This window comes from Mycobacterium sp. 852002-53434_SCH5985345 (genome assembly GCF_001667155.1).
Lineage (GTDB): Bacteria > Actinomycetota > Actinomycetes > Mycobacteriales > Mycobacteriaceae > Mycobacterium.
Genome location: NZ_LZIE01000030.1, coordinates 1 through 56,022 on the forward strand (window position 1 = coordinate 1; position 56,022 = coordinate 56,022).

57 protein-coding genes (1 of these 57 only partly in view) are annotated in these 56,022 nt (G+C 67.0%); 32 read left to right on the forward strand and 25 right to left on the reverse strand.

Features of this window, described 5'->3' with window-relative positions; genetic code table 11:
- Positions 1–65: 65 nt before the first annotated feature.
- Complete coding sequence (gene oxc / locus A5756_RS06505; protein WP_066949228.1) at positions 66–1,799, reverse strand: oxalyl-CoA decarboxylase; 1,734 nt, start codon at positions 1,797–1,799, stop codon at positions 66–68.
- Between the two features lie 252 nt (positions 1,800–2,051).
- Between oxc and A5756_RS06510 the strand changes: the two genes are divergently transcribed.
- Positions 2,052–3,617 carry a FadD7 family fatty acid--CoA ligase gene (locus A5756_RS06510; RefSeq protein ID WP_066949494.1) on the forward strand — a complete coding sequence of 522 codons (1,566 nt, stop codon included), beginning with the start codon at positions 2,052–2,054 and terminating at the stop codon, positions 3,615–3,617.
- 12 nt (positions 3,618–3,629) lie between these two features.
- On the opposite strand, the gene A5756_RS06515 is transcribed toward A5756_RS06510, so the two are convergent.
- Together A5756_RS06515 and A5756_RS06520 are read right to left on the reverse strand one after the other, a co-directional pair.
- Positions 3,630–5,789 (reverse strand): elongation factor G-like protein EF-G2, encoded by a 2,160-nt coding sequence (locus A5756_RS06515; RefSeq protein WP_066949232.1) that lies wholly within the window; start codon positions 5,787–5,789, stop codon positions 3,630–3,632.
- A gap of 153 nt (positions 5,790–5,942) precedes the next feature.
- The gene (locus A5756_RS06520) at positions 5,943–6,359 is read right to left on the reverse strand and encodes a TIGR03668 family PPOX class F420-dependent oxidoreductase (protein WP_066949235.1); all 417 of its coding nucleotides are present in this window, start codon (positions 6,357–6,359) and stop codon (positions 5,943–5,945) included.
- A gap of 139 nt (positions 6,360–6,498) precedes the next feature.
- Here A5756_RS06520 and A5756_RS06525 point away from each other — a divergent pair, with 139 nt between their 5' ends.
- The 4 genes from A5756_RS06525 to A5756_RS06540 all read left to right on the forward strand — a co-directional run bounded on the left by A5756_RS06525 (position 6,499) and on the right by A5756_RS06540 (position 11,575).
- The gene (locus A5756_RS06525; protein WP_066949238.1) at positions 6,499–7,548 is read left to right on the forward strand and encodes a S1C family serine protease; all 1,050 of its coding nucleotides are present in this window, start codon (positions 6,499–6,501) and stop codon (positions 7,546–7,548) included.
- Positions 7,549–7,669: 121 nt separating this feature from the next.
- A complete protein-coding gene (treS, locus tag A5756_RS06530) occupies positions 7,670–9,454 on the forward strand; it encodes a maltose alpha-D-glucosyltransferase (RefSeq protein ID WP_066949496.1) in 1,785 nt (594 codons plus the stop codon).
- The gene (locus tag A5756_RS06535; RefSeq protein WP_066949241.1) at positions 9,451–10,800 is read left to right on the forward strand and encodes a maltokinase; all 1,350 of its coding nucleotides are present in this window, start codon (positions 9,451–9,453) and stop codon (positions 10,798–10,800) included. Before treS ends, A5756_RS06535 begins: the two co-directional genes overlap by 4 nt.
- A 64-nt stretch (positions 10,801–10,864) precedes the next feature.
- Positions 10,865–11,575 (forward strand): YoaK family protein, encoded by a 711-nt coding sequence (locus A5756_RS06540; protein ID WP_066949244.1) that lies wholly within the window; start codon positions 10,865–10,867, stop codon positions 11,573–11,575.
- 41 nt (positions 11,576–11,616) lie between these two features.
- On the opposite strand, the gene ag85C is transcribed toward A5756_RS06540, so the two are convergent.
- From ag85C to A5756_RS06575, 7 genes are all read right to left on the reverse strand, one after another.
- Positions 11,617–12,657, reverse strand: a complete 1,041-nt coding sequence (ag85C, locus tag A5756_RS06545) for a diacylglycerol acyltransferase/mycolyltransferase Ag85C (RefSeq protein ID WP_066949247.1) — start codon at positions 12,655–12,657, stop codon at positions 11,617–11,619.
- A gap of 235 nt (positions 12,658–12,892) precedes the next feature.
- Positions 12,893–13,711, reverse strand: a complete 819-nt coding sequence (locus A5756_RS06550) for an ABC transporter permease (protein WP_066949499.1) — start codon at positions 13,709–13,711, stop codon at positions 12,893–12,895.
- On the reverse strand, positions 13,701–14,516 hold the full coding sequence (locus A5756_RS06555) for an ATP-binding cassette domain-containing protein (RefSeq protein WP_066949250.1): 816 nt from the start codon (positions 14,514–14,516) through the stop codon (positions 13,701–13,703). The genes A5756_RS06550 and A5756_RS06555 overlap by 11 nt, the downstream gene beginning before the upstream one ends.
- The gene (locus A5756_RS06560) at positions 14,513–14,974 is read right to left on the reverse strand and encodes a MarR family winged helix-turn-helix transcriptional regulator (protein WP_066949254.1); all 462 of its coding nucleotides are present in this window, start codon (positions 14,972–14,974) and stop codon (positions 14,513–14,515) included. Before A5756_RS06560 ends, A5756_RS06555 begins: the two co-directional genes overlap by 4 nt.
- Positions 14,975–15,031: 57 nt before the next feature.
- Positions 15,032–15,529, reverse strand: coding sequence for a metallophosphoesterase (locus A5756_RS06565; RefSeq protein WP_066949257.1), 498 nt, complete (start codon positions 15,527–15,529; stop codon positions 15,032–15,034).
- A gap of 27 nt (positions 15,530–15,556) precedes the next feature.
- On the reverse strand, positions 15,557–18,475 hold the full coding sequence (locus A5756_RS06570) for an RND family transporter (RefSeq protein WP_066949260.1): 2,919 nt from the start codon (positions 18,473–18,475) through the stop codon (positions 15,557–15,559).
- The gene (locus A5756_RS06575) at positions 18,472–18,903 is read right to left on the reverse strand and encodes an MmpS family transport accessory protein (RefSeq protein ID WP_066949263.1); all 432 of its coding nucleotides are present in this window, start codon (positions 18,901–18,903) and stop codon (positions 18,472–18,474) included. The genes A5756_RS06570 and A5756_RS06575 overlap by 4 nt, the downstream gene beginning before the upstream one ends.
- Positions 18,904–19,136: 233 nt before the next feature.
- Here A5756_RS06575 and A5756_RS06580 point away from each other — a divergent pair, with 233 nt between their 5' ends.
- From A5756_RS06580 to A5756_RS06595, 4 genes are all read left to right on the forward strand, one after another.
- Complete coding sequence (locus A5756_RS06580) at positions 19,137–19,421, forward strand: metal-sensitive transcriptional regulator (RefSeq protein ID WP_066949265.1); 285 nt, start codon at positions 19,137–19,139, stop codon at positions 19,419–19,421.
- 29 nt (positions 19,422–19,450) lie between these two features.
- Positions 19,451–20,065 carry a DsbA family protein gene (locus tag A5756_RS06585; protein WP_066949268.1) on the forward strand — a complete coding sequence of 205 codons (615 nt, stop codon included), beginning with the start codon at positions 19,451–19,453 and terminating at the stop codon, positions 20,063–20,065.
- 41 nt (positions 20,066–20,106) lie between these two features.
- A complete protein-coding gene (locus tag A5756_RS06590; RefSeq protein WP_066949271.1) occupies positions 20,107–20,505 on the forward strand; it encodes a DUF302 domain-containing protein in 399 nt (132 codons plus the stop codon).
- Between the two features lie 346 nt (positions 20,506–20,851).
- Entirely contained in the window at positions 20,852–21,307 is a 456-nt protein-coding gene (locus tag A5756_RS06595; RefSeq protein ID WP_066949274.1) for a MaoC family dehydratase, read from the forward strand.
- A gap of 72 nt (positions 21,308–21,379) precedes the next feature.
- On the opposite strand, the gene A5756_RS06600 is transcribed toward A5756_RS06595, so the two are convergent.
- Together A5756_RS06600 and A5756_RS06605 are read right to left on the reverse strand one after the other, a co-directional pair.
- Positions 21,380–22,717, reverse strand: a complete 1,338-nt coding sequence (locus A5756_RS06600; protein WP_156659294.1) for an acyl-CoA dehydrogenase family protein — start codon at positions 22,715–22,717, stop codon at positions 21,380–21,382.
- A gap of 37 nt (positions 22,718–22,754) precedes the next feature.
- Positions 22,755–23,453 carry a GAF and ANTAR domain-containing protein gene (locus tag A5756_RS06605; protein ID WP_066949277.1) on the reverse strand — a complete coding sequence of 233 codons (699 nt, stop codon included), beginning with the start codon at positions 23,451–23,453 and terminating at the stop codon, positions 22,755–22,757.
- 159 nt (positions 23,454–23,612) lie between these two features.
- Between A5756_RS06605 and A5756_RS06610 the strand changes: the two genes are divergently transcribed.
- The gene (locus A5756_RS06610) at positions 23,613–24,509 is read left to right on the forward strand and encodes a manganese catalase family protein (RefSeq protein WP_066949280.1); all 897 of its coding nucleotides are present in this window, start codon (positions 23,613–23,615) and stop codon (positions 24,507–24,509) included.
- A 52-nt stretch (positions 24,510–24,561) separates the two neighbouring features.
- Here A5756_RS06610 and A5756_RS06615 read toward each other — a convergent pair whose 3' ends face one another.
- On the reverse strand, positions 24,562–25,140 hold the full coding sequence (locus tag A5756_RS06615) for a hemerythrin domain-containing protein (protein WP_066949283.1): 579 nt from the start codon (positions 25,138–25,140) through the stop codon (positions 24,562–24,564).
- Positions 25,141–25,300: 160 nt separating this feature from the next.
- Positions 25,301–26,386, reverse strand: a complete 1,086-nt coding sequence (locus tag A5756_RS06620) for a F420-dependent hydroxymycolic acid dehydrogenase (protein WP_066949286.1) — start codon at positions 26,384–26,386, stop codon at positions 25,301–25,303.
- A gap of 66 nt (positions 26,387–26,452) precedes the next feature.
- Between A5756_RS06620 and A5756_RS06625 the strand changes: the two genes are divergently transcribed.
- Both A5756_RS06625 and A5756_RS06630 read left to right on the forward strand, forming a co-directional pair.
- Positions 26,453–27,058, forward strand: coding sequence for a GNAT family N-acetyltransferase (locus A5756_RS06625; protein WP_066949288.1), 606 nt, complete (start codon positions 26,453–26,455; stop codon positions 27,056–27,058).
- Positions 27,059–27,105: 47 nt separating this feature from the next.
- Positions 27,106–27,510: a hypothetical protein gene (locus A5756_RS06630; RefSeq protein ID WP_066949290.1), complete on the forward strand. Its 405-nt coding sequence runs from the start codon at positions 27,106–27,108 to the stop codon at positions 27,508–27,510.
- Between the two features lie 40 nt (positions 27,511–27,550).
- Here A5756_RS06630 and A5756_RS06635 read toward each other — a convergent pair whose 3' ends face one another.
- Positions 27,551–28,198: a TetR family transcriptional regulator gene (locus tag A5756_RS06635; protein WP_197503788.1), complete on the reverse strand. Its 648-nt coding sequence runs from the start codon at positions 28,196–28,198 to the stop codon at positions 27,551–27,553.
- Between the two features lie 96 nt (positions 28,199–28,294).
- Between A5756_RS06635 and A5756_RS06640 the strand changes: the two genes are divergently transcribed.
- The 4 genes from A5756_RS06640 to A5756_RS06655 are packed head-to-tail and all read left to right on the forward strand — an operon-like array spanning position 28,295 to position 32,144.
- On the forward strand, positions 28,295–29,398 hold the full coding sequence (locus A5756_RS06640; RefSeq protein ID WP_066949302.1) for a ferredoxin reductase: 1,104 nt from the start codon (positions 28,295–28,297) through the stop codon (positions 29,396–29,398).
- Positions 29,399–29,423: 25 nt separating this feature from the next.
- Complete coding sequence (locus tag A5756_RS06645; protein WP_066949306.1) at positions 29,424–30,530, forward strand: acyl-CoA desaturase; 1,107 nt, start codon at positions 29,424–29,426, stop codon at positions 30,528–30,530.
- Between the two features lie 52 nt (positions 30,531–30,582).
- On the forward strand, positions 30,583–31,107 hold the full coding sequence (locus A5756_RS06650) for an SRPBCC family protein (protein ID WP_197505386.1): 525 nt from the start codon (positions 30,583–30,585) through the stop codon (positions 31,105–31,107).
- Positions 31,107–32,144 (forward strand): LLM class flavin-dependent oxidoreductase, encoded by a 1,038-nt coding sequence (locus A5756_RS06655; protein ID WP_066949309.1) that lies wholly within the window; start codon positions 31,107–31,109, stop codon positions 32,142–32,144. The genes A5756_RS06650 and A5756_RS06655 overlap by 1 nt, the downstream gene beginning before the upstream one ends.
- 11 nt (positions 32,145–32,155) lie before the next feature.
- Here the strand turns inward: A5756_RS06655 and A5756_RS06660 are convergent, their stop codons facing one another.
- Together A5756_RS06660 and A5756_RS06665 are read right to left on the reverse strand one after the other, a co-directional pair.
- Complete coding sequence (locus tag A5756_RS06660; RefSeq protein WP_066949312.1) at positions 32,156–33,268, reverse strand: DUF1214 domain-containing protein; 1,113 nt, start codon at positions 33,266–33,268, stop codon at positions 32,156–32,158.
- Entirely contained in the window at positions 33,265–33,840 is a 576-nt protein-coding gene (locus A5756_RS06665) for a TetR/AcrR family transcriptional regulator (RefSeq protein WP_066949314.1), read from the reverse strand. Before A5756_RS06665 ends, A5756_RS06660 begins: the two co-directional genes overlap by 4 nt.
- 28 nt (positions 33,841–33,868) lie before the next feature.
- Here A5756_RS06665 and A5756_RS06670 point away from each other — a divergent pair, with 28 nt between their 5' ends.
- Both A5756_RS06670 and A5756_RS06675 read left to right on the forward strand, forming a co-directional pair.
- Entirely contained in the window at positions 33,869–35,104 is a 1,236-nt protein-coding gene (locus tag A5756_RS06670; RefSeq protein WP_066949317.1) for a sulfotransferase, read from the forward strand.
- A 29-nt stretch (positions 35,105–35,133) separates the two neighbouring features.
- Entirely contained in the window at positions 35,134–36,024 is an 891-nt protein-coding gene (locus A5756_RS06675) for an alpha/beta fold hydrolase (protein ID WP_066949320.1), read from the forward strand.
- A gap of 12 nt (positions 36,025–36,036) precedes the next feature.
- Here the strand turns inward: A5756_RS06675 and A5756_RS06680 are convergent, their stop codons facing one another.
- From A5756_RS06680 to A5756_RS06690, 3 genes are read right to left on the reverse strand one after another with little or no spacing between them, the layout of a single operon-like run.
- Complete coding sequence (locus tag A5756_RS06680; protein WP_066949323.1) at positions 36,037–37,080, reverse strand: zinc-binding dehydrogenase; 1,044 nt, start codon at positions 37,078–37,080, stop codon at positions 36,037–36,039.
- A 4-nt stretch (positions 37,081–37,084) separates the two neighbouring features.
- The gene (locus A5756_RS06685) at positions 37,085–37,297 is read right to left on the reverse strand and encodes a molybdopterin-binding protein (protein WP_066949331.1); all 213 of its coding nucleotides are present in this window, start codon (positions 37,295–37,297) and stop codon (positions 37,085–37,087) included.
- 40 nt (positions 37,298–37,337) lie between these two features.
- Complete coding sequence (locus A5756_RS06690; protein ID WP_066949334.1) at positions 37,338–37,949, reverse strand: TetR/AcrR family transcriptional regulator; 612 nt, start codon at positions 37,947–37,949, stop codon at positions 37,338–37,340.
- Positions 37,950–38,079: 130 nt separating this feature from the next.
- Between A5756_RS06690 and A5756_RS06695 the strand changes: the two genes are divergently transcribed.
- Positions 38,080–39,405: a cytochrome P450 gene (locus tag A5756_RS06695; protein WP_066949337.1), complete on the forward strand. Its 1,326-nt coding sequence runs from the start codon at positions 38,080–38,082 to the stop codon at positions 39,403–39,405.
- A gap of 15 nt (positions 39,406–39,420) precedes the next feature.
- Here the strand turns inward: A5756_RS06695 and msrA are convergent, their stop codons facing one another.
- Entirely contained in the window at positions 39,421–39,933 is a 513-nt protein-coding gene (gene msrA / locus A5756_RS06700; protein WP_066949340.1) for a peptide-methionine (S)-S-oxide reductase MsrA, read from the reverse strand.
- 72 nt (positions 39,934–40,005) lie between these two features.
- Here msrA and A5756_RS06705 point away from each other — a divergent pair, with 72 nt between their 5' ends.
- Genes A5756_RS06705 through A5756_RS06720 form a run of 4 tightly spaced genes read left to right on the forward strand, consistent with a single transcriptional unit; the run spans position 40,006 to position 42,809 of the window.
- The gene (locus tag A5756_RS06705; RefSeq protein WP_066949509.1) at positions 40,006–40,512 is read left to right on the forward strand and encodes a nuclear transport factor 2 family protein; all 507 of its coding nucleotides are present in this window, start codon (positions 40,006–40,008) and stop codon (positions 40,510–40,512) included.
- Positions 40,509–41,534: an NAD-dependent epimerase/dehydratase family protein gene (locus tag A5756_RS06710; protein ID WP_066949343.1), complete on the forward strand. Its 1,026-nt coding sequence runs from the start codon at positions 40,509–40,511 to the stop codon at positions 41,532–41,534. The genes A5756_RS06705 and A5756_RS06710 overlap by 4 nt, the downstream gene beginning before the upstream one ends.
- A 20-nt stretch (positions 41,535–41,554) precedes the next feature.
- A complete protein-coding gene (locus A5756_RS06715) occupies positions 41,555–42,400 on the forward strand; it encodes a class I SAM-dependent methyltransferase (protein ID WP_066949512.1) in 846 nt (281 codons plus the stop codon).
- Positions 42,401–42,428: 28 nt separating this feature from the next.
- Positions 42,429–42,809 carry a DUF427 domain-containing protein gene (locus A5756_RS06720; RefSeq protein ID WP_066949346.1) on the forward strand — a complete coding sequence of 127 codons (381 nt, stop codon included), beginning with the start codon at positions 42,429–42,431 and terminating at the stop codon, positions 42,807–42,809.
- Here A5756_RS06720 and A5756_RS06725 read toward each other — a convergent pair.
- Positions 42,806–43,204, reverse strand: a complete 399-nt coding sequence (locus A5756_RS06725) for a nuclear transport factor 2 family protein (RefSeq protein ID WP_066949349.1) — start codon at positions 43,202–43,204, stop codon at positions 42,806–42,808. The genes A5756_RS06720 and A5756_RS06725 overlap by 4 nt on opposite strands.
- A gap of 51 nt (positions 43,205–43,255) precedes the next feature.
- Here A5756_RS06725 and A5756_RS06730 point away from each other — a divergent pair, with 51 nt between their 5' ends.
- Both A5756_RS06730 and dps read left to right on the forward strand, forming a co-directional pair.
- Positions 43,256–44,167, forward strand: a complete 912-nt coding sequence (locus A5756_RS06730; protein ID WP_066949351.1) for a DNA-3-methyladenine glycosylase — start codon at positions 43,256–43,258, stop codon at positions 44,165–44,167.
- Between the two features lie 95 nt (positions 44,168–44,262).
- Positions 44,263–44,808, forward strand: a complete 546-nt coding sequence (gene dps, locus A5756_RS06735) for a DNA starvation/stationary phase protection protein Dps (RefSeq protein ID WP_066949353.1) — start codon at positions 44,263–44,265, stop codon at positions 44,806–44,808.
- On the opposite strand, the gene A5756_RS06740 is transcribed toward dps, so the two are convergent.
- The gene (locus A5756_RS06740) at positions 44,805–46,805 is read right to left on the reverse strand and encodes a chloride channel protein (protein WP_066949356.1); all 2,001 of its coding nucleotides are present in this window, start codon (positions 46,803–46,805) and stop codon (positions 44,805–44,807) included. The two genes, dps and A5756_RS06740, sit on opposite strands and share 4 nt — an antisense overlap.
- Before the next feature lie 181 nt (positions 46,806–46,986).
- Here A5756_RS06740 and A5756_RS06745 point away from each other — a divergent pair, with 181 nt between their 5' ends.
- The 7 genes from A5756_RS06745 to A5756_RS06775 all read left to right on the forward strand — a co-directional run bounded on the left by A5756_RS06745 (position 46,987) and on the right by A5756_RS06775 (position 53,995).
- On the forward strand, positions 46,987–47,970 hold the full coding sequence (locus tag A5756_RS06745) for a pirin family protein (RefSeq protein WP_066949359.1): 984 nt from the start codon (positions 46,987–46,989) through the stop codon (positions 47,968–47,970).
- Positions 47,971–47,972: 2 nt separating this feature from the next.
- Positions 47,973–48,608: a TetR/AcrR family transcriptional regulator gene (locus A5756_RS06750; protein WP_066949363.1), complete on the forward strand. Its 636-nt coding sequence runs from the start codon at positions 47,973–47,975 to the stop codon at positions 48,606–48,608.
- 74 nt (positions 48,609–48,682) lie between these two features.
- Positions 48,683–49,624 carry a class I SAM-dependent methyltransferase gene (locus A5756_RS06755; protein WP_066949366.1) on the forward strand — a complete coding sequence of 314 codons (942 nt, stop codon included), beginning with the start codon at positions 48,683–48,685 and terminating at the stop codon, positions 49,622–49,624.
- A 38-nt stretch (positions 49,625–49,662) separates the two neighbouring features.
- Positions 49,663–50,595: a class I SAM-dependent methyltransferase gene (locus A5756_RS06760; RefSeq protein WP_156659296.1), complete on the forward strand. Its 933-nt coding sequence runs from the start codon at positions 49,663–49,665 to the stop codon at positions 50,593–50,595.
- Entirely contained in the window at positions 50,595–51,521 is a 927-nt protein-coding gene (locus A5756_RS06765; protein ID WP_066949372.1) for a class I SAM-dependent methyltransferase, read from the forward strand. The genes A5756_RS06760 and A5756_RS06765 overlap by 1 nt, the downstream gene beginning before the upstream one ends.
- A gap of 131 nt (positions 51,522–51,652) precedes the next feature.
- Positions 51,653–53,080, forward strand: coding sequence for an aldehyde dehydrogenase family protein (locus A5756_RS06770; RefSeq protein WP_066949375.1), 1,428 nt, complete (start codon positions 51,653–51,655; stop codon positions 53,078–53,080).
- 54 nt (positions 53,081–53,134) lie between these two features.
- On the forward strand, positions 53,135–53,995 hold the full coding sequence (locus A5756_RS06775; protein ID WP_066949377.1) for an SDR family oxidoreductase: 861 nt from the start codon (positions 53,135–53,137) through the stop codon (positions 53,993–53,995).
- 29 nt (positions 53,996–54,024) lie between these two features.
- On the opposite strand, the gene A5756_RS06780 is transcribed toward A5756_RS06775, so the two are convergent.
- Positions 54,025–54,846, reverse strand: coding sequence for a tyrosine-protein phosphatase (locus A5756_RS06780; RefSeq protein ID WP_066949380.1), 822 nt, complete (start codon positions 54,844–54,846; stop codon positions 54,025–54,027).
- A protein-coding gene (locus tag A5756_RS06785; RefSeq protein ID WP_066949515.1) for an acyl-CoA dehydrogenase family protein crosses the window boundary here: on the reverse strand, positions 54,839–56,022 show its 3' portion. Its footprint extends 37 nt past the window's final position; only the last 1,184 of its 1,221 coding nucleotides appear in the window; its start codon lies beyond the right edge, outside the window; its stop codon occupies positions 54,839–54,841. Before A5756_RS06785 ends, A5756_RS06780 begins: the two co-directional genes overlap by 8 nt.

Here is a 56,022-nt window from a genome sequence, read left to right on the forward strand (position 1 = left end):
CGCGCTCGCCTCCTCCGCGGCGCAGCTGTCGCTGGACGAGTTCTTCGACGCGCAGTTATCGCGAATCACCCACGGGCGCTGACCGCTACCGCGCTGGTCGGGTTCAGGCTCGCCAGATGCCCGCTTTCCACCCCGGCCGCCGGGTCGAGCTCGCAGTCGATGATCGACGGCATCCGAGAGCCGATCGACTCGGACAGCGCCGACTGCAGCTCCGCCGGGGTGGTGACGTGATATCCCTTGCCGCCGAAGGCTTCCGCGAGCAGCTCGTGATGGGCCCGCGCGTTGAGGACGGTGGGCGCCGGATCAGATCCCCGCGCTGCTTCGTCGCCGCGGTAGATACCGCCGTTGTTGAGAATGACGACGGTCACCGGAAGCCGGTAGCGGCAAATGGTCTCGATTTCCATCCCGCTGAAGCCGAACGCGCTATCACCCTCGATCGCGATCACGGGGTCACCGGTTTCGACGGCGGCCGCAATGGCGTAGCCCATGCCGATGCCCATGACGCCCCATGTTCCCGTGTCGAGGCGGTGCCGCGGCACCTCCATACCGATGACGTTGCGGGCCAGGTCCAGGGCGTTGGCTCCCTCGTTGACCACGTAAGCGTCCGGGTTTTCCTGCAGCACAGCGCGGATCGCACCCAGCGCGTTGTAAAAGCGCATGGGATGGGGGTTTTCGGTCAGGCGCTCGCGCATCCTGGCGTCGTTGCGGGCGGTGCGCTCGGCTAGCTCCTTGGTCCATTCGGCGGGCACCGCGAGGGGGTGGGCGGCCAGGCCGTCGCGCAGCGCCGACATCACCGAGCCGATGTCGCCGGCCAGGGGCGCGGCGATCGGCTGGTTGCTGTCGAACTCCGACGGGGCGATATCGACCTGGATGAACTTGGCGCCGGCGGACCATTGCGGCGAGTCCCCGTGGCCGAGTAGCCAGTTCAGCCGGGCGCCGACCAGCAACACGACGTCCGCGCGTGCGACCGCGAGCGAGCGGGCGGCCGCGGCGGACTGCGGGTGGGAGTCGGGGAGTAACCCCTTGGCCATCGACATGGGCAGGAAAGGAACGCCGCTGGCCTCGACGAACTCGCGAATCACGTTGTCGGCTTGGGCATATGCCGCGCCCTTGCCGAGCACGATCAAGGGTCGCCGCGCCTGCGCCAGCACCCGCAGCGCGCGCTCGACCGCGTCGGGCGCCGGCAGCTGCCGGGGCGCGGGGTCGACGATCCGCCAGACCGTCTCCGCACCGGCCGCGGCGTCCATGGCTTGACCCAACACGTCGCCGGGGATGTCGAGGTAAACGCCACCGGGACGGCCGGAGATCGCGGTGCGGATGGCACGCGCGACGCCGCGCCCGACGTCCTCGACCCGGCTGATCCGATAGGCCGCCTTCGCGAACGGCCGTGCGGCGTTGAGCTGGTCGATTTCCTGATAGTCACCGCGTTGCAAATCGACCAGCGCCCGGTTGCTGGAGCCCGAAATCTGGATCATCGGGAAGCAGTTCGCCGTGGCGTTGGCGAGTGCCGGCAACCCATTGAGGAAACCGGGCCCCGATGTCGTGAGGCACACGCCGGGTCGGCGGGTCAGGAATCCGGCTGCGGCGGCGGCGTTACCGGCCGACGTCTCTTGCCGGAAGCCGATGTATCGGATTCCGGACGCCTGAGCGACGCGGGCGAGGTCGGTGATCGGGATGCCGACGATCCCGTAGATGGTGTCCACGTCGTTGGCCTTGAGCGCTTCCACCACCAGGTGGAAGCCGTCGATCAAGCGAGTGGGCTCGTGCTCCTGGCCCGGAGATGCCGAAACTGTGGTCATGGTGCCGACTCCTCATGTGTGGTCGGAGGTGAGGTAAAAGCCTCAGCCCATACTCTGGCGCGGCCGCCCCGCGGGTGTCCAAGACCAAGCCGCTATGCCGCGATTCACGCCGTCTATCGGTGCTGGCCGGCCGGGTTCCGCGGCGTCGATAGCCAGCGGTTATCGGTCGTGAGCGAATCGATATTGGACGCGCGGGACGGCCACCCGTCATGGTTCGAGCAGGTGGACGACGAAGAGACAAGGAGCGCGGCGATGAAACCTGAGGCGATCATCGGCAGCCATGCCACGGCGGAGACGTCGGGCCCACGCATCGCCGATTTGGTCGAGGAGGCGGCACGCCGGTCCCCGGGGGCGCCCGCGCTGGTCGCCACCTCCGACCGCGCACCGGTCAGCTACCAGGATCTGCTCCGGCTCGTGGACGACCTGGCCGCGCAGTTGAAGCGGGCCGGGCTGCGGCCGGGCGATCGCGTCGCGCTGCGCTCCGGGAGCAACGCGGAATTCGTCGTCGGACTGTTGGCCGCCTCGCGGGCCGACCTGGTCGCGGTCCCGCTGGACCCGGCCCTTCCGGTCGGCGACCAGCGCACCCGCAGCGAGGCGGTGGGCGCCCGGGCGGTGCTCATCGACGGCGACGCGCCCGCCGATCAGAAAAAACCGGGCCTGCCGTGGTGGCCGCTCGCGGTGACGGTCGGCACCCCGACGGTGCGCTTGGACGTGACCGCAGCTCCGGCACAACACTTTTCGACGCCGGAGGGGATGCGCGACGACGACGCGATGATCATGTTCACCGGCGGCACCACCGGGGTGCCGAAGATGGTCCCCTGGACCCGCGGCAACATCGCCGCCTCGGTGCGGGCCATCATCGCCGGTTACGGGCTGAGCCCCAGCGACGCCACGGTGGCGGTGATGCCGCTCTACCACGGTCACGGGCTTCTGGCCGCGCTGCTGGGGACCCTGGTGTCCGGGGGAGCGGTGCTGCTGCCCGCGCGGGGACGGTTCTCGGCCCACACCTTCTGGGACGACATCGGCGCCGTCCGCGCCACCTGGTACACGGCGGTGCCGACCATTCACCAGATCTTGTTGGAGCGGGCCGAAACCGACCGACCGGGCGAGGCCGGATTGCGGTTCATCCGCAGCTGCAGCGCCCCCCTCACCGCCGAAACGGCGCAGGCGCTGCAGGACACGTTCTCGGCCCCGGTAGTGTGCGCCTTCGGCATGACCGAAGCCACCCACCAGGTCGCCACGACAGAAATCGGCCACGCCGAAAACCCGGCTGCCACACCGGGTCTCGTTGGTCGCTCGACAGGGCCGGAAATCAGAATCGTCGGGACCGACGGCCGGCCGGTGCCTACGGGGGAGGTCGGTGAGGTGTGGCTGCACGGACCCACCGTGGTCCGGGGCTACCTGGGCGACCCGGCGATCACCGCAGCCAATTTCACCGACGGGTGGTTGCGCACCGGTGACCTGGGAACGCTGTCGGCGGCCGGTGAACTGATCATCCGTGGGCGGATCAAGGAGCTCATCAACCGGGGCGGCGAGAAGATCTCCCCGGAACGCGTCGAGGGCGTGCTGGGCAGCCACCCCGGCGTGCTGGAGGTGGCCGTCTTCGGGATGCCGGACAAGCTGTACGGGGAGACGGTGGCAGCGGTGATCGTTCCCCGCGGACCGGCCGCACCGACCGCCGACGAACTGGCCGCGTTCGCCCGCGACCGGCTGGCCCCCTTCGAAGTGCCGGGCAGCTTCCGGCAGGCGACGGAGCTGCCGCACACCGCCAAAGGATCACTGGATCGCCGCGCCGTCGCCCAGCGATTCGGGGCGTAGCGACTTATGAGCTCAGACGCTGGCCTTCACCCGAGTGGCCGCGGTTTCCGGCATCGGTTCGTAGCGGGAGAAGGCCCGGGTGAACGATGCCGCCCCATGGGCCAGTGAGCGCAAGTCGATCGCGTAGCGCGTCAACTCCACCTGCGGCACCTCGGCTTTGACCAAGGTGCGTTCGTGGCCGGCGGTCTCGGTACCGAGCACGCGACCACGACGGCCCGACAGGTCGCCCATCACCGCACCCACGAAATCGTCGGGCACCAGCACCGAGATCTCGTCGATGGGCTCTAGCAGGCTCACCTTGGTCGCCGCGGCCGCCTCACGCAGCGCCAGGGAGCCCGCCATCTGGAACGCGAAATCCGAGGAGTCGACGCTGTGTGCCTTGCCGTCGAGCAGCGTGACCCGAATGTCGACCATGGGGTAACCGGCGTGCACGCCCTTCTCCATCTGCGCGCGCACGCCCTTCTCCACGCTCGGGATGAATTGCCGCGGCACCGCCCCGCCGACCACCCTGTCGAGGAATTCGAATCCGGAGCCCTCGGGCAGCGGCTCCACTTCGATGTCGCACACCGCGTATTGACCGTGCCCGCCGGACTGCTTGACGTGACGACCATGGCCTTTTGCCTTGCCGCCAAACGTTTCTCGCAGCGGCACCCGGAGCTCGACGGTGTCGACCGTGACGCCGTACCGATTGGCCAGCGCGTCGAGGACGACACCCGCGTGGGCTTCACCCATGCACCACAACACGATCTGGTGGGTCTCCTGGTTCTGCTCGATGCGCAGCGTCGGGTCTTCGGCGGCCAGCCGCCCGAGCCCGACCGACAGCTTGTCCTCGTCGGTCTTGGCGTGCGCCTGGATCGCCACCGGCAGCAGGGGCTCGGGCATCGTCCACGGTTTCAGCACGAGCGGCTCCGCCTTGTCCGAGAGGGTGTCGCCGGTTTCGGCCCGGCTCAGCTTGCCGATTGCGCAGATGTCGCCGGCCACCACCGCCGGTGCGGGGCGCTGCTGCTTGCCCAGCGGGAAGGACAGGACTCCGACGCGCTCGTCTTCGTCGTGGTCGGGGTGCGTGCTGCCGTTCCCGTTGACCGCCCCGAAGAACGACGCAAAATGGCCCGACACATGGACCGTCGTGTCGGGCCTGATGGTCCCGGAGAACACCCGGACCAGGCTGACCCTTCCGACGTAGGGGTCCGACGTCGTCTTCACCACCTCCGCGAGCAGGGGTGCGTCCGCGTCGCAGGTCAGCGTCGCGTGCGGGGCGCCCTGCGGTGTAAACACCTCCGGGAGTGGGTGTTCCATCGGGGACGGGAATCCGCGCGTGGCGACCTCCAGCAGTTCGAGCGTGCCGACGCCGGTGCTGCTGCATACGGGGATCACCGGGAAGAACGACCCCCGGGCGACGGCCCGCTCCAGGTCCTCGATGAGCACCGCCTCGTCGATGGACTCACCGCCGAGGTAGCGATCCATCAGCGATTCGTCCTCGGACTCCTCGATGATGCCTTCGATGAGGGTCCCGCGCGCCTCCTCGATCTTCTCCGCGTCGGATGGATCGGCCGGTTGCATGGTCCGCTTGCCGTCGGCGTACTGGTAGCGGGTCTGCGACAGTAAACCGATCAAACCTTCGCAAGACGGCAGGCCGCTCGGCAGGTATAGCGGTAACACCTTGTCGCCGAACGCGTTCTGCGCGGCGGCCAACGCCTCGGAGTAGTTGGCCCGGGCGTGGTCGAGCTTGGTGATCACCACGGCGCGGGGCATGCCGACCTGATCGCATTCCTGCCACAGCGATTTGGTGGGTTCGTCGACGCCCTCGTTGGCAGCGATCACGAACAGCGCGCAGTCCGCCGCGCGCAGGCCGGCCCGCAACTCGCCGACGAAATCGGCGTATCCCGGGGTATCGACCAGATTGATCTTGATGCCGTCGTGCGCCAGGGAAGCGACGGCAACGCCGACGGACCGCTGCTGGCGGATCTCGGCGTCGTCGTAGTCGCATACCGTGCTGCCGTCGGTGACGGAACCCGCTCTGTTCAGCACCCCGCCGGCGACCAACAGCGCCTCGACCAAGGTGGTCTTGCCGCCACCCGAGGGCCCCACCAGGACGATGTTGCGGACATCGCCGGGACCGTTCGCGGTGGGGGCGGCCGCCGCGCCCTGGGAGGCATTCGCCTTGTCCGCCATGTCCTTCCTCCAGTTCTCCCCGGTGGGTGCGCCCAGCGCGGTGTGTCCTAGCTCACAGGGGCTAGAGGCAACTTTTCCCCCAACCGCGGCCCAACACAAGGCCACGGGCGAGCCACATTTGCGCCGGCCCGGCGGGGCAGGGGGTGTCGGATCTCAGGCGTGCCAGCTCGACCAGCGGTGCACCGCGATCGCGATCACCGGCCCGTCCAACGGAACGGATTGGTACTGAGGGTATTTGGCGCGCAGTAGCCGGTATGCGGACTCCATCGCGGGCCCGTCGGCATGGATGCTGGCCGCACCGTCCACCCGCACCCACCACAGCCGCGTCCAATCGTCGGCGTAATGGTCGACGAGCAGGCTCACGTGGGGGTTCTTTTCGATGTTGGCCAGCCGCCGCAGTCGCCGCGTCGTCTTGGGTTTCGCGTCGACGGCCGTGTACACCACGTCGGGAGCGGCCTCAGCGACCGCGAATACCACCGGCACCAGGTGGGGGAAGCCGTCGGGCGCGATCGTGGCCAGCCGGGCCACCGGCGATCGGGTGAAGCTGGCCTTGGGGTCGAATTCGCCCACCGTGTCAGCCTAGGCGGATTGGAACCTTGCCACTGCCATGAATAGCTACCTGCATTACGGTTATATACACATCATTGTGCCGCCCAGAACCGCAAGGCCGGGACAGTTTGGTGTTACCGCAAAGCAGGAAGGGTGACGGATGAGCAAATCGCACCACCGCTCGGTTTCGTGGTCGTGGTTGATCAGCGTGCTGGCCGTGGTCGGACTGGGCCTCGGCCTGGGCACCGTACCAGCGGCCGCATCGCCGTTCCCGCGGCCGCAGGCTCCGGTCGACGCGGCGGCATTGGTCGGCCAGGTGGGGCCGCAGGTGGTCAACATCAGCACCAAGTTCGGCTACAACAACGCGGTGGGCGCCGGGACCGGCATCGTCATCGACCCCAACGGTGTCGTGTTGACCAACAATCACGTGATCTCCGGGGCGACGGATATCAGCGCGTTCGACGTCGGCGACGGGCAGACGTACGCCGTCGACGTCGTCGGATATGACCGCACCCAGGACATCGCGGTGTTGCAACTCCGCGGCGGGGCCGGCCTTCCGACCGCGGCGATCGGCGGCGGCGTGTCGGTGGGCGAGCCGGTCGTCGCGATGGGCAACGCCGGCGGCCAGGGCGGAACGCCCAGCGCGGTGTCCGGCAAGGTCATCGCGCTCAACCAGTCCGTCTCGGCGACCGACACGCTGACCGGCGCCAACGAGTCGCTGGGCGGGTTGATTCAGGCCGACACACCGATTCGCCCCGGCGACTCCGGCGGTCCGCTGGTCAACAACGCCGGGCAGGTCGTGGGAGTGAACACCGCCGCCACTGATAACTACAAGATGTCGGGCGGCGGGCAGGGCTTCGCCATTCCGATCGGCAGGGCGATGGGCGTGGCGGGGCAGATCAGGTCGGGCGCCGGGTCGAACACCGTGCACATCGGCCCGACCGCGTTCCTCGGCCTGGGGGTGACCGACAGCAACGGCAACGGCGCGCGCGTCGAGCGCGTGGTCACCAGCGGCCCCGCGGCGGCGGCCGGGATCTCCCCCGGCGACGTCATCACCGGGGTTGACAACGTCGCGATCACCGGTGCCACGTCGATGACCGAGGTGCTAGTCCCGCACCACCCCGGCGACAACATCACGGTGCGCTACCGCTCCGCCGGGGGCGGCGACCGCACCACGAACGTGACGCTGGCGGACGGACCTCCAGCCTGATCCCCATGTCGACGATGCCCGGCGGGTGGCCAATTCCCTTGGCGCCGGGCTTGTTTCGTCACATGTCAGTAGGTGTGATTCCGAATGTCGCGCCTCGGGTACCCGTGGCATCGTGGATTTGATGAACGACGCAAGAGAAGCTGTCGAACACCATCCCGGAGGGGGCAGTCACGTCCAGGACGGGGTCGTCGAACACCCCGAATCCGATGACTTCGACAACGCCGCCGCGCTGCCCACCGACCCGACATGGTTCAAGCACGCCGTTTTCTACGAAGTGCTGGTGCGGGCGTTCTTCGACGCCAACGCGGACGGGTCGGGCGACCTGCGCGGACTCCTGGGGCGCCTGGACTACCTGCAGTGGCTGGGCATCGACTGCATCTGGTTGCCGCCGTTTTACGACTCGCCGCTTCGTGATGGTGGTTACGACATCCGGGACTTCTACAAGGTGCTGCCCGAGTTCGGCACAGTCGAGGATTTCGTCGCGCTGCTCAACGCCGCGCACGAGCGGGGCATCCGGGTCATCACCGACCTGGTCATGAACCACACCTCGGATTCGCACCCCTGGTTCCAGGAGTCGCGGCACGACCCGGACGGCCCGTACGGCGACTTCTACGTGTGGAGCGACACCAGCGAGAAGTACACCGATGCCCGCATCATCTTCGTCGACACCGAGGAGTCCAATTGGACCTTCGACCCGGTGCGCAAACAGTTCTACTGGCACCGGTTCTTCTCGCATCAGCCGGACCTGAACTACGAAAACCCGGCGGTACAGGAAGCGATGATCGACGTGCTGCGCTTCTGGCTGGGCCTGGGCATCGACGGGTTCCGCCTGGACGCGGTGCCCTACCTGTTCGAACGGGAGGGCACCAACTGCGAGAACCTGCCCGAGACGCATGCCTTCCTCAAGCGCGTCCGTAAGGTCATCGACGACGAGTTCCCGGGCCGTGTGCTGCTGGCCGAGGCCAACCAGTGGCCGGCCGACGTGGTCGAATACTTCGGCGATACCAGCACCGGCGGCGACGAATGCCACATGGCGTTCCACTTCCCGCTGATGCCGCGCATTTTCATGGCGGTTCGCCGGGAGTCGCGCATTCCGATCTCGGAGATCCTGGCGCAAACGCCGGAAATCCCCGACATGGCGCAATGGGGAATCTTCCTGCGCAACCACGACGAGTTGACGCTGGAGATGGTCACGGACGAGGAACGTGACTACATGTACTCCGAGTACGCCAAGGATCCCCGGATGAAGGCGAACGTCGGAATCCGGCGCAGGCTGGCGCCGCTGCTCGACAACGACCGCAACCAGATCGAGTTGTTCACCGCGCTGCTCCTGTCGCTGCCCGGCTCGCCGGTGCTGTACTACGGCGACGAGATCGGCATGGGCGACGTCATCTGGTTGGGTGATCGCGACGGCGTGCGCACCCCGATGCAGTGGACACCGGACCGCAACGCCGGGTTCTCCAAGGCCAACCCGGGCCGGCTCTACCTGCCGCCCAGCCAGGACTCGGTCTATGGCTATCAGGCCGTCAACGTGGAGGCCCAACGCGACACGTCCACGTCGCTGCTGAACTTCACCCGCGTGATGCTGGCGGTGCGGCGCCGCCACGAGGCCTTCGCGATCGGCACATTCGAGGAGCTAGGGGGCTCCAATCCGTCGGTACTGGCGTTCGTGCGCCAGGTGCCCGACGGGGGCGACACGGTGTTGTGCGTCAACAACCTGTCGCGGTTCCCTCAGCCGATCGAACTGAATCTGCAGCACTGGAGCGGTTGCACGCCGGTGGAACTCACCGGGCACGTCGAATTTCCGCGGATCGGGCACCTGCCCTACCTGCTGACGTTGCCTGGGCACGGGTTCTACTGGTTCCAGCTGACCGCATGTGAGGATGAAGAGGAGCGGCGCACATGACTGAGCCAGCCAAGTTGCCCTGGTCGGACTGGCTCCCACAGCAGCGGTGGTACGCCGGGCGCAATCGAGAACTGACCTCCGCCGAGGCCGCCGTGGTCGTCCCGCTACGGGAGGACCTCGACCTGGTCCTGGTCGACGCCCAGTATGCCGACGGCTCGTCCGAGCGTTACCAGGTGATCGTGCGGTGGGATACCGCGCCGGTCTCCGAATACAGCACCGTGGCCACCATCGGCGCCGCCGGTGACCGCACCGGTTTCGACGGCCTGTACGACACCGAGGCGCCGCAGTTCCTGCTGTCGTTGATCGATTCGTCGGACGTTCGAACCGCGTCGGGCACCGAAGTGAGGTTCGTCAAGGAACCCGACGCGGTGTTGCCGCTGGAGGCGATGCCGCACGTCTCCGACGCCGAACAGAGCAATACCAGCGTGATCTTCGATCGGGACGCGATCTTCAAGGCGTTCCGCCGCGTCAGCAGCGGCATCAACCCGGACATCGAACTGAACCGGGTGCTGGGCCGCGCGGGCAACCCGCACGTGGCCCGGCTGCTCGGCACCTACGAGATGGCCGCCCCGGACGGAACGGACGATGAGGCGTGGCCGCTCGGCATGGTGACCGAGTTCGCGTCCAACGCCGCGGAAGGGTGGGCGATGGCCACCGCCAGCGTTCGCGACTTGTTCGCGGAAGGTGACCTGTATGCCTACGAAGTCGGCGGTGACTTCGCCGGCGAATCCTGCCGGCTCGGCGAGGCCGTGGCGTCCGTGCACGCCACGCTGGCCGAGTCCCTCGGAACGGCGCAGTCGGCCTTCCCGGTCGACACCGTGCTGGCGCGGCTTTCGTCGACCGTGGCGAAGGTGCCCGAGCTGCAGGAGTACGCGGCCACCATCGAGGAGCGATTCGCCAAACTCGCCGGGCAGACGATCACCGTCCAGCGGGTACACGGGGACCTGCACCTCGGGCAGGTGCTGCGCACGCCCGAAAGCTGGTTGCTGATCGACTTCGAGGGCGAACCGGGGCAGCCGCTCGACGAGAGGCGGGCGCCGGATTCACCGCTGCGCGACGTGGCAGGTGTGCTGCGGTCCTTCGAATACGCCGCGTACGGACCCCTGGTGGACCAGGCGGCCGACAAGCAACTGGCGGCCCGCGCCCGGGAGTGGGTCGAACGGAACCGGACCGCGTTCTGCGAGGGCTACGCCGCCGCGTCGGGCACCGACCCGCGTGACCCGGCCGAGCTGCTGGCCGCCTACGAGCTCGATAAGGCCGTGTATGAGGCCGGCTACGAGGCGCGGCACCGGCCCGGTTGGCTGCCGATCCCGCTGCGCTCCATCGCCCGGCTCACCGCCTCATAGGTGCGGGATAGGAATTCGCTATGCGTGCCCTGCGGGGGCGGCCGGCGTCTGACAGCATGTCAGCGTGGCGAGCGAAACCTTTAATAGCGAAGCGCGGTTGTCGTGGGTGCTGGCGGTGTTGGCCGGTGTGGTCGGCGCGATCTCCTTCACCCACTCCGCGGGCTACTTCGTGGTTTTCATCACCGGTAACGCCCAACGCGCCGTGCTCGGTTACTTCACGGGGCAAGGGTGGCTGGCCGCAAGCGCCGGGTTCCTGATCGCGGCGTTCGTTGCCGGCGTTGTCGTTGCGTCGCTGTGCCGACGATTTTTCTGGGTGGACCATCCGCACGGCCCGACGGTGCTGACCACCTTCAGTTTGGCGGCCGCCACCGTTGTCGACGTCCTCGATGAGGGCTGGGAGGAAAATTTCGTCGATTTCTTGCCGATGATGCTGCTGGCGTTTGGTACCGGGGCGTTGAACACCTCTTTTGTCAAAGATGGCGAGGTTTCGGTGCCGTTGAGCTATGTGACCGGCACGACCGTCAAGATGGGCCAGGGCATCGAGCGCCACATCGCCGGTGGTGGAAACGTCTCGGACTGGCTCGGTTACTTCCTGCTGTTCGCCAGCTTTGTCGTGGGCGCGGCGGTGGGCGGCTTGATCAGTGTGGTCGTCAACGGGACCTGGATGCTGGTGATGGCCACGTCCCTTTGTGCGGTAACGACCGGGTACACCTACTTTCACCAGGACCGGCGCGCTCTGTTGATGCAACGGTCCGACAAAAAGCATCGGCAGTAGCGCTGACCGGTGCGCTACTGCCGATGCTGGCTCGGCGGATTTCAGGTGGCCGGTTGTGCCGGTGGTGCCGGTTGGGCCGGTTGAGCGGTGGTGTTGCTGGCCAGCAGCACCTGCTGGATGTCGGGCTTCATCGCGAGCAACTGCTGGTTCCAGTAGGGCCACGAGTGCGTCCCGTTGGCCGGGAAGTTGAACGTCCCGTTGCGCCCGCCCGCGGCGGCGTAGGTGTTCTGGAACTGCTGGTTGGTGCGCAGCGTGAGGCCTTCCAGGAACTTGGCCGGCATGTTGTCGCCGCCCAGGTCACTGGGTGTGCCGTTGCCGCAGTACACCCAGATGCGGGTGTTGTTGGCGACCAGGCGCGGGATCTGGACCATCGGGTCGTTGCGCTTCCACGCCGGGTCGGTGGACGGACCCCACATGCTGTTGGCGCTGTAGCCGCCCGCGTCGCTCATCGCCAGGCCGATCAGCGTCGGCCACCAGCCATCGGAGGGGTTGAGGAAGCCCGACAGCGATGCGGCGTAGGGGAACTGCTGCGGGTAGTAAGAGGCCAGGATCAGGGCGGAGCCACCGGACATCGACAGGCCCACCACGGCGTTGCCGGCCGGCGAGATCTGCTTGTTGGCCTGCAGCCACAGCGGCATCTCCTGGGTCAGGAACGTCTCCCACTTGTAGGTGTAGTTCTGGCCATTGCTCGACGACGGCTGGTACCAGTTGCTGTAGAAGCTGGACTGGCCTCCGACCGGCATCACCACCGACAGGCCGGACTGGTAGAACTCCTCGAAGGCCGGGGTGTTGATGTCCCAGCCGTTGTAGTCGTCCTGGGCCCGCAAGCCATCGAGCAGGTACACCGCGTGCGGTCCGCCGCCCTCGAACTGGACCTTGATGTTGCGGCCCATCGACGGTGACGGCACCTCCAGGTACTCCACCGGCAGCCCCGGCTTCGAGAACGCCCCCGCGGTAGCCGCGCCGCCGGCGGCGGTGACGAGGCCAGACACCAGGGCAGCCCCCACAGCCGCGACCGCCAGTTGGCGCGGCATGGTCGCGGCGGCGCCACGCAACTTCCGCAACTCTTCGAAGAACTTCATAGCTCTCTACCCATCCCAACTTTTATCTGCCATGTGCGGCGGTCGAATCTGTTCGCTGGGCAGTCAAACACGTGGGGAGGGCTCGATTCGCCTGTCACGGCCGAAGCTTCACATCGCGGTTGGCTAACGATTGGGAGTCAGCCCGGAATCGTCACCGTTGGATCACGATTGGCCATCGGAACCGCACGCCGGCCTTCCCAACGGCCGGCGCATCGGCTAACGCCGGCCGCCGTCCCTAGGCGACGAGTCGGCGCAATAACGTTGACGCCGCAGCGATTCCGAGCACGGCGGCCACCACCAGCACGACGATGTCCATCGGGTTGAAGGGCGTGCCGATGAGCAGTCCCCGTAGGGCGTTGACCTCGTAACTGAGCGGGTTGACCCTGCTCAACACGTGCAGCCACGTCGGCATCACGTCGACCGGGTACAGCGCGTTGGAGGCGAAGAACAGCGGCATCGTGATCGCCTGGCCTATGCCCATCAGGCGATCCCGATTGCGCACCAGGCCGGCCAGCGTCATCGACAGGCAGGCGAAGAACGCGGCGCCGAGCATGACGACGGCCATCGCCGCCAGAATTCGCAGCGGGTTGACCGTCAGGCCGACATTCATCAGATACGCCAACGCCATCACGCCGACCACCTGGGCCACCGAGCGGACCCCGGCCGCAAACGCCTTGCCGGTGATCAGCGCCGACGCGGGCGCCGGCGTCACCATCAGCTTGGCCAGGACACCGGCGTCCCGATCCCAAATGATCTGTATCCCATAGAAAATCGAGATGAACAGCGCCGACTGGGCGATGATCCCCGGCGCCAGGAAGGCCAGGTAGGACACCGACCCGGTCTGGATGACGTGCAGGTGGCTGAAGGTGGTTCCGAAGATCAACAGCCACAGCGCCGGCTGCACCATCCGGGTGACGAGCTCGGTCCTGTCGTGCTGCAACTTCTGCAGTTCGACGATCGCGAACGCGCCGATGCGGCTCAACACGGCGCCGACCCGTTGCCATCCGCGGGGCGCCCGGACCAGGGTACCCGGCATGGCGTTATCAACCGACACGGCGCGCAACCTTTCTGGCAGAACGGATTTCGCGGAACGATCCCGCCGACTCGTCCTCCAAGCCCGAGGCGGCATAGTGGCGGAACACGTCCTCGAGGGTTGCGCGCGGCGACACCGTCGACTTCAACTTGGCGGACGTGCCCACCGCCCGCAACTCACCCTGGTGCATCAGCGCGACGCGATCGCACAACGCGTCGGCCTCTTCCATGTAGTGGGTGGTCAGCAGCACGGTCATCCCGAACTGCGCCTGCATCTTCTGCACCTGTGTCCAGACGCCGTCGCGCGCAATCGGGTCCAGCCCGACGGTCGGTTCGTCGAGAACCAGCAGTGACGGGCGGTTCACCAGCGCCTGCGCCACCTCGAGACGGCGGACCATGCCGCCGGAATAGGCGGAGGCCATCCGGTCGGCGACGTCAAGCAGGTCCATGGCCGCCAGCGCCTGCCCGACCCGATCGGAGCGCTCGGCCCGGGGGACCCCGTAGAGCCGCGCGAACCATTCGACGTTTTGCCGGCCCGTCAATGCGGGCTCGATCGAGAGTTGTTGCGGCACATAGCCGATGTTGCTGCGAATGTCGGTGGTTTGGCGGCGCGCGTCCAAACCGAAGACGCGCAATTCGCCTTGTTGCACCGGCGCCAGCGTGGTGAGCATCCGGACCATGGTCGTCTTCCCGGCGCCGTTCGGACCGAGCAGGCCCATGGTTTCGCCCGGCCGCACCTGCAACGTCACGTCGTTGACGGCCGTGAACTGGCCGTACCGGTAGGTCAGGTGCCTGGCATCGATCGCCATCGGCAGTGATGCGCTCATGGCCGTCGCTCCTGCAGTGTCTGGGTCATCATCTCAATGACCTCCAATCCTCTGGTCAAAGCCTCGATTTGGTCGTGGTCAAGTTCGGCGAGCACCTCGGCCAGCACCGCTCGCCGCGCGGCCCGGGACGCGTCGACGATCTGCTGGGCGGGCTCGGCGAGGTGTAACCGGCCGACCCTGCGGTCCGTGTCCCCGACGGTGCGCATCAGCAAACCGCCGGATACCAGCTTGGACACCAGGGTGGAGGCGGTGTTGGGGGCCAGCCCGAGCTCGGCGGCAGCGGCGTTGACCGAGATGCCCGGCCGCCGGCCCACCAGCCACAGCAGCTCGGACTGCGACTCGGTCAGCCGCGACGAATCGAAGCCGCGGCCGGCCGACCGGCGTAGTTGCCGGCGAAATCTGCCGACGACGCGAAACACCTCGGTGACCACGTCGGTACTTGACTTCACCCGTTCCATAATACCTCTGTAGCCGAGCTATATATGTGTGGAAGCTATGCAGAAGGTATGTACCCGTTACTTCTGGAGGCGATGCAGGACGACGTCGGCGAGGGTCCCGTCGGCGACGTCGGCGGTCATGTAGGTGCAGAACGGTTGTCGGCGCCGGTCCGTCGGCGAGCCCGGATTGAGCAGGCGCAGGCCGGTGTCGGTGTGGCTGTCCCAGGGGATGTGGCTGTGCCCGAACACCAGGACGTGGGTGTCGGGATACAACCGCGACATCCGGGCTTCGCGGCCCGTCGCCGCGCCGGTCTCGTGCACCACCGTGAATCGCACACCCGCCAGGGTCACGTCCGCCCGTTCCGGCAGCCTGGCCCGCAGTGCCGGCCCGTCGTTGTTGCCCCAGCAGGCGACCAGCCGGGCCGACCTGGCTTCGAGTTCGTCGAGCAGCTCGGGCACCACCCAGTCGCCGGCGTGCACGACGACGTCGGCCGCGTCCACCTCATCCCAAATCCGTGCGGGCAGGTCGCGGGCGCGTCTGGGGACGTGGGTATCGGAAATCAGCAGCAGCCGCACAACCCCATCTTGCCGCGACCCTGGTCGTTACCTCGCCGTCGACGCCATCGTTTTTTCGGGCTTGGTGATTGGCGCGTCGGCCTCCTCGCCGAGCAGGAGGGAACGAACGAGGCGACGGGGTCCGAAGGGCCGCAGCATGGCGCTGGCGGGGCGGGGCCGCACGCGCATCGGCCACCAGAACCACCGCCCCAGCAGCGCCGCGATCGACGGCGTCATCAACGAGCGCACGATCAACGTGTCGAACAGCAGGCCGAGACCAATCGTGCTGCCGGCCTGGCCGATTGAGCGCAGGTCGCTGGCGACCATCGACATCATGGTGAAGGCGAAGACCAGGCCCGCCGAGGTGACCACGCCACCCGTCCCGCCCATGGAGCGGATGATGCCGGTCTTCAGTCCGGCTCCGATCTCCTCCTGGAAGCGGGAAACCAGCAGCAGGTTGTAGTCGGATCCGACCGCCAGCAGGATGATCAGCCCGAATACCGGTGCGATCCAGTTCAATTCCAGTCCCAACAGGTGTTGCCACACCAACACCGAGAGCCCGAAGGCGGCACCCAACGAGAGCAGCACCGTGCCGACGATCATTAGGGATGCGACCAGCGCACGCGTGATGATCAGCATCACGACGAAGATCAGCGTCAGCGCCGCGAGCCCCACGATCAGCAGGTCGTAGTGGGAGCCCGACTGGATGTCGCGGTAGATGGCCGCCGTGCCCGCGAGGTAGAACTTGGCGCCCGTCAGGGTCGTACCCTTCACCGCTTGATGTGCGGCGGCCAATTCCGGCATGACCGCCGAGATGCCCGCAGGCGTCGCCGGGTCCGCGTCGTGGGTGATGATGAAGCGGGCGGCCTTGCCGTCCGGCGACAGGAAAAGCTTCAGGCCGCGCTGAAAGTCGGTATTTTGGAATGCTTCCGGCGGCAGGTAGAAGTAGTCGCCACTGCGGGAAGCGTCGAAGGCCTGACCCATCGCGCTCGCCGTGTCGGTCATCTGCCCCATCTGGGTGACCAGACCGGAGAAGCTGCTGTGCATGGTGAGCAGAGTCCCCTGCATCGACTGGGCGACGGCGATAATCGGCGGGAACTCGGCGAGCATCTGGGGCAATATCGCGTCGACGTTGTTCACGTCATTGATCAGGGTGCTCATGTTCTCGCTGAACTTGTCCACACCGTCGATCGCCTCGAACACCGACCTCGCAGCCCAGCACACCGGGATGTTGAAACAGTGCTGTTCCCAATACAGATAGCTGCGGAACGGCCGAGCGAAATCGTCGAAATCCGCAAGGTGGTCGCGCATCTCGTCCAGCGTGGCCTGCATCTCGTGCATGTCGCCGACCATGTGATGGGTTGCGCCGCTCATCTGCCCGACCAAGCCCTGCATCCGCTGCATCGAGACGATCATGGCGCCAAGGTCGTCGCTCATCTTGAGCATGTCGTCGGTGCGGTCCCGCATGAACTGCAGGTTCTGCTGGATCGGGATCGATTGGGCGCTGATCTGGAAGGGTATGGAGGTGTGCTCGATAGGGCCGCCCAGCGGCCGGGTGATGCTCTGCACCATCGCGATTCCGGGTGAGCGAAAGATGTCTTTGGCAAGCCTGTCGAGGATGATCATGTCGCCGCTGTTCCGCATGTCGTGATCGCTTTCGATCATCAGGATGTCGGGATTCATTGTGGCGGCGCTGAAATGGCGCTCCGCTGCCGCGTACCCGACGCTCGACGGGAGGCCGCGGGGTATGTAGAAGCGGTCGTTGTAGCTGACCTTCATGCTCGGCATGACGAGAATGCCGACGATCGCTATGACCAGCGAGGCCGCGAAAACCGGACCGGGCCAGCGCACGGTGGCGGTGCCGATGCGCCGCCAGCCGCGCGTCTTGATCATCCGTCTCGGGTCGAGCAGGCCGAACCGGGTTGCCACCGCGACGACGGCGGGGGCCGCGGTCATCGCTCCCGCCACGACGACGAGCAGGCCCAAGGCGGACGGAATGCCCAGTGCCTTGAAGTACGACAGGCGCGCCAGGTGCAGGCAGAACGTAGCACCGGCGATCGTCAATCCCGAGCCCAAGATGATGTGTGAGGTCCCGCGAAACATCGTGTAGTAGGCGGTTTCTCGGTCTTCACCGGCCTGACGCGCCTCCTGGTAACGCCCGATGAGGAAGATCGCGTAGTCCGTGCCCGCCGCGATCGCCAACGAGGACAGCATCGCAACGACGAACGTCGAGAATCCCAACAGCTCGTTGTTTCCAAGCAGCGCGACAAGCCCCCTGGCCGTGCCCATCTCGAAGCCGACCATGACCAGGACCAGAAGAACCGTGCTGACGGAACGATAGGCGATGAACAGCATGATCATGATGACCACACCCGTGACGCCCATCATCTTGAACATGCTCTTGTCGGCGGCCTCGTTCATGTCCGTGTTCAGGGGGGCCGGACCGGTGACGTAGACCTTGAGTCCCTTGGGGGGCTCTGACTTGTCGACGATCTTCCGCACCGCGTCGACCGAGTGGTTGCCCTGGGTGCTGCCCTGGTTGCCGGCCAGGTTGAGTTGGACGTAGGCGGCCTTGCCGTCGCGGCTCTGGACACCGGCGGCGGTGAGCGGATCGCCCCAGACGTTCTGGACGTGCTGCACATGCTTGGGGTCTGCCTGCAGCTTGCGCACCAAGGAGTCGTAATAGCGGTGCGCCTCGTCGCCGAGCTGCTTATCGCTCTCCAGGACGATCATCGCGATGCTGTCGGAGTCCGACTCGTGGAACGTCGCTCCCATGCGCTTGGCTGCGATCATCGCCGGAGCGTCCTGGGGCGACATCGTCACCGCGTGATTGCGTGCGACCGACTCGATCGGCGGCACGAGCACGTTCAGGGCGACGGTGAGTAATAGCCAGCCGATGATGATGGGCCACGCGAACCTGCGGACGAACCGCATGAATTTCGGACGGGCCTCGGTATCGGTGTTCATGCGGCCTTCACCAGACAGGAAGTTTGGGCGTGGCGCCCGGCCGAGGAGCGCTGGTCCTTGACCACACCGTTGACGGTGATGCGGCACCCGATGTTGTCGCTGTCGCCTTGCGCCACAACACTGGCGATCACGGCGGGCACCGTCGTCGTGACCGTGAAGGTCCACGGCAGCGTGGCGAAGTCCACCTGTTCCGGCTGCGCGTTGTTGTCGAGGTAGCTCGCGGTTCCCGTTGTGCCGCTGGGGCCGTAGACCTCGTAGGTCACTTGCTTGATGTGCGAGGGTTCGAGTGGTTCGGCGCTGCGGCCCGTCGCGGTGAAGATCGCGTCGGACCCGAAGACGCCGCGGAGCCGCTCGACGGCAATGCCGCCGAGGGCGACTGCCGCCACGACGACCAACGGCACCCACGCCCGTCTGAGAAACGTGGACAATGACGTTTCCTTCCCTCGTGACCTGGTCGTTCTGGTACGGAGTCTCAGCCCGCATCGCCCCAACGAATAGGGCCATTTGGCCCGCACCTGAGGGCCAGCGGGCACACGTCGCGCGTGTTCGCGTGACCGGTACCCAAGAGTCGCGGCATCAACCGCAACTCAATTCGTACCATACCCCCCGGGGTATTATCAATCGGCCCGGTATACCCCGGTGGGTATGGTATGAAGGAGTCATGGCAAACGAAGTTCACGACCCCGGCGACATGGATGCCGTCCTGGCCCGGTTGCGTCGCGCACACGGTCAGCTCGGCGGCGTCATCGCGATGATCGAGCAGGGCCGCAGCTGTAAGGACGTCGTTACCCAACTGGCCGCGGTATCACGGGCGCTGGATCGCGCCGGCTTCAAGATCATTGCCTCGGGGCTGCGCGACTGCATCGCCCGACCGGAGGGTAGTCCCACCGAGAGGCCGGCCGTGTCGATCGATGAGCTGGAAAAACTGTTCCTGAGCCTGGCCTGACGGCCCGGTGCCGACGAGAGGGAAGCGCAATGAACCCTGCTGACAGCGGTCGAGCCGGATCGACGGTCACACTCTGGTTGGACCCGGTGTGCCCGTTCTCGTGGAACACCGCACGGTGGCTTCGCGCCGTTGCCGAGAAGACCGGCATGGCTGTCGACTGGCAGCTGATGAGTTTGGCGGTGCTCAACGAGGGGCGAGAACTTCCGGCCCCTCAGCAGGCCCGCATGCGCGACTCGCAACAAGTTGGCCGGCTGATGGCCGCCATCGCGCGCGAAAGCGGCGCCGCAGGATGGACCGCCGCGTACTTCGCGTTTGGTGAACGGTACTTCGACGGCTCCGAACCCCTTGACGACAGTCTCGTCGCCCACGTGTTGACCGCCGCCGGTGCGCGAGACACCACCGCCGCGGCCACCTCGGACACATCGCTGGACGACGTCGTGCGACGTGGACACCAGGCGGCGCAAGACGCGCTCGGCGAAACCGGGGGGAGCCCGATCCTGCGGATCGACGGGCACGCGTTCTTCGGGCCGGTCCTGACCGCGGTGCCCGACGCCGCGGACTCGATCGCCGTATTCGATGCGGTCGCCACCTTGGGTTCGGTTCCCCAGTTCGCCCAGCTGCAGCGGCCACGCGCCGCCGCCTAGCGCCACACGTCACAGATGAGAACCGGAAAGAGGAGAAAACGATGACTGCAGGGCTGACCACCACGTTGCACACCTCGTTCGACGACGCGGTGAAACGGACAACGGAAGCTCTGGCCGAACAGGGCTTCGGGGTGCTGACCACGATCGACGTCAAAGCCACCCTGAAAAACAAACTCGGGGAGGACATGGAGGACTATGTGATCCTGGGTGCCTGCAACCCGGTGTTGGCGCATCGCGCGCTGGGCATTCACCGCCAGATCGGCCAGTTACTGCCGTGCAACGTCGTGGTTCGAACCGACCCCGCCGGTAGCGATGCGGTTCTCGTCGAAGCGATGGACCCGCAACTCATGGTTAAGGTGACAGGCGAGCAGGGGGCCCTGCAGGAGGTTGCGGATCAGGCCACCACCAAATTGCAGGCCGCGATCGGCGCGCTTCGGTAACCGATTCGCTGTGGTCCATGGGGTCAGCCTTGCTGGCTCCGCGCTTCGGCACCCGTTTCCCCGGCATCGAAAGAATCGTCGGGACCAGCCGCTCCCACGTACGAGCCGTCGGCCTCTCCGGCCGCGGCGCGTGACCGTGACTCGTGAGCCTCCGGTTCGACGTCGGACTCTGTCTTGTGGCCCTTCGGCTCCCCCATTTGCTTCCTTCCGGTGCGGGTCGTGACTTCCGACGGGTTCCCCGCGTATGCGCCGCCAAACCGGATCGTGCGTGCGGCGGGCCGGGATGGCTGATCTGGCACCAGGACCCCGGCGCTATTCTTAGCGCCCGGACTCAAGGAGAACCTCTATGCGCACCTTCGAATCAGTAGCCGAACTCGCGGCCGCTACCGGCGAAACCATCGGCCACAGCGACTGGGTGACCATCACCCAGGAAGACGTCAACCTGTTCGCCGACGCGACCGGCGATCACCAGTGGATCCACGTCGACCCGGAACGCGCCGCCGCCGGTCCCTTCGGTGGGACGATCGCCCACGGTTTCATGACCCTGGCCCTGTTGCCGCGCCTGCAGCACCAGATCTACACGGTCAACGGCATCAAGCTCGCAATCAACTACGGCCTCAACAAGGTTCGCTTCCCCGCCCCGGTTCCGGTCGGCTCCCGGGTGCGCGCGCAGACGTCGCTGGTCGGTGTCGATGACATCGGAAACGGCGCCGTGCAGGCGACCATGTCGACGACCGTCGAGATCGAGGGTGCGCCAAAGCCGGCGTGTGTGGCCGAGTCCATCGTTCGCTACGTGTCGTGACCTCCTGCCGCGAAACTTAAACTACGGCAGCGCTTTACGGCGTGTCGTGCGCGTGATTTAAGTGCAGCCGGGTCAGAACTCGGCGACGGAATGCTCGAGCCGCTCGGCCAGCCGCGCTTGGGCTTCCGCGCGCCTGGTGGGTATGTGCGCGGACGGGAATGGCGTTGTGACCGGCTGGTATTCGCGCAAGGTGCGGCGGGCCACCGTCATCTTATGCAGTTCGGTGGCGCCGTCGGCGATGCCCAGCGACTCGGCCGCCACCATCATCTTCACGAACGGCATCTCATCGGAGACGCCGAGCGCGCCGTGCAGGTGCATGGCCCGTTGCACGACGTCATGCAGCACCTGGGGCATGGCCACCTTGACCGCCGCGATGTCGCGGCGCACCTTCTGGTAGTCGTGGTGCTTGTCGATCAGCCACGCGGTGCGCAACACCAGCAGCCGGAACTGTTCGATCTGTATCCAGCTGTCGGCGACCTTCTCCTGGGTCATCTGAAAATCGGACAGTCGCCCGTGCCGCGTCTTTCGGGACACGGCACGTTCGCACATCATGTCAAAAGCGCTGCGCGCCAGAGCGATCGTGCGCATCGCGTGGTGGATGCGCCCGCCGCCGAGTCGGGTTTGCGCGATCATGAACGCCTGACCCTCGCCGCCCAGCACGTGGTCGGCCGGGACGCGCACGTCGGTGTAGCGGACATACCCGTGGCTGGCGCGCGCCGACGACTCGGCTCCCACGCCCACGTTGCGGACGATCTCGATGCCCGGTGTCTCGGCCGGGACGATGAAAAGCGACATCTTGTCGTACGTGCGCGACTCGGGGTTTGTCACCGCCATGACTATGAAGAACGAGGCGTGCTTGGCGTTGGTGGAGAACCACTTCTCCCCGTTGATCACCCAGTAGTCGCCGTCGCGGGTAGCGGCGGTGACGAACTGTCCGGGATCGGAACCGCCCTGCGGCTCGGTCATCGAATAGCACGAGGTGATCTCGCCGTCGAGCAGCGGTTGCAGGTAACGGGCCTTCTGATCGTCGGTGCCGAACATCGCCAGGATCTCGGCGTTGCCCGAATCGGGCGCCTGGCAGCCGAACACCGACGGCGCCCAGCGGGAACGGCCGAGGATCTCGTTGAGCAGCGCGAGCTTGACCTGGCCGAAGCCCTGGCCGCCGAGCTCCGGCCGCAGATGCGCGGCCCACAGGCCCTGATCCTTCACCTGCTGCTGCAACGGCCGCAGGATCGCCATCATCTCGGCGTTCTTCTTGTCATAGGGGTCGAGAGCGACCAGATCGAGCGGTTCGAGCTCGTCGACCATGAACTTTTCGACCCAGTCGAGCTTTGCCTGATATTCCGGGTCCGTTTCGAAGTCCCACACGGTGGCCACCCGTTCCCCGGCGCTGCGTCGCGCCGGACTCATCGATGAAGCCACCCCATCGTAGATGGCGGCGGCGGGGTCAGTCTTCGCGGCGAGTATCGATGACACGCTGCGCGATGTCGGCGAGCTTGACCTGGCTCTCCTGGGATAGCTGACGGAGCAGGTCGAACGCGCGCAGTTCGTCCACGTTGTAGCGCTCCATGATGATGCCCTTGGCCTGGCCGATCCGGTCGCGCGTCGACAGGGCCGATTGCATCTGCTGCCCGTGGCGGCTGGCCATGATCGCCGACGCCGCGTGTGCGGCGAAGATGGTGCCGATGGTTTCGGCCTCGGTGTCCCAGACGTTGGCCTTATGGCTGAACAGGTTCAGCGCTCCCGCCGTGCGCTCGGCGGTATACAGCTTGAACGACAGGCTGCTCAGCACGCCGCGTTCCACAGCCGCCGGCGCATAATTTGGCCAGCGGGGTTCATTGCGGAGGTCATCGGTCCGCACGATCGTCTGTTTCAGGGCGGCGTCGTGGCAGGGCCCCTCATTGAAGTCGTGTTGTAGCTTGTCGAGCTCCGCAGCCAGGCTGTCGGTGTCGGCCACCGATTCGAAGTCCCCGCCCCCCTTGATCAGCAACACCCCGGCGACGTCCGCGGCCGGTATCAGCGCTACGGCGGTGTTGGTCACGTCGTTCAGGACATGAGCGAGCGAGCGCGGCGCGGCGGTGTCGCGGGCCAGTTCGGCCATGCGCACGGCCAACTGGTGCCGGGCATTCGGGTCCGATAACTCCATAGGACCGGATTGTCCACTATGGCCGCCGTCGCGTCACCCGCACACCGGTCCGCGGCGCTGGGCGGCCCGCGCCGGAAGTTGCTGTCACCGCCGTTTGGCGGCAAAGGCCGCGGGTACCCGGCGAAACCATAACCTTCTCGACAAGCCAAGGGAGACCAAGTGTTCGTACACAACAAAGATCTTCAATTCGAGGTCCGCGTCGACCGGCCGGACCCGCGGTTCGCGACGTTGCTGATGGACCAATTCGGCGGCGCCAACGGCGAACTCACCGCCGCGTTGCAGTACTTCACTCAGGCGTTCGTGCTGCGGCAGAAGAACCCGAAGATGTACGACCTGTTCATGGACATCGCGACCGAAGAACTCAGCCACCTCGAAATGGTCGGATCGATGATCACCATGTTGCTCGACGGGCTCAACGACAACCTCAAGATCGCCCACGAGAAATGCGACTGGATGCCGGCGGTGGCCAGCGGCGACGGCCGGGACAGCATCATCCATTCGGTATCGGTCAACCCGCTGTTCCTGGTGCTCAGCGGCGGTGGGCCGGACGTCAAGGACTCCGGGGGAAACAACTGGACCGGCGCCTACATCGATGCCAATGGTGACCCGACGGTCGACCTGCGCAACAACATCGCGGCCGAATCGCGCGCGAAGATCGTGTACGAGTACCTCAAGCAGTACACCGACGATCCCGGCGTGCAGGACACCCTCAACTTTTTGATGACCCGCGAGGTGACGCACTATCAGCAGTTCACCGCCGCGCTCAATGAGCTTCCGGTGAACTTCCCGCCGGGGCAGTTGCCGGGCGACCCGCGCTTCCAGAACGTCGCGTTCAACATGTCCAACGGTGGCGGCGAATCGATTCGCGGCCCGTGGAACGAGGGCCAGGGGCCGTGGCCGAAGGGCATGTCATGGGAGTACGTCGAGAAGCCCGAACAGCAGTGGCTCGGCGGCAGCACTCGCCAGAACCAGGGTGCACAGCAGAACCCGCAGGGCTCGCCCGCCATCAAGGCCGAGAAGCCCTTCACGCACGAACAGCACGTTCCAACAAGCTAATTGGGACAAAGAGGCCGGGCGCTGAGGATCCAGCGCCCGGCCTTCAAGTCTCCTACTTGACCTGCGGGTCCGGCGGGTTGTCGTCCGCACGGCCGGTCAACGCGTCGCGCACGTGGTCGACGATTGCCGCCCCCAAGCCCATCGTCTTGAGCACGGTGGGGTTTGGCGGGGTGTCCGGATGGGGCCGGGTCGGCGCGATTTTCTTTGCCTGCTCCAGCTTTTCGCCGATCTTCTCCAGCTCTTCTCGGCTGATCGCCAGCTCCACCTGCGGCCAGACCACGTCCTGCTCGTACGCGATGTGTTCGCGGCCCGCGCGCACGAACTCCTGCAGCGCCTCGTGATAGTCCGGCTCGCCGGGCTTGCCGTCCTCGAGCCGCTGCAACAGCTGCTTGCCGGCCTGCTCCTGCTCGATCGCCTTGTCGACGAGTCCGTCGCCTAGCGCGTCGCGGACCGCCGGCCAAAAGAATTGCTCCTCAATGGCTTCGTGCTGCGACTCGGCGATGATGAGGTTGTTCACCATCGTTTCCAGGCCGCTCGCCTCGGCGCCCGAGCCCGACGGCGCCCCGTCGAGCGTCTCGAACAGACCGAGGACACTCTTGTGGTCCTGGCGAAGAAAAGTGATTGCATCCATGCCTTGCCTTCCAGTTGGGCTTGTCACTCGAAGTGGCCTGCGGATACCCGGGCCCGGGGCGTTGAAACTGCTGCCAGCGGCGCAAACTCCGGTGCGGTTGCGGCAAAACACCGTCGTTTCAACCGGTCTCGTCGGGGTAGGCGGTCGAGTCCAGGTCCGTCTAGTGCAACTGGGGCAAGACGTTGGTGCGGTAGAAGTCGATGGCCGTCAGCGGATTGCTTTGGGGGAAATGCAGAAACGGCACGGCGCCGGCGTCCAGGACCGCTTGCACCGCCTTGATGTGGGGGGCGGGGTCGGTGCCGACGGTCCAATTGGCCAGCACCTTGTCGATGGGATTGACCGCCGCGGCACGCTGTATTTCGACTGGATTCGGCTGGTCGACGGCGCCGGCGGTGAAGCGCCATAGGCCGGCGGCCGTCGTCGCCTCGGTGTTATCGCCGACGACAGCGAACAGCTCCGCGCGCTTGCCCAGGCTGCCCGGGTCGCGGCCGGAGGCCTCCGCACCGGCGCTGAATGCGGCCACGAGTGCGGGGTTCGTGACATCCCGGGCCTGACCGATCCAGCCGTCTCCGTATTGACCGGCCACAGTTGCGCTCTTGGGTCCGCTGGCCGCCACGAAGATCGGGGGCGGTGTGGACGGTGTGTCGTATAGCTTCAGCGCGTTGGTCTGAAAGTACCGGCCGGCGAACGAGGTTCGCGATCCGCTCCACAACTGGCGGATCAGGTTGATTGCCTCGACCAAACGGTCGTGGCGTTCGGCATATTTGCCGAACGCGGTTGTGGTCGCCTGTTCGTTGAGCCGTTCCCCGGTACCGACACCCAGGAACACCCGGCCGGGGCTGAGGATCGCCAGCGAGGCGAACGCCTGTGCCACCACTGCCGGGTGATAACGGTATGTGGGGCAGGTGACTCCGGTGCCGAACGCGATGCGGCTGGAGACGTTGCCCACCAGCGCCAGCGTCAGCCACGGGAACATCGAATGGCCTTCGTTGTCCTGCCACGGCTGAATGTGGTCGCTGGCCCAGACATACTGAAAGCCGGCCTGTTCGGCCGCCTGCGCTTGTGCCACCAGCTGGTCGGTGCGGAACTGTTCGTGCGAGAGCACCACGCCCACCCGCTTGACCGCGGGCGGTGGCGGGGCGGCGGGTGCGGCGTGGTCGTTACCCGGGCGCCCGCAGCTGGCTGTGCCGAGCATGCCCGCTGCGGCGGCCATCCGCCCGAATGCGCGACGCGAAACGCCGGTCACCGCCCTAACGTACCCGCTGCTCCGGTCATGACACCCGGATGTGGCTCACCCGCTAGCCTGACTCGGGTGACTCCCCAGCCACGCCCGGCGCGCAAGGCCGATGTCCGCGAGCTGTCGCGCACCCTGGGCCGGGCCTTCTACGACGACCCGGTGACGACCTGGCTGCTGCCCGACCCGAAGGACCGGGCCGCCAACCTGCACCGGTTGTTCGCAACGATGACCCGCCACCACCATCTGGGCTGCGGCGGCGTCGAGGTGGCTTGCGCCGGCCCGGACATCGGCGCGGCGGCGCTGTGGGATCCGCCGAATCAGTGGCGCGAGACCCGGCGGGGCGAACTGGCGATGATTCCGACGTTTCTGCGGGTGTTCGGCCTTCGTACCGCGAGGGCGCGCGGCCTGCAGGAGCTCATGAAGCGCATGCATCCCGAAGAGCCGCACTGGTATCTCGCCGTGATCGGGAGCGACCCCTCGGTCCGCGGGCAGGGCTTCGGGCAGGCGTTGATGCGGTCGCGGCTGGATCGGTGCGACGCCGAATACTGTCCGGCCTACCTCGAGTCGAGCAAGCCCGAAAACGTGCCGTACTACGAACGTTTCGGCTTCACGGTGACCCGCGAGATCGTCGTCCCCGATGGCGGTCCCACCATGTGGGCGATGTGGCGGTCGCCGCGCTAGGGGCGGGTTGCGTTTAGCCCCCCGATCCCGCGGGCAACCGTTCCCGCATGAGCGAAAACCCCCAAGCCGACGAGCTGGTGGATCCTGCGGACTTCCCCGAGGAGGGCGGTCCCGGTGACACGTTGAACGCGAGCGAAGGTACCGACTCCGACGAGTTGCACAACGACGACGGCGACGTCGTCGTCGACCCGCCCGAGGGCTGGAGCGAAGCGAACCGGTTTGGCATGACCGCGCGAGAAGAGCGTGAGGGCGAATCGCTGGATGCCCGGCTCGCGGAGGAGGAACCGGACATCTCGCCCGACTTGCCCGGGGAGGGTGTGGACGCGCTCGCCGACGGTCCTCCCGGACGCGCCCATCGGGGCCAGATCGATGGAGCGCCCGAAGACGGCCAGTCGCTGTATGAGGTCGTCGATGAGAACAGGGCGCCGGATTTCACTCAGACGACGGACTGAGGTAGCCAGTGTTCGACTGTTCACTCCAGGTGCGGCGCGACTAAGGCTTGCTCTTCCAGCCGGCGATGCCGATGGCGATCATCCGCAACTGCTTGACGGCGAGCCGCCGAATGTCTTCCAGCGTTTCGGCGCTCTGCGAATCCTCGATCGCCTCCGCGATCACGATCATCGCGTTGACGAACAGGGTCGCGAGCACGTTGAGATCTTCGGTGGTCCACTCGTGCAGCCGTGGAAAGCGCGCCAGGTCGGTGGCCAACTCGGACGTGATCAACCGGATCTCGGTGCGGATGGCGTAGCGCAGCACGCTGAGCCCGCTGTTGCGTTCGCGAGCAATGAATCGCCAGTGTTCCCGCCGCTGCGCGACACTGGCGACCAGAATTTCGACTGATGATTCGATCACCCGGTTCGGGTCGAGCTTGCCGGCACGCGCGTCACGCAGGGTGTCGCGCAGGCTTCGGAATGACTCGTCGATCAGAACCAGCCCAAGGGCCTCCATCGACTCGAAGTGGCGATAGAACGCGGCCGGCACGATCCCGACCTCACGGGTCACCTCACGCAGGCTGAGACTGGAAAAGCTGCGGTCCTGCAACAGCTTGAGTGCCGCGGCGATGATTGCGCGACGGGTCGCCTCCTTGCGCTCCTCACGCGACCGACTTTCGCGCGAGCGCTCGCGACCAGAACCGCGCACCCGTGAGCTAGGAGTACGGCTGTTCACTATGTGAACCCTACCACAGACCTGCGGAAACCCTTGACTGACCGGGGGGTATGGTCCCACGGTGTACATATGTTCACTCAAACCGCTCAGACTTCGGGTCGAACTTTCGCTCGGACTTTTCGGAAGCGAGTCTTGGGTTCAGACCTTCTCGATCTCCTCACCGGCCCGCACGGCGTCGACCGGTACACCGAGCTGGTGGCGCCGACCTGGACGCTGGGGGAGGCCCGCGCCAAGGTGATCGAAGTGCGCCGCAGCGCCGCGCGCAGCGTCACCCTCACCCTCGCTCCCAACGACAGCTTCGCATCCGCCCATACCGTCAAAGCCGGCCAGTACGTCAACCTCACCGTCGAAATCGACGGCCGCCGGCACACCCGCTGCTATTCCCCGGCCAATGCCGAGGGGGCCGCCCACCTCGAGCTGACGATCGGACAGCACGACGGCGGGCTGGTCTCGAACTACCTGTACGAACACGCCCGGCCCGGCATGGTGTTCGGTCTGGCCGGCGTCGGTGGCGACTTCGTGTTGCCGCAGCCGGGGCCGAAAGGACCCCGCCGGATCTTGTTCGTTTCCGGCGGAAGCGGCATCACCCCGGTGATGGCCATGGTGCGCACCCTGGTCGCCGAGGGGCACCCCGGCGAGATCGCGTTCATCCATTACGCACGAAACGCGGGCGAGGCGTGCTACCGCGACGAACTCGCGACGCTGCCCGGCGTCCGGGTGCTGCACGGCTACACCCGAGCCGAGGGCGGCGACCTCACCGGCCGATTCGACGCCGCGCATCTGGCCGCCGCGATGCCGTCACCCGATGCTGTGTTCGTCTGCGGGCCAACGCCTTTGGTCGACGCCGTCCGAAAGCACTGCGACAACGTCTACACGGAGAGCTTCGTGCCACCCTCCTTCGAGGCGCCGGCCAATCCCTCGGGGGGGCGGGTTACGTTCTCCGACAGCGGAGTCGATGTCGTTGACGACGGACGTTCGCTGCTAGAACAGGCGGAATCGGCCGGCCTGTCACCCGAAAACGGCTGCCGGATGGGCATCTGCCACACCTGCACGCGGCGGAAGACCGCCGGCACGGTGCGCAACCTGATCACCGGCGCGGTCTCGACCGGCCCCGACGAGGACGTGCAGATCTGTGTGTCCGTCCCGGTCGGCGATGTGGACCTGTCGCTTTAGCCCAACCAACCCTGGAGGAAAAGCCATGACACAGAACAAGATCAACCTGACCCCCGAACAGGCCGACGCATTCGGCCGCGAACTGGACGCCATCAGGGAACGCGTGATGGCCAGCCTCGGCGCTGAGGACGCCGACTACATCCGCCGCGTCATCAAGGCCCAGCGGGCGCTGGAAGTCGGCGGCCGCGCGCTGTTGTTCCTGCCGCCCGCCTGGCTGCTGGGAACCACGATGCTGGGGTTGTCGAAAATCCTGGACAACATGGAGATCGGCCACAACATCATGCACGGCCAATACGACTGGATGCGTGACCCGAACATCTCCGGCCGGTCCTTCGAGTGGGACACCGCGTGCCCGGCCGATCAGTGGCGCCATTCGCACAACTACATGCACCACACCCACACCAACATCGTGGGGATGGACCGCGACATCGGTTACGGCATCCTGCGGATGAGCGAAGACCAGCGCTGGCAGCCGTACTTCCTGGGCAACCCGCTCTACGCCTTCTTGCTGATGGTGTTGTTCCAGTACGGCGTCGCACTGCACGAACTGGAAACCGAGCGAATCCGCTCCGGCGAAATCGAGTTGGCCGACAAACGAGACGTGCTGCGCGCGATCTGGAAGAAGACCCGTCGGCAAACGCTCAAGGACTACGTGGCCTTTCCGTTGCTGGCCGGTCCCTTCGCGCCGTTCGTCTTCACGGGCAACCTCTCGGCCAACCTGATGCGCAACGTCTGGTCCTACATGATCATCTTCTGCGGCCACTTCCCGGACGGCACCCAGGAATTCACCGTCGAGGAGACCAAAGACGAGTCGCGCGGCCAGTGGTACTTCCGCCAGGTCCTCGGTTCGGCAAACCTCACCGGTGGCAAGCTCTTTCATCTGCTGTCCGGCAACCTGTCCCACCAGATCGAGCACCACCTGTTCCCGGACATGCCGGCCCGGCGCTACGCCGAGATCGCACCCGAGGTGCAAGCGATCTGCGAGCGCTACGGCATCCCCTACAACCGCGGCCCGCTGCTGCGGCAGTTCGGCACCGTCGTCCGCAAGATCGTCCGGCTCACCTTCCCGGACTCGGTCCTGCGCAAGTCAAGCTCCGACCGGTCGGCCGATCCGGTGCCCACGGCCGCCTGACAGCCGCCCACGGCCCCCGCACCTGAGCCGGGCATTCACGTGCGGGGGCACAATGGGCTGCGTGGAATGGACCGGCGCGCGGTATGCGGACAAACCGACGGTGGAGGCATCGACATGGATCGATGCGGAGCCGGCCCGGGTGTGGAGCCTGGTCTCCGACATCAAGCTGATGCCGACGCTCAGCAACGAGCTGCAGGCCGTGGAGTGGGCCGAGGGTGCCGACGGCCCGCGCGTGGGCGCCCGCTTCATCGGGCACAACGAGCACGACGCGTTCGGGAAATGGACCACCACTTCGCAAATCGTCGCGTGTGACGAGCCACGCGAATTCGCCTGGGCCGTCGGGGAACCCGACAACCCCGCGGCGATGTGGCGGTTCCGGCTGAACTCCCGCGATGGCGGCACGGCGCTGAGCTACTGGATGCAGATGGGTCCGGGACGTTCGGGGCTGTCGGTCGCCATCGAATCGATGCCCGACAAGGAACAGAAGATCGTGTTCGTGCGGATGCGCGAGTTCGAGGCCGCGATCGGCAAGACGCTCGCGGCGATCAAGAGACTGGCCGAGCACGGGGTGCGCTGATGCGCACCGCCACCACGGTCGAGTTTTCGAGTGCCGGCCGGGACACCGCGGCCTTCGTCGTCGAGGCGGAGAAGCTGGGCCTCGATGTGTGCTGGGTGGCCGAGGCCTGGGGCTCCGACGCGCCCTCGGCCCTGGGTTACCTCGCGGCGCGGACCGAACGGATCCTGCTGGGCTCGGGCATCCTGCAGGTCGGCGTTCGATCGCCCGTCATGGTCGCGCAGACCGCCATCACGCTATCCAACCTGTCGGGTGGGCGTTTTCTGCTCGGGCTGGGCGCGTCCGGTCCCCAGGTGATCGAGGGCTTGCACGGCGTCTCGTTCAGCGCGCCGCTGGCCCGCATCTCCGAAACCGTCGACATCGTGCGGAAGGTGTTCACCGGGGACAAACTCTCGTACTCGGGCAAGCAGTTTCAGATCCCGCTCCCCGGCGGCGAAGGGGTGCCGATGCGGTTGTCGACCCGGCCCGAGCATCCCATTCCGATCTACCTGGCCGCGTTGTCTCCGGCCATGCTGCGGTTGACGGGGCGGGTCGCCGACGGGTGGCTGGGCACCAGCTTCGTCCCGGAGGGCGCCGGCGCCGCCTACTTCTCGCATCTCGACGAGGGCCTGGCCGCCGCCGGCCGCTCGCGCGCCGAGGTCGACATCTGCCAGGGCGCCGAGGTTGCGTTCGCCGCGGACGAGGATGAGCTGCACGCCATGGTCGCCGGCCGCAAGAAGGAGCTTGCGTTCAGCCTGGGCGGGATGGGGACATCGAGCACGAACTACTACAACCAGGCCTACAGCCGGCAAGGCTGGGCCGGCATCGCCGCCGAGGTGCGCGAGCGCTGGCAGCGGGGCGACCGCGACGGCGCGGCCGCGTTGGTGACCGACATGGTGTTGGCCACCACGCTGATCGGCACCGAGGAGATGGTCCGCGCGCGGCTTGCGGTGTGGCGCGACACCGGCGTGAACACCGTGCGGCTGTACCCGGCCGGCGACACACTGGAGGCGAAGCTTCGCACGCTCGGGCGCGCCATCGAGTTGGTTCGCGAAATCTGAGTGCCGGCGGGCTAGCTGGTCTCCGTCGGCGCCTGTGCCACCTTCACCAGTTCCACCTCCGGCCGCTCCGGCACCCCGTCGGCGAGAAACCACCGGAAGGCGAGGTTACCGCGGGGATAGCCCAGCGTGGTCAGCGAATTCGGGTGGCCGGTTCTATCGCCGGACAAGACGATCGTCACCGAGCGGTCGCTGTTGAGAGCGGCGCTGTGGCCGTTGATCGAACAGCGGGCGTCCGGGCCCTCGGCGGCGCCGAAGGTGGCCATGAATTGGTTCCACACCACCAGGTTCCAGAACCTGCACGCGGGCGGTCGGTGCGTGATCACCAGCGCTTCGTCGTCAGCGAGCACAAAGCTGCCATATGAGTAGCAGGCGTCGCGGGCCGACCAGCCGAAGTTTGCGTCGGGAACCTGATAGGGATCGGCGAATTGATTTGCCGCGTGCGCGGTTTCGTGCCCCAGGGCATGGTCGTCGTCGGCACGTGTCCCTACCGTCAGCGGCACGATCGCGAACATGGTGCGCAACCAGGTTGCGACCGCCCGCAGGCTCGCGGCGGTCTCGGCGTCGCCGTGCCGAATCGGCTCCGGATCGTCGAGCGCCTCGATCCGCCAGGTGACGGGGTGGCCGGTCAGCGGGTCGGCCTGGTAGTCGCGGGTCATCAGCACGGCGGCGTCGGGGGTGGGGCCGAGTTCGAAGGCGAAGTCGCCGTTGGCGGCCACGTCGAGATCGCTGTCGCGGACGATCGCGACCACCCGGTCGGACCACGCGCCCGGTGACGGCTCGTTGTAGGCGGTCACCGAAAAGTACACGCTGTCACCGCGATTGCCGCTGATGCGGTAGCGGCGCTTCGGGTCGACCGGACACATGAAGTAGTAGGCGTCGGTGTTGTCGCCACCCCAGCGGCGGTCGCGGCGGAACGGCGTGTTCACCGCGACGAACTGGGGTCGGCCGGGCTCGGGGAAGAGGTAGGCGTCGAATGCCACGCCGAGGGTGCTGGCGAGCATGCGATAGCCGTCGGCGATGTGGCGGTCGTCGGTCACCGCCCGGTCTCCCGCCAGGAAGGAGCGGTCCAGGGTGCCAAGGGTGGCGAGCAATTCCTGCCACGCGGCCGTCGTTTCGTGCGTCATGCGCGGATTCCCTTCAGGAGCAACGTGGTTGTGCGATCGACCCAGGCCTCATCGAGCTCACCGACACGGGTGAGCAGGCCCATCAGGGTGATGCCGGCGATGGCATCGGTGAGTTCGGTGGCGGTCACCTCGGGCCGGACCTCGCCGCGGCCCGCGGCCCGCTCCAGCAACTCGGTCAGGCCGCCGCCGATGACGCCGGCGAATCGCTCCAGCAGCGCCGAGTGCAGGGTCGGGTCCGCGGCCATCTCGCCCACCAAACCCGGCAAGGCCGCCCTGGCGGCCGGCGTCGTCAGGAAAGCCATTGAGCGACAGACCATTTCGCGTAGATCCTCGGGCAGTGAGCCGGTGTCGGGTAGCTCGGTCGCGACACCGATGGGGAACACCGCCTCATGGACCAGGTGCGCCTTGCTCGGCCAGCGCCGGTAGATCGCGGGCTTGCTGGTGCCGGCGCGTTCGGCGATCGCGGAGACCAAAAGCCCGGCATAACCGGTTTCGGCGAGCAGCTCGACCGTCGCGCTGAGCACCGCGCCGTCGATGCGTGGGTCACGGGGCCGGCCAAAATCCACTACCATTACGAAACTGAGAGTAACATAAGTCGCCGTGACCGCCGCCGTTCGCCTCGATGACCTCGCCACGCCCCGCTTCGGCGCCGAGGCGCAACAACTGCTCGACATGATGGCCTCGCTGGCGCCGGACTGCCCGCTGGATGCCGAGGCGTTGCATGCGAGGGCGGCCGCGGACACCGGCCTGGACGACTTCGGTGCGGACGACTATCGCGAACGGCTCGAGGTCTACCTCGCGGCGCTGCGCGACATCGACGGGCTGCACGAGGCCGGGGTGGTGAACTTCTTCGGGCAGCTGCTGCAGTTGCTCAAGAACCGGCTGTTGTTGACCGACCTGGTGCGCCGGCATCCGGAGATCGACGACATCGAGCTGCAGCCGCCGGTGGTGATCGCCGGCCTGCCCCGCACCGGCACCACGCATCTGCACAACCTGCTGGCGGCGCCGCCCACCTTTCGCACCATGCCCTACTGGGAAAGCGTCGAACCGTTCCCGTTGCCGGCCGAGGCCGGGATGGAGCCGGATCCCCGCCGGGCGCGGATGGACCTCGCGGTCGGGTTGATCAACACCGTGATGCCGCACTTCCCGCTGATGCACGAGATGACCACCGAGCACGTCCACGAGGAGATCCAACTGCTCGCCAACGATTTCTCGACCATGCTGTTCGAGACGCTGGCCGACGTGCCGCCCTGGCGCGAGTACTACCAGGCCCACGACCAGACGCCGCACTACGAGTACCTCGCCCGGCAACTCAGGGCCATGCAGTTCTTGCGGGGCGGGCGGCGCTGGCTGCTCAAGTCGCCCCAGCACCTCGAGCAGGTGCCGGTGCTCGATCGCGTATTCCCCGGCAGCATCGTGGTTTTCACGCACCGCGACCCGGTGCCGGTGGCGCTGTCGATGATCGCGATGATCACCTACTCCGCACGCATGCACCGGTCGCCGGTCCCCGTGGAACGGATCGCGGCGTCGTGGATCGACCGCCTCGAGCACATGCTCACCGCCCTGGTCCGCGACCGGGAAACCATCGGCCCGCAACGCTCGGTCGACGTCCGGTTCGACGACTTCATGACCGACGAAATCGGCGTCGCCGAACGCGTATACGCCCTGGCCGGCGAGCCGTTCACCGACGAGGTTCGAACGGCGATCGACGAGTACCTGGCCGGTCACCGCCGCGGCCGGCTCGGCAACATCGCGACGTCCTGCGAGATGTTCGGGTTGGACGAGGCCGACCTGCGTTGCCGCTTCGCGCCGTACGTCGAGCGGTTCCTGGCCTAACCGGCGGCGGGCCGCTACGTTCTCAATTCATGGTCACTATGCCCGCGCTGGACGGTGTCGAACACAGGTATGTCGATCTGGGGAGCGGTGTGACGATCCATGTCGCGGACGCGGGTCCGGCCGACGGGCCGGCGGTGATGCTGGTGCACGGCTTCCCCCAGAACTGGTGGGAATGGCACAACCTGATCGGGCCGCTGGCCGGCGACGGCTATCGCGTGCTGTGCCCCGACCTGCGCGGCGCCGGCTGGAGCTCGGCGCCCCGATCGACTTACACCAAGGCCGAGATGGCCGACGATCTGGCGGCCGTCTTGGATCGCCTGAATGTCAAGGCCGTCAAGCTCGTCGCCCACGACTGGGGCGGGCCGGTCGCGTTCATCATGATGTTGCGCCACCCGGCAAAGGTGACCGGTTTCTTCGGCGTGAACACGGTGGCGCCCTGGGTGAAACGTGATTTGCGCGCGGTTAGGAATATCTGGCGGCTCTGGTATCAGATCCCGATCTCACTGCCGGTCATCGGGCCGCGGATGGTCGGCAATCTCAACTCGAGGGCGAGCCGTCTGCTCGGGTCATGGGTGGGTGGCGGTTTCGCACTGCCCGAGGACGACCTCCGTATCTATGCCGAGTGCATGCGCCAGCCCGGCCACGCCGAGGCGGGTTCCCGGTGGTATCGCAGCTTCCAGACCGGGGAAATGCTGAGCTGGATGCGCGGCGAGTACGCCGACGTCCGCGTCGAGGTGCCGGTGCGCTGGCTGACCGGTACCGAAGACCCGGTGATCACGGCGGATCTGACCGACGGATATGCCGACCACATCAGCGATTTCGAGGTGGAGCTGGTCGACGGCGTCGGCCATTGGATCATCGACCAGCGGCCCGAGCTCGTGCTCGGCCGGCTCCGGTCCTTCCTGCGCGGCGAAGTTTAACCGTCCGGCGCCTCAGGGCTGGACGAGGATACGGATGGGGGTGCCTTGTTGACGCTCAAGCATCTCGATGCCGTGCGCCACGTCTTCCAGGGCGACGATCTCGCTGATCGACCGTGAAAGGTCAAGGCGCCCAGCCGAAACCAGCTTCGCCAGGGTCTCGATGTCGACGTTCTGGTAGCCCAGGTGACCGAGCACCTGCTTGCGGGTCAAGCCGAACAGGGACGTGGGTCCGATGGTCGGAGCCTGCGCGCTCATGCCGACGCCCACCAGGCGGCCGCCCGGGGTGAGCAAATCGAGCGCCTGCTCGAACGTCGCTTTCAGCCCGACGGCGTCGAAGGCCGCATCCAGCAGCCGGCCGCCGGTGACGTCGGCGATCTTGTCCCTGAGCCCGTCGTCACGGGAGTCGAACGCGTAGTCCGCGCCCACGGCCAGGGCACGCTCCAGGACGGCGGGGTTGACGTCGATGGCGATGATCGGTACGGCACCGACCAACCGTGCGAGCTGGACGATATGGGTGCCTAGGCCGCCCACGCCCCACACGCCGACCGACTCGCCGACCGCGACCTTCCCGGTCCGGACGACCGCGCCGAACGGGGTGGACACCGCGTCGGCCAGGATCGCGGCCTGCTCCAGCGGAACGTTGTCCGGTACCCGGGTCAGGCCCGCCGCCTGAGCCACGGTGTACTCGGCCCAAGCCCCGTCGTAAGCGAACGCCATCAATTGGATCCGCAGGCAATTCACCACATCACCGCGCCGGCAGTTCGCGCATTTCTGGCAGGGCCGGCCGGCGGCAACCACGACGCGGTCGCCCTCGGCCCAGCCGGTCACGTCGGGGCCCAGCTTCGCGATGGTGCCCGACGCTTCGTGGCCCTGGATCACCACGGGCCGCTGAGCCGGGAAGGTGCCGTTGATCAGGCTCAGGTCGGAGTGGCAGATGCCGCAGAAGGCGACCTTGACCAGGACTTCGCCGGGACCGGGCTCGGGTATTGGAACGTCTTCGAGCGCAACCCTTTTGGTGTCCGCGTAAAAGCGCTCGGCGCGCATCGTCGTCGCCATGGGGTTAGTCGACGCCGATGGTGACTTCCGTGGACTTGATGAACACGGTTGCGGGCTGCCCGACCTTGAGGCCGAGATCGGTCGCGGCGTCCTTGGTGACCGAGGAGGTGACGACCTGGTCGCCGCCGTCGAGCTTCACCTTCACGATCGCCATCACGGTCCCGAGATCGACCTCGGTGATGGTTCCCTTGAGCTGGTTTCGGGTTGATAGCCGCATCGCGAGGTCCTCCGCTTGGTTGAGGGGTATGCGATGGAGCCTAGTGTCGCGGGCCGAGCAGGGCTATGGAGGCGTCGACGGCCGGCTCGACGATTTCCCGCACCGGCTTTCCGTCTTCGACGGCAAGGGCGGTGAGTTCGCGCAAACCGCCCAGCAGGATGACCGCCAGCGCCGCGGTCAGCGGGGGCAATTCGGCCCGCTGGAACCCGGGGCTGGCGCTGAGGTCGATCAGCAGGCTGGACAGCAGCTGCAGCCCACGGCGCTGCACCGGGCGGGCGGCGGCACCGAGCGACGGAAGCTCCCGGATCCAGCTCAGCGTGATGGCCGGCCGGGATTCGATGTGGCCGACGTAGGCCTCGACGGCCTGACGAATCTGCTGATGCCAATCGGCCTCGGGGTCGACCGCCGCCGCGATGCACGCGCCGAGCTTTTCGTTGTCGGACCCCAGCAGCTCCAGGAAGCACTCTTCCTTGCTCGCGAACTGATCGTAGAAGGTGCGCTTGGACGTCCGGGCGTGACGAACGACGTCGGCGACGGTGCTGGCGCGGTAGCCGCGCTCGGCGATCGAGGTGGTGAGGCCGTCGAGCAATCGGACCCGGAACGGGTCGCCGACAACCGCTTCGTCAGCCGTTGCTGTCGCCGCTGATGTCACGGCCGGCGCCCCTTTCGGTCGGTGCGGCACCCTTGTCAGGTCTGGTACCACAGAGTACCGTATCCTCAAAGGTTCTGGTACACCGCGGTACCACCCCGGGGCCCGGGGGAGAAATGGGGAGTAGTCCGTCATGAGTGAAGCCGTCACCGCCCCACCGGCAACCATGCCCGTCCGGTTGCCCCCCGCGACCAGGCTGCCAAAGCTGTTGCAGGGGTTGGGTTTTGCGATGTCGCGGCGCGGGATGATCCAGCGGCTGGCCCGCAGGCACGGTGACGTCTTCACGCTGAACCTCCCCATCTACGGCCCGGTCGTGGTGGTCGCCGACCCGCAGCTGGCCAAGCAGATCTTCACCACCAGCCCGGACGAGCTCGGCAACATCCAGCCCAACCTGAGCCGGCTGTTCGGCTCCGGCTCGGTGTTCGCGCTCGACGGGGAGGACCACCGCCGGCGGCGGCGGTTGCTGGCGCCGCCGTTCCACGGCAAGAGCATGAAGAAGTACGAGGCGATCATCGAAGAGGAGACCTTGCGCGAGACCGCCGGCTGGCCGGAGGGCGAGGCCTTCCCGACGCTGCCGTCGATGATGCGCATCACGCTCAACGCCATCCTGCGCGCCGTCTTCGGGGCCGAGGGCGCCGAACTCGACGAGCTGCGCCGGCTCATCCCGCCGTGGGTCACGCTGGGCTCGCGGATGGCGACGATGCCGAAACCGCAACGCAATTACGGGCGCTTCACCCCGTGGGGGCGGCTCGACGAGTGGCGCCGCCAGTACGACACCATCATCGACAGGCTGATCGAAATCGAGCGGGCCGACCCGAACTTCGACGAGCGCTCCGACGTGCTCGCACTGATGCTGCGCAGCACCTATGACGACGGTTCCGCCATGTCGCGCAAGGACATCGGCGACGAACTGCTCACGCTGCTGGCCGCGGGGCACGAAACGACCGCCTCCACGCTGGGCTGGGCGTTCGAACGGCTGACGCGGCATCCGGACGTGCTGGCGGGCCTGGTCGAGGAGGCCGACAATGGCGGCCAGGAGCTCCGACAGGCGACCATCCTGGAAGTCCAGCGGGCCCGGACCGTCATCGATTTCGCGGCCCGACGCGTCTATCCGCCGCGCTATCAACTCGGGGAGTGGATCATTCCCCGCGGCGAATCAATCCTGGTGAGCATCGCGCAGATTCACGAAAATCCCGACGTGTTCCCGAATCCGGAGCGCTTCGACCCGCAACGGTACGTCGGGACCAAGCCGTCGGCCTTCGCGTGGATCCCGTTCGGCGGCGGCACCCGCCGCTGTGTGGGGGCTGCGTTCGCCAACATGGAGATGGACGTGGTGCTGCGAACGGTGTTGCGCCACTTCACCCTTGAGACCACGACGGCGCCGGGGGAGCGCTGGCACGGGCGGGGTGTTGCCTACACGCCGAAGGACGGCGGGCGGGTCGTAGTACACCGGCGCTAGGCCGGAACGCGGCGCCTACTGGTCCGCGGTGGCCCGGCGCGGCAGTTTCCAGCCCGGGCGGATGTAGTGGCAGGTGTACCCGCTCGGGTAGTGCTGCAGGTAGTCCTGGTGCTCGGGCTCGGCCTCCCAGAAATCCCCGGCCGGGCTGACCTCGGTCACCACCTTGCCGGGCCACAACCCGGACGCCTCAACATCGGCGATGGTGTCCAGCGCAATCCGCTTCTGCTCCTCGTCGAGGTAGAAAATGGCCGACCGGTAACTGGGCCCGCGGTCATTGCCCTGGCGGTCTTTCGTTGTCGGATCGTGAATCTGGAAGAAGAACTCGAGCATGGTGCGATAGTCGGTGACCGCCGGGTCGTAGACGATCTCGATGGCCTCGGCGTGCGTGCCGTGATTGCGATAGGTCGCATTCGGGACGTCGCCGCCGGTGTAGCCGACCCGCGTCGAAACCACACCTGGTTGCTTGCGGATGAGTTCTTGCATCCCCCAGAAACATCCGCCGGCAAGTATCGCTTTTTGGGTTGCCATTGCTCGTCCTCCTCACGGGTCACGATGCCGCCCAGGCTACACTCCGCCGATGAGCTGCAACGGTGCCGCAAAATGACTACCCGTTCGTTCTCCCGCACCGAACTGGCCGCCGCCTTCGAGAGGTTCGAGGAGACGGTCGCCCGGGCCGCCGAGACGCGCGACTGGGACGCCTGGGTCGAGCAGTACACGCCCGACGTCGAGTACGTCGAGCATGCGGCGGGCACCATGCGCGGCCGCGACGAGGTGCGCGAGTGGATCAAGCAAACGATGACGAGCTTCCCCGGCAGCCACATGGTCGCGTTCCCCACGCTGTGGTCGGTGATCGACGAGCCCACCGGGCGGGTCATCCTCGAACTGGACAACCCGATGCGTGACCCCGGCGACGGCAGCGTTATCAGCGCGACCAACATCACGATCATCACGTATGCCGGCGACGGCCAGTGGAGCCGTGAAGAAGACATCTACAACCCGCTGCGTTTCCTGAAGGCCGGGATGAAGTGGTGCCGCAAGGCCCAGGCGCTGGGCACGCTCGACGAGGACGCCGCGCGGTGGATGCAGCAATACGGAGGATCCCAGTGAGCAGCAAACCCAAATTGGTCATCGGCGCCAACGGCTTTCTGGGTTCCCACGTCACCCGCCAACTCGTCGCGGACGGTTTCCAGGTCCGGGCGATGGTGCGCCCGAATGCCAACACCCGCTCCATCGATGACCTCGAGCTCACCCGTTTTCACGGCGACGTTTTCGATGACGCCACGTTGCGCGAGGCGATGGACGGTGTGGACGACGTCTACTACTGCGTGGTCGACACCCGCGCATGGTTGCGTGACCCCGCGCCGCTGTTTCGCACCAACGTCGAGGGCCTGCGCAACGTTCTCGATGTCGCGGTCAGCCAACCCGACCTGCGCAGGTTCATCTTCACGAGCACCTACGCGACGGTGGGCCGGCGGCACGGGCACGTGGCGACCGAAGACGACGTGATCAGCCCGCGGGGACAGACCCCCTACGTGCAGTCCCGGGTGCAGGCCGAAGACCTGGTGATGCGGTACGTGGCCGAGGCGGGGTTGCCCGCCATCGCGATGTGCGTGTCGACGACGTACGGCAGCGGTGACTGGGGCGGCACGCCGCACGGTGCCTTCATCGCCGGCGCCGTGTTCGGCAAGCTGCCCTTCGGAATGAAGGGCATCCAGCTGGAAGTCGTCGGCGTCGACGATGCCGCGCGGGCCATGATCCTGGCCGCCGAACGCGGCCGCATCGGCGAGCGGTACCTGGTCTCCGAGCGGATGATCGCGTTGAACGACGTCGTGCGCATCGCGGCCGACGAGGCCGGGGTGCCGGCGCCGCAACGCTCGATCTCGGTCCCGATGCTCTACGCCCTTTCCGCGCTGGGCAGCCTGAAGGCCCGGCTCACCGGCAAGGACTCCGAACTCAGCCTCGCGTCGGTGCGCATGATGCGCGCCGAGGCCAACGTGGACAGCGGCAAGGCCAAGCGCGAATTGGGTTGGCAGCCGCGCCCGGTCGAGGAGTCGATCCGCGAGGCCGCCCGGTTCTGGGCCGCCATGCGCAGTCCGCGAAAGACCAGCCCGGCCGCGCAGCCCGAATAGACGCCCGGGCCGTGGACCGAATACGCGTCGATCTCGACGGGCCGCCGCAGACGATGCTGGCGACGCTGTATGCAAAGGCGGTCGACGCCGACCTGCCGAACCCGATTCTGGGCGACCGTTATGCCAAAGAGGTCGTCGAGCGGATCGACTACGACTGGACGAAGACCACTATCACCGCGCGCAATTCATCGTCGGTGACGACTCGCACCGCGCACTTCGACATGTGGGCTCGCCAATTCCTTGACGCGCATCCGAGTGCGGTTGTCCTGCATGTGGGTTGCGGACTGGACGGCCGATATTTCAGGCTCCAGCCGAGCCCGCTGGTGGAGTGGTACGACGTGGACTACCCCGACGTCGCGGACCTGCGCTCCCGGCTCTACCCGGCTGCCCCGCACTGTCACGTCGTCGCCGCGTCGGTAACCGATCCGGCCTGGCTGGCGGAGATACCCGACGACCGGCCCGCGCTGATGCTCGCCGAAGGGTTGACCATGTATCTGTCCCAACAGGACGGCATAGCGCTGCTGCAACGGGTCGTTGATCGCTTCGAACGCGGCGAGCTGCAATTCGACGCGTTCAACCGGACGGGTATCAAGTCGCAGTGGATGAACGCGGTGGTGCGCCGGTCCGGGTCGAAGTTGAGCTGGGGCATCGACGGGCCGGGCGAGATCCTCCAGGCGGTGCACGGCACTCGACTGCTTTCCTGGGTGCGGTGGTTTGAATCAGAGACCTTCGAGCGGCTTCCGCGCATCTACCACGTGATGGGCAGGGTCATGGCAGTCGTTCCGGCCATGGCCAATATGTCCCAATATCACCGCTACGCATTCGGGGTGCCTGATCGGGAAGCGTCGGGCGCCGGCTCGTGTTGAAGCCTTTATCGGCGTCTAGGAGGAGACCATGAGCCATCCCGAAATCAAAGAGCCCAGTGCCGGCCACCCGATCACCATCGAGCCGACAAAGGGGCGGGTCCAGGTCCGCGTCAACGGCGAGGTGGTCGCCGATACGACGGCCGCGCTCGAATTACGCGAAGCCAGTTTGCCTGCGGTGCAATACATTCCGATGAGCGACGTGGTGCAAGACCGGCTGGCCCGCACGGACACCGGCACATATTGTCCCTTCAAGGGCGAGGCGAGCTATTACAGCGTGACCACCTCCGCCGGTGACACCGTGGAGGACGTGATCTGGACTTACGAGCAGCCCTATCCCGCGGTCGCGGCGATCGCCGGGCATGTCGCGTTCTACCCGAACAAGGCCGAAATCAGCGTTTCTGCGTCCTAGAAAATCCACCCCGGCAGCGCGGCCTCGTGGGCCCGGGTGTCGCTGTACAGCCGCATCGAGACGATCAAGCCATCGCGGGTGTCGAAGATGCAGACGAATGGGCTGTCGTATTTGACGCCGGCGGTGGTGATGCCGCTGGCGTGCGCCTCGACCACCACGGTCTCTCCCTCGTTCACACACCGCACCAGGTCGATGGTCAGCTCGAGGTCCCGTTTGCGCCGCTCGATAGCTTGCCGGAACGCTTCCTTGTCGCACGAAGCCCGCGTGACGAGCGACCAGTAGGTGAAGTCGTCGCTGAGCAGTGAAAAACCCTCGTCGAGGTCGCCCCCGTCGCTCGTACTTTGCAGGAACATCCAAGCCAGTTCGCCCTGCGGGTCATCGAACGGCGTCATCACATCGCAATATTGACTTGGCACATCGTTAACGGTCAATCGGAGAGTTGGTCGGTGGAAAGCACGCGCACTGTCACGTTCCCCGGGGTGGTCAGCTTCGGGCACACGTTGGCGCCGCTTCGCCGAGGTCGCGGGGATCCGTGTTTTCAGGCTTCCGGTGACGGCACGATCTGGCGGACCAGCCTGCTGCCGACCGGACCCGTCGCCGCGCGGATCAGCCGTGTGGCCGCCAACGCCGCTCACTGTGTGGCGTGGGGTAGCGGCGGGCCGGAATTCGTCGAACGGTTGCCCGCGCTGCTCGGCCACGAGGACGACGCTTCCGATTTCGCGCCCCGGGACCCGATCGTTGCCGCCGCGCAGCGGCGGGTACCCCACTTGCGCCTCGGTCGTACGGGGCTGGTGCTGGAGGCGCTGATCCCGGCGATCATCGAGCAGCGGGTGCCCGGCGCCGATGCGTTTCGGTCCTGGCGCCTGCTGGTGTCCAAGTACGGGTCGCCGGCGCCGGGGCCGGCGCCGGCGCGAATGCGGGTGCCGCCCTCGGCCGACGAGTGGCGGCACATCCCGTCGTGGGAGTTCCATCGAGCCAACGTCGACCCGGGACGTGCGCGGACCGTGGTGACGTGTGCGCGTCGGGCCGCCGCGCTGGAACGGCTGGCGTCCCGTTCGCCCGCGCAGGCGCGCGAGGCGATGATGTCGTTGCCTGGGGTGGGGGAGTGGACCGCCGCGGAAACCGCGCAACGGGCGTTCGGTGACGCGGACGCGCTCTCGGTCGGCGACTATCACATCCCGAAGATGATCGGCTGGACGCTGGCGGGCCGCCCGGTCGACGACGCGGGCATGCTGGAGCTGCTCGAACCGATGCGACCACACCGCCACCGAGTGGTCCGGTTGCTCGAGGCCAGCGGGCTGGCATACGAACCACGGCGCGGCGCCCGGCTACCGGTGCAGCACATCAGCGAACTCTAAACGTGGTCATGGCCTCGTCGGTCCCGCGTTTTCGGCAACGGTCATCGGGTAACCAACGTCAAAAGACGTGACCGTGTGCGAAACGGAGGAAACCGATGACACAGTTCACCATCCCGGGGCTCACCGACAAACAGGGAGCGCGGCTGACCGAACTGCTGCAAAAGCAACTGAGCACTTACAACGATCTTCACCTGACGCTCAAGCATGTCCACTGGAATGTGGTGGGGCCCAACTTCATTGGCGTGCATGAGATGATCGACCCGCAGGTCGAAGCGGTCCGCGGTTTCGCCGACGACGTTGCCGAGCGCATTGCGGCCCTGGGCGGATCACCGCAGGGTACGCCGGGAGCCATCATCAAAGACCGCACCTGGGACGACTACTCCGTCGGCCGCGACACCGTTCAGGCTCACCTGGCCGCGCTCGACCTCGTCTACACCGGCGTCGTCGAAGACATCCGCAAGTACATCGAGGAGACCGAGGAACTCGACCCGGTCACCCAGGATCTGTTGATCGATCAGGCCGGGAACCTGGAGAAGTTCCAGTGGTTCGTCCGGGCGCACCTGGAGAGCGCGGGTGGGCAATTGACCCACGAGGGCTCGACCACCGAGAAGGACGCCGCCAGCAGCGCGCGCGGTTCCTAGCGGGCCGGCGAATCCGGGTGCTGCACGCCGTCTTTGGGCGCGAGGACGTTGACGCGGTCGCCCACGGCGAGCCGTAGTGTGGCGTCGGCATCGACGAGCCGCCGATTGTGCAGCACGGAGACGGGGAAGTGACCGTCCGGCCAGTCGAGGTCACCGAGAACCCGGCCTACGGCGGTCGAATCGCCGGCCAGGGTGTGTTCGACGATGCAATACCCGTCGAGTTCACTGTGCGGGTCGTGTTCGGCGGCGGGTCGCGGCTCGACCCAGTCCGCAGCCGGTTGGCCCGTGGCGACGTCCGGCTGGACGTCCGTGAAGTGGGCCCCGACCGCGCGCAGCACATTCTGGTTGGTCAGCCACCCCTGAACAGACCGGGCCTCGGTGTCGATGACGGGCAGCCCGTCGCGCCCATAGAGGACGAGCTGACGCAGGGCTTGGGCGAGGCTGTCGTTGGCGAACAGCGCCTGCGGTTCGCGCACGCGCGTGACAGGGCCGAGCAAGGCCGTCAAGTTCTGATCGGCATTTCCGACGGCGCGGGTCAGGTCCAGTGGAATGGCGAACGGATGCATGGCGTCGGCCGCGGTGAGGTCGGCGAACGCATGGGTAGGAGTGGGGCGGTCGATGTCGATGCCCCGGCGCAGCAGCTTCGTCGTGTAGATGGTTCCGTAGGAAACCCCCCGCGACACGGTAGTGCCGACCGCTACGGCCAACATGACCGGCAGGGTAAGGGTGAAATCGCCGGTCATTTCGACGGTGCTCGCCAGGGCGGTGAGCGGGGCGCGCGCTGCGGAGGCGAACACGGCACCCATGCCGACGATGGCGTAGAGGGCGGGGTGCCCGACGGCCGTCCCGATGGTGTGCTGGACGAACAGCCCGAAGGCCATGCCGGAAGTGGCCCCGACGAACAGCGAGGGCGCGAACACCCCGCCCGAGCCGCCGATCCCGATGGTCAGGCTGCAGGCCAGCATTTTGCCGGCGGCGAGCACCAGTAGGAGCCACAGCGCGTAGTGGCCGGCGAAGGCGGCGTACATCACCGGGTAGCCGACACCGTAGAGCTGCGGCACCGCGAGCAGCAGCAGGCCGAGCACGATCCCGCCGACCGCCGGCCGCGCCCAATCCGGGCGCCCACCCCACGCCCGGTCGCAAAGATCTTCGGTCTTGTACAGGACATTTTTGAAGAGGATCCCGATCAACCCGGCGATCGCCGCGAGGAGCGCCACCAGCAAGTAGTTGGCTATGTGATTCAGCTCGATGCCGGCAGGCAACTGGGTGAGGAAGGGGGCCGAGCCGAAAAACACGCGGGCGACCACGTCGGCGACCATCGACGACAGCATGATCGTGAAGATCGCCTCGACGGACAGTTCACGCAGGATCAGCTCGACGGCGAAGAACACCCCGGTGATCGGGGCGTTGAAGGTGGCCGAGATGCCGCCCGCCGCGCCACAGGCCACCAGCACCCGCAGCCGATTTTCCGGCATTCGCACCCACTGGCCGAGACCGGAGGCCAGCGCCGCGCCGATCTGAACGATGGGTCCTTCACGGCCGACCGATCCGCCCGTACCGATGCACAACGCGGAGGCCAGGGCTTTCACCACGGTCACCTGCGGACGGATGCGGCCACCGTTCTCCGCCACCGCGATCATGACTTCCGGGACGCCATGGCCGCGAGCCTCCCGGGCGAACCGCGAGATCAGCGGCCCGTACAGCAATCCGCCGATGACAGGGATGATCACGAAGAAGCCAATTCCCAACCAGGGCAAATGGTCGCTGCCCACCCAACCGTCCTGGCCGAATTCGTCGTGTCCGGTCGCCAACCAGGTGAAGCCGTAGATCAGGTAGCGGAACGCCGCCGCGCCCAGGCCGGCGCCGAGCCCGACGACGATGGCCGCACAGAACAGCCCGACCCGGTTCGCGCGCAGCCAACCGGCGAACTGACCCACGGCTCTGGACACTGGCCGGATCGGCAGAACCGTAGCCGTGGCCGCCACATTTTGACCCATCCACGCATCCTTCCCCCCACGGCCGCATTTTGCTTGTCGGCCGCCTCTGGATCGTGCACGCCGCTGCGACCATTTCCTGCAGCAAATATTGCCCTACGCAACTTTTCGCCGCGACGGCAGCACCGGGGAATAACTGGACCGCGGTCCGGTTATTCGGGGTAGTTCTCATTACGGAGGTCATATGCCCGCTATCACCGCCAACACGTTGACGTTGCCCCGCGTCGGTGTCGCCGCACCCGCCGACACCGAGCGCCCGGTCCGGTCGATCACCACAGGGCCGCGCGGCTACGAGGGCGAGGGCTTTCCCGTGGTCCGCGCATTCGCCGGAATGAGCGCTGCCGCCCTTGACCCATTTGTGCACATGGATCAGATGGGCGCGGTGGAGTACGAGCCGGGCGAGCCGAGGGGCACGGACTGGCACCCGCACCGCGGGTTCGAAACGGTCACCTACATGATCGACGGCAAGTTCGCTCACCAGGACTCCCACGGCGGCGGCGGCCTGATCACCGACGGCGCGACGCAGTGGATGACCGCCGGTTCGGGGATCCTGCACATCGAGACGCCGCCCGCAGAACTGGTCGACAGTGGCGGCCTCTTTCATGGCATCCAGTTGTGGGTGAATCTGCCGAAGAGAGACAAGTTCGCGCCGCCTCGGTACCAGGCCATCGACGGTGGTGACGTGCAGTTGATCTCGTCCGACGACGGCGGGGCGCTGGTCCGCATCATCGCCGGGGAAGTCGACGGTCACCGCGGCCCCGGAAGCACTCATACGCCGATCACGCTCGCCCACGCCACGATCGAAACCGGCGCCCGACTGAACCTGCCGTGGCAGCGCGATTTCAATGCGCTCGTGTACGTGTTGTCGGGCAGCGGATGTGTCGGTCCGGTTGCTCACCCGATTCGCGAGGGCCAATTGGCGGTGCTGGGCCCCGGAGATCGGATCACGGTGGGCGCCGATCCGGCACAGGAATCGTCGCGCACGACCGCGATGGATGTGCTGATTCTGGGCGGTCGACCCATTCGCGAGCCGGTATTCCACTACGGGCCTTTCGTAATGAACTCGCGTGCGGAATTGGTTGAAGCGGTGCAGGACTACCAGGCCGGGAAGTTCGGCAGCATTCCGCCAAACGCGCTAATGCCGCACCGTGGCGGTGGCACACTTTAACGATGTCTTCAGGGGTGGGTCGCAGGCCTGGACGCCCCCCTGCCGCAAAGGCGGACGAGACGCGCCAGCGAATCATGCGGGCCGCTCGCCTGGTGTTCAGCGAACGCGGTTACGACGGCGCCACGTTCCAGGCGATCGCGGCCCGCGCTGATCTGACCCGTCCGGCCATCAACCATTACTTCTCCAGCAAGCGCGTCTTGTATCGCGAGGTATTGGAGCAAACCAACGAAGCCATCATCGGAACCGGCATCAAAGTGGCCAGCCGCGAGACCACTCTGGCGGCGCAGCTGACGGCATTCATCACCTCCGCGGTGCAAGCGAATTCGGAGAATCCCGCCGGATCGGCGCTGATAATTTCCGGGGTGCTCGAGTCGCAGCGGCACCCGGAATGGAACAAGACCGAAAACGAGTCAGTCCGGGCCGTCCGGGAATTCCTGGATCGAGTCGTCAAGCACGCGATCGAGCGCGGCGAGGTTGCCGCCGACATCGACGCGTCGGCGCTGATCGAGTCGCTGGTCGTCATCATGTGCGGCGTCGGCCTGTACGCGGGCTGGGTGGAGAGCCCCCAGCAGATGCTGGCCGTGACCGGAATGCTGCGGCAGCTGCTGGAAGGCGGGCTGCTGCGGCCGGAGGCCTAGCCGATCGCGCGGGCAGTGAAGTTGCGCACAAAGCGTATAGGCTAACTAACTTATCCCGGTAGCATGGCCCCGTCATGACTGATGTGGACGCGTCGTTACCGCCTTCCCTGAGATCTGCCGGCGACAGCTGGGCCATCACCGAACTCGTCGGTGCCACCGCGCTGGGCGTCGCCGCCTCGCGCGCGGCGGAAACCGCCGGAAGCAACCCGTTGATCCGCGACGAGTTCGCCCGCGTTCTGGTCTCGTCGGCCGGCCCGGCATGGGCCCGGCTCACCGATCCCGAATTGGCGTGGCTCGACGGCGACGAGCAGGGCCGCCGCGCGCATCGGATCGGCATCGACTACCAGGCCGTGCGTACCCACTTCTTCGACGAGTACTTCGCCGACGCGGTGCAGGCCGGCATTCGGCAGGTGGTCATCCTGGCCGCCGGGTTGGACTCGCGGGCCTACCGCCTGAATTGGCCGGAAGGCACCGCGGTCTACGAGATCGACCAGCCCAAGGTGCTGGAATACAAGACCGGGATCCTGCAGCAGCACGGCGCCGCCCCCGCCGCGAGCCGCCGCCCTGTCCCCGTTGACCTGCGCGACGACTGGCCCGCGGCGCTGGCCGCGGCGGGCTTCGACCGCACGCGACCGACCGCCTGGCTCGCGGAGGGCTTGCTCCCGTACCTGCCAAGCGACGCGCAAGACCGTCTGTTCGAGACTTTCACCGCTCTCAGCGCCCCGGGCAGCCGGGTCGCCATCGAGGCATTCGGCCTGAACTCGCGGAGCAATTCACAGCGCTGGCTGCGGATGCGGGAGCGGCTCGGCCTGGACGTCAACGTGCAGGCGCTGACCTACCACGAGCCGGACCGTTCGGACGCGGCCCAGTGGCTGACCGACCACGGCTGGCAGGTGCGAGCCGTGGACAACCGCGAGGAGATGGCCCGGTTGGGCCGCCCGGTACCCGAAGACCTGGCCGAAGACGCCGTGCGCAGCGTGCTGCTGCGGGCGCACCTCGGCGAGCCGACCGACTGACTTCCGCCCGAGGATCAAGGAGCAATTCAATGAGCTCACTGCGCACCCACGACGACACCTGGGACATCAAGACCAGCGTCGGCAGTACCGCGGTAATGGTCGCCGCCGCCCGGGCCGTCGAGACCGAACGGGCGGACGCCCTCATCCGCGACCCGTACGCCAAACTTCTGGTCACCAACGCCGGTGCCGGGGTCTTGTGGGAGCACATGCTCGACCCGGATGTCGCGGCCAAGATCGAATCCCTCGACGCCGACTCCGCGGCGCAGCTCGAGCACATGCGCGGCTATCAGGCGGTGCGCACCCACTTCTTCGACACCTACTTCAAAGACGCCGTCGCCGCCGGAATCCGGCAGGTGGTAATCCTGGCGTCCGGCCTGGATTCCCGCGCGTACCGCCTCGACTGGCCGGCCGGCACGGTGGTGTACGAGATCGACCAGCCCCAGGTCTTGGACTACAAGTCCGCGACGCTGGCGGAAAACGGCGTGACGCCGTCGGCCGAGCGCCGCGCGGTGGCCATCGACCTGCGGCAGGACTGGCCGGCCGCGCTGCGCGACGCCGGCTTCGACCCGTCGGCGAGGACCGCCTGGCTGGCCGAGGGCCTGCTGATGTACCTGCCGGCCGAGGCGCAGGACCGGTTGTTCACCCAGATCGGCGAACTGAGCCCGGCCGGAAGCCGGGTCTCGGCGGAAACCGCGCCCGCGCACGCCGACGAGCGCCGGCAGCAGATGCGCGAGCGGTTCAGGAAGGTCGCCGACGAACTGGGCATCGAAGAGACCGTCGACGTCGGCGAGCTGATGTACCGCGACGAGCACCGCGCGAACGTCGCCGACTGGCTCAACAACCACGGTTGGCGTGCTCAGGCGCAGCGCTCGACGGACGAGATGCGCCGGCTGGGCCGCTGGATCGAGAACGTCCCGCTGGCCGACGACAAGGACGCCTTCTCCGACTTCGTCATCGCCGAGCGGCTGTAATGCCGCGCTCGCTGGACGACTCCTGGGACATCGCCACCAGCGTCGGCGCCACCGCGGTGATGGTCGCCCTGGCCCGCGCCGCCGAGACCGCCAGCGACTCACCGCTCATCCGCGACCAGTTCGCCGAGCCGCTGGTCTCCACACCCGAGCTGGCCGGAGTCCGCGAGCAGGTGGCGGCCTGGTGGGCGGGCGAGCCGGACGACGACTCCGGTGGCGACGCCCCGGACCCCAACCACATGATCAACTACCAGGCGGTGCGCACCCACTTCTTCGATGCGTACTTCGCCGACGCCGTGGCGGCGGGTATCCGGCAGGTCGTGCTTGTGGCCGCCGGATTGGATTCGCGTGCCTACCGCCTGGACTGGCCGGCCGGCACCGTGGTGTACGAGATCGATCTACCCAAGGTGCTCGAGTACAAGACCGAGACGCTGGCGAGCCACGGCGCCGAGCCCACCGCCGACCGCCGGGCCGTGCCCGTCGACCTGCGCCACGACTGGCCAAAGGCATTGCGCGAGGCCGGTTTTGACGCTAGCCGGCCGACGGCGTGGCTGGCCGAGGGGCTGCTGCCATTCCTGCCCGCGGCGGCGCAGGAGGCGCTGTTCGCCTCCATCGATGCGCTGAGCGGACCGGGCAGCCGGGTGGCGGTGGAGAACTTCGGAGTCGACGAGGAGAAGCGCCGCGAGGCCGAGCAGAGGTGGCAGGAACTGCGGGCCAAGCGCGAAGCGCGCGGCCAAGACACCTCGTTCAACCCCTTCGACCTCTGGTTCTCCGACGAGGGCCGGCCCGACTGCGCCGAGTGGTTCGCCGCGCACGGCTGGACCACGCGCACGGTGAGCGCGCGCGACGAGGGCCAGCGGCTGGGCCGCGCGCCGCAACCGGAGGACCGGCCGTTCGCGAACAGTTTCGTGGCGGCGTCCAAACCCTGAGCCCGTTCGCCGGATCAGATCCTTTCTACTGCTCTCCCAACCGGATGGTTAGGATCGCGGTTATCACCCATGAGCGCTCGTGCGACGAGCAGCGGGCGCATCGGGATGACCGAAGCAGGGGAAGGACAACGATGACCACCGAATCGGTTACACCCACGACATCCGCCGCCAACGGCGCGCCCACACCTCAGCCGGCGAACATCCCCGCGACCGTCGCGCGGCTGCGCAAGACCTTCGCCAGCGGGCGCACCCGCGACGTGGAGTGGCGCAAACGGCAGTTGTTGCAGCTGGCCAAGCTGATGGAAGAGAACGAAGCGGCGATCGCGGATGCTCTCGCCGCGGATCTCGACCGCAGCCCGTTCGAGGCGTTCATCGCCGACATCGCAACCACGGCCGGCGAAGCGAAGTACGCCGCCAAGCGGGTGCGCAAGTGGACGCGTCGCAAATACCAGCTGCTCGAGGCGGCGCAGCTCCCCGGCCGCGGTTGGATCGAATACGAGCCCTACGGCACCGTGCTGATCATCGGCGCGTGGAACTACCCGTTCTATCTGACGCTGGGCCCGGCGGTCGGCGCGATCGCCGCGGGTAACGCCGTCATCCTCAAGCCCTCGGAGATCGCCTCGGCGTCCGCGCACCTGATGGCGGACCTGGTGCCCAAATACCTCGACAGCGACGCGATCGCGGTGGTCGAGGGCGACGGTTCGGTCAGCCAGGAACTCATCGCGCAGGGGCTGGACCGCCTGCTGTTCACCGGCGGCACCGAGATCGGTCGCAAGGTCTACGAAGGCGCCGCCCCGCATCTGACCCCCTGCACGCTGGAGCTCGGCGGCAAGAGCCCCGTGATCGTGGCGGCTGACGCCGACGTGGACGTGGCGGCCAAGCGGATCGCCTGGATGAAGCTGCTGAACGCCGGCCAGACGTGCGTCGCCCCCGACTACGTGTTGGCGGACGCCAAGATTCGCGATGAGCTGGTGAGCAAGATCGGCGCGGCCATCACGAAGTTCACGTCGGACAAGCCCAACGGAATGCGGATCGTCAACCAGCGTCAGTTCGACCGGATCAGCGGCTATCTGGCCGGCGGGGACGGCCAGGTCGTCGTCGGCGGCAAATGCGACCCGTCGAGCCTGCGCATCCAGCCCGCGGTCGTTGTCGACCCCGATCCGGACGGGCCGTTGATGCAGAACGAAATCTTCGGACCGGTACTGCCGGTGATCACCGTCCAATCCCTTGATGACGCAATACGTTTCATCAACTCGCGGCCTAAGCCGTTGTCCGCCTACCTGTTCACCAAGACGCGCGAGACCCGCGAGCGGGTGATCAAGGAGGTGTCGGCGGGCGGCATGCTGGTCAACCACCTCGCCTTCCAGGTGTCGACGGCCAAGCTGCCGTTCGGCGGTGTCGGCGCATCGGGCATGGGCGCCTATCACGGCCGCTACGGCTTCGAGGAGTTCAGTCACCGCAAGTCGGTGCTGACCAAGCCGACCCGGCCCGACCTGTCCAGCTTCATCTACCCGCCGTACACGGCGCGGGCCTTCAAGATGGCCCGCAGGATGTTCTGACCACTGTCCGAATTCGCTTGCTAGGACGTAGTTTTCACCTTAGAGAGGAACCTGATGCCCGGAGTGCAGGATCGCGTCATCGTCGTCACCGGAGCTGGCGGGGGGCTGGGCCGTGAATACGCCCTGACCCTGGCCCGCGAGGGGGCCAGCGTCGTCGTCAACGACCTCGGTGGATCCCGTGACGGCACGGGGGCCGGCCACAACATGGCCGATCACGTCGTCGACGAGATCAAGGATGCGGGTGGCCGGGCGGTCGCCAACTACGACAGCGTCGCCGAGCCCGAGGGCGCCGCGAACATCATCAAGACGGCGCTCGACGAGTTCGGCGCCGTGCACGGCGTGGTGAGCAACGCCGGGATCCTGCGCGACGGCACCTTCCACAAGATGACGTTCGAGAACTGGGACGCTGTGCTCAAGGTGCACCTCTACGGCGGGTACAACGTGCTGCGCGCCGCCTGGCCGCATTTCCGGGAGCAGAGTTACGGGAGGATCGTCGTCGCCACCTCCACCAGCGGCCTGTTCGGCAACTTCGGGCAGACCAACTACGGCGCGGCCAAACTCGGCCTGGTCGGCATGATCAACACGCTGGCGCAGGAGGGGGCGAAGTACAACATCCACGCCAATGCCGTCGCGCCGATCGCGGCGACCCGGATGACCGAGGACATCCTCCCCAAGGAGGTGCTCGAGAAGCTGACGCCCGAGTATGTGGCGCCGGTGGTGGCCTACCTGTGCACCGAGGAAAACCCCAACACCGCTTCGGTTTTCGTCGTCGGTGGAGGCAAGGTGCAGCGGGTGGCCCTGTTCCAGAACGAGGGCGCCAACTTCGACAAGCCGCCGACGGTCGAGGATGTCGCCTCGCACTGGTCGCAGATCGACGACCTGTCCGCGGCCAAACAAGCCAACTTCAAGCTGTAACGGTCAGCGCCGTGGCCGCGTGGTTCGAGTCAGGCCAGCAGCGCCTGACGTAGTCGATCCACGTCGGCCTCGGTGATGCCCGCGTCGCTCAGATAGGCGTCCAGCGAACCGAATTGCTCGTCGATGGTCTGGCGCGCGGCGGCCAGGTACTCGGGCCGCACGCCGAGAACACCGTCGGATAGCCGGGCTTCGGTGAAGGTCCTGACCTCCGGCGTGAGTTCGGCTTCCGAGCGCTGCTCAATCATCTCGGAGATGCGGACCCGCAGCTCCGCGACGGCGTCATTGCTGCGCAGGTAGTCGGCGACGATGGTGTCGCGATCGATGCCGACAGTCTCCAGCACCGTCGCCACCACGAAGCCGGTGCGGTCCTTGCCCGCGAAGCAGTGCGTGAGGACGGGCCGCCCCGCGGCCAGCAGCGTGACGACGCGGTGCAGCGCCCGCTGGGCGCCGTTGCGGGTGGGGAACTGCCGGTACTCGTCGACCATGTAGCGGGCGGCGGTGTCGTTGATGGACTCGTCGGGATCGCCGTTGGTCATCAGCTGCCGGAACGCATGTTCATGGGGGGCTTCGTCGCCCTCACCGGCGTCGTCGGCGAGGTCCGGGAACGGAAGCAGGTGAACGTCGACACCGTCGGGCACGCGGCCGGGCCCGCGGCGGGCCACCTCCCGCGCCGCCCGTAGGTCGGCGACGTCGGTGATGCCCAGTCCGAGCAGCGTCGCCCGGCCGTCGTCGTCGAGGCGGCTCAGCTCGCTGGACCGAAACAGCCGGCCCGGCCGCAGCGCCCCGGCGCCGTCGGCGACATCGCGAAAGTTCCACGCGCCGGGCAACTCCCGGAGGGCGGCCTTACTCATGTGCGGTGACCGCCGCGGCGAGCGGAGACTTCTCCCGGCCGAGCTCGGCGCGCGCGATGGTCCGCATGTGTACCTCGTCGGGGCCGTCGAAGAGCCGCATCGCCCGGTGCCAGGCGTACATGCGGGCGAGCACCGTGTCCTCGCTGACCCCCGCGGCCCCATGCACCTGAATCGCTCGGTCGATGACGTTGCACGCCACCTGCGGCGCGACCGCCTTGATCTGCGAGACCAACGTGTGGGCGGCCTTGTTCCCGTGCTGGTCGATGGTCCACGCCGCCTTTTCGCACAACAGCCGCGCCTGGTCGATCTCGTTGCGGGACTTGGCAATTGCCTCCCGCACCACGCCCTGCTCGGCCAGCGGACGGCCGAACGCCACCCGGTTCTGCGCCCGGTCCACCATCAGGGCCAGCGCCCGTTCGGAACCGCCCAGCGCACGCATGCAGTGGTGGATGCGGCCCGGCCCCAGCCGGGCCTGCGCGATCGCGAAGCCCCCGCCCTCCTCGCCGAGCAGGTTGGTGGCGGGCACCCGGACGTTGTCGTAGATGATCTCGCAGTGTCCAGGCTGGTCCTGGAAACCGAAGACCGTGGTGGAGCGGACCACCGTCACGCCCGGCGTATCGATCGGCACCAGCACCATGGACTGCTGCTGGTGGCTTGCCGCCTCGGGGTTGGTGCGGCCCATCACGATGAGGATCTTGCAGCGCGGGTCGGACGCCCCGGAGGTCCACCACTTGCGGCCATTGATCACGTAGTCGCCACCGTCGCGCACGATGGAGGTCTCGATGTTGCGGGCGTCGCTGCTGGCGACAGCCGGCTCGGTCATCGAAAAGCCGCTGCGGATCTCACCGTTGAGCAACGGCTCCAGCCATTGCTTGCGTTGCTCCTCGGTCGCGAACAGGTGCAGGGTCTCCATGTTTCCGGTGTCCGGTGCCGCGCAGTTGAGCGCCTCGGGGGCGATCTCGAGGCTCCAGCCGGTGATCTCGGCCAGCGGCGCGTATTCCAGGTTGGTCAGGCCCGACTCGGCCGGCAGGAACAGGTTCCACAGGCCGCGCTCCTTGGCCTTGGTCTTCAGCTCCTCGATGATCGGCGGGACCGTGTGATCGTTCGGGCCGGCCTCGTCCCGGTACTTGTCGTATTCGGCCTCGGCCGGGAAGACGTACTCGGTCATGAAGTCGG

What these genes read in the sequence shown, in the direction of transcription:
- oxc (WP_066949228.1), bottom strand. Translation starts at nt 1,799, where the DNA reads ATGACCACAGTTTCGGCATCTCCGGGCCAGGAGCACGAGCCCACTCGC.
- A5756_RS06510 (WP_066949494.1), top strand. Translation starts at nt 2,052, where the DNA reads ATGAAACCTGAGGCGATCATCGGCAGCCATGCCACGGCGGAGACGTCG.
- A5756_RS06515 (WP_066949232.1), bottom strand. Translation starts at nt 5,789, where the DNA reads ATGGCGGACAAGGCGAATGCCTCCCAGGGCGCGGCGGCCGCCCCCACC.
- A5756_RS06525 (WP_066949238.1), top strand. Translation starts at nt 6,499, where the DNA reads ATGAGCAAATCGCACCACCGCTCGGTTTCGTGGTCGTGGTTGATCAGC.
- treS (WP_066949496.1), top strand. Translation starts at nt 7,670, where the DNA reads ATGAACGACGCAAGAGAAGCTGTCGAACACCATCCCGGAGGGGGCAGT.
- A5756_RS06535 (WP_066949241.1), top strand. Translation starts at nt 9,451, where the DNA reads ATGACTGAGCCAGCCAAGTTGCCCTGGTCGGACTGGCTCCCACAGCAG.
- ag85C (WP_066949247.1), bottom strand. Translation starts at nt 12,657, where the DNA reads ATGAAGTTCTTCGAAGAGTTGCGGAAGTTGCGTGGCGCCGCCGCGACC.
- A5756_RS06555 (WP_066949250.1), bottom strand. Translation starts at nt 14,516, where the DNA reads ATGAGCGCATCACTGCCGATGGCGATCGATGCCAGGCACCTGACCTAC.
- A5756_RS06560 (WP_066949254.1), bottom strand. Translation starts at nt 14,974, where the DNA reads ATGGAACGGGTGAAGTCAAGTACCGACGTGGTCACCGAGGTGTTTCGC.
- A5756_RS06570 (WP_066949260.1), bottom strand. Translation starts at nt 18,475, where the DNA reads ATGAACACCGATACCGAGGCCCGTCCGAAATTCATGCGGTTCGTCCGC.
- A5756_RS06580 (WP_066949265.1), top strand. Translation starts at nt 19,137, where the DNA reads ATGGCAAACGAAGTTCACGACCCCGGCGACATGGATGCCGTCCTGGCC.
- A5756_RS06585 (WP_066949268.1), top strand. Translation starts at nt 19,451, where the DNA reads ATGAACCCTGCTGACAGCGGTCGAGCCGGATCGACGGTCACACTCTGG.
- A5756_RS06590 (WP_066949271.1), top strand. Translation starts at nt 20,107, where the DNA reads ATGACTGCAGGGCTGACCACCACGTTGCACACCTCGTTCGACGACGCG.
- A5756_RS06595 (WP_066949274.1), top strand. Translation starts at nt 20,852, where the DNA reads ATGCGCACCTTCGAATCAGTAGCCGAACTCGCGGCCGCTACCGGCGAA.
- A5756_RS06600 (WP_156659294.1), bottom strand. Translation starts at nt 22,717, where the DNA reads ATGAGTCCGGCGCGACGCAGCGCCGGGGAACGGGTGGCCACCGTGTGG.
- A5756_RS06605 (WP_066949277.1), bottom strand. Translation starts at nt 23,453, where the DNA reads ATGGAGTTATCGGACCCGAATGCCCGGCACCAGTTGGCCGTGCGCATG.
- A5756_RS06615 (WP_066949283.1), bottom strand. Translation starts at nt 25,140, where the DNA reads ATGGATGCAATCACTTTTCTTCGCCAGGACCACAAGAGTGTCCTCGGT.
- A5756_RS06630 (WP_066949290.1), top strand. Translation starts at nt 27,106, where the DNA reads ATGAGCGAAAACCCCCAAGCCGACGAGCTGGTGGATCCTGCGGACTTC.
- A5756_RS06640 (WP_066949302.1), top strand. Translation starts at nt 28,295, where the DNA reads ATGTTCACTCAAACCGCTCAGACTTCGGGTCGAACTTTCGCTCGGACT.
- A5756_RS06645 (WP_066949306.1), top strand. Translation starts at nt 29,424, where the DNA reads ATGACACAGAACAAGATCAACCTGACCCCCGAACAGGCCGACGCATTC.
- A5756_RS06650 (WP_197505386.1), top strand. Translation starts at nt 30,583, where the DNA reads ATGGGCTGCGTGGAATGGACCGGCGCGCGGTATGCGGACAAACCGACG.
- A5756_RS06655 (WP_066949309.1), top strand. Translation starts at nt 31,107, where the DNA reads ATGCGCACCGCCACCACGGTCGAGTTTTCGAGTGCCGGCCGGGACACC.
- A5756_RS06660 (WP_066949312.1), bottom strand. Translation starts at nt 33,268, where the DNA reads ATGACGCACGAAACGACGGCCGCGTGGCAGGAATTGCTCGCCACCCTT.
- A5756_RS06665 (WP_066949314.1), bottom strand. Translation starts at nt 33,840, where the DNA reads ATGGTAGTGGATTTTGGCCGGCCCCGTGACCCACGCATCGACGGCGCG.
- A5756_RS06675 (WP_066949320.1), top strand. Translation starts at nt 35,134, where the DNA reads ATGGTCACTATGCCCGCGCTGGACGGTGTCGAACACAGGTATGTCGAT.
- A5756_RS06680 (WP_066949323.1), bottom strand. Translation starts at nt 37,080, where the DNA reads ATGGCGACGACGATGCGCGCCGAGCGCTTTTACGCGGACACCAAAAGG.
- A5756_RS06685 (WP_066949331.1), bottom strand. Translation starts at nt 37,297, where the DNA reads ATGCGGCTATCAACCCGAAACCAGCTCAAGGGAACCATCACCGAGGTC.
- A5756_RS06695 (WP_066949337.1), top strand. Translation starts at nt 38,080, where the DNA reads ATGAGTGAAGCCGTCACCGCCCCACCGGCAACCATGCCCGTCCGGTTG.
- msrA (WP_066949340.1), bottom strand. Translation starts at nt 39,933, where the DNA reads ATGGCAACCCAAAAAGCGATACTTGCCGGCGGATGTTTCTGGGGGATG.
- A5756_RS06705 (WP_066949509.1), top strand. Translation starts at nt 40,006, where the DNA reads ATGACTACCCGTTCGTTCTCCCGCACCGAACTGGCCGCCGCCTTCGAG.
- A5756_RS06720 (WP_066949346.1), top strand. Translation starts at nt 42,429, where the DNA reads ATGAGCCATCCCGAAATCAAAGAGCCCAGTGCCGGCCACCCGATCACC.
- dps (WP_066949353.1), top strand. Translation starts at nt 44,263, where the DNA reads ATGACACAGTTCACCATCCCGGGGCTCACCGACAAACAGGGAGCGCGG.
- A5756_RS06740 (WP_066949356.1), bottom strand. Translation starts at nt 46,805, where the DNA reads ATGGGTCAAAATGTGGCGGCCACGGCTACGGTTCTGCCGATCCGGCCA.
- A5756_RS06745 (WP_066949359.1), top strand. Translation starts at nt 46,987, where the DNA reads ATGCCCGCTATCACCGCCAACACGTTGACGTTGCCCCGCGTCGGTGTC.
- A5756_RS06750 (WP_066949363.1), top strand. Translation starts at nt 47,973, where the DNA reads ATGTCTTCAGGGGTGGGTCGCAGGCCTGGACGCCCCCCTGCCGCAAAG.
- A5756_RS06755 (WP_066949366.1), top strand. Translation starts at nt 48,683, where the DNA reads ATGACTGATGTGGACGCGTCGTTACCGCCTTCCCTGAGATCTGCCGGC.
- A5756_RS06765 (WP_066949372.1), top strand. Translation starts at nt 50,595, where the DNA reads ATGCCGCGCTCGCTGGACGACTCCTGGGACATCGCCACCAGCGTCGGC.
- A5756_RS06770 (WP_066949375.1), top strand. Translation starts at nt 51,653, where the DNA reads ATGACCACCGAATCGGTTACACCCACGACATCCGCCGCCAACGGCGCG.
- A5756_RS06775 (WP_066949377.1), top strand. Translation starts at nt 53,135, where the DNA reads ATGCCCGGAGTGCAGGATCGCGTCATCGTCGTCACCGGAGCTGGCGGG.
- A5756_RS06780 (WP_066949380.1), bottom strand. Translation starts at nt 54,846, where the DNA reads ATGAGTAAGGCCGCCCTCCGGGAGTTGCCCGGCGCGTGGAACTTTCGC.